The organism is Pradoshia eiseniae (assembly GCF_002946355.1).
GTDB classification, from domain to species: Bacteria; Bacillota; Bacilli; order Bacillales; family Pradoshiaceae; genus Pradoshia; species Pradoshia eiseniae.
The window spans coordinates 1-52,384 of the sequence record NZ_PKOZ01000016.1; the positions used below are offsets into that span (position 1 = coordinate 1).

The 52,384-nt window shown below is 43.0% G+C and carries 49 protein-coding genes, 18 tRNA genes, 2 pseudogenes, 2 riboswitches and 1 other annotated feature; of the genes and pseudogenes, 19 read left to right on the top strand and 50 right to left on the bottom strand.

Annotated elements, in window-relative coordinates; translation table 11 throughout:
* Positions 1–353 precede the first annotated feature (353 nt).
* The 3 genes from CYL18_RS19305 to CYL18_RS16560 all read right to left on the bottom strand — a co-directional run bounded on the left by CYL18_RS19305 (position 354) and on the right by CYL18_RS16560 (position 2,090).
* Positions 354–530: a hypothetical protein gene (locus CYL18_RS19305; RefSeq protein WP_161497157.1), complete on the bottom strand. Its 177-nt coding sequence runs from the start codon at positions 528–530 to the stop codon at positions 354–356.
* A 631-nt stretch (positions 531–1,161) separates the two neighbouring features.
* Entirely contained in the window at positions 1,162–1,614 is a 453-nt protein-coding gene (locus tag CYL18_RS16555) for a DUF4181 domain-containing protein (RefSeq protein WP_104850624.1), read from the bottom strand.
* Positions 1,615–1,649: 35 nt separating this feature from the next.
* Positions 1,650–2,090: a hypothetical protein gene (locus tag CYL18_RS16560; RefSeq protein ID WP_104850625.1), complete on the bottom strand. Its 441-nt coding sequence runs from the start codon at positions 2,088–2,090 to the stop codon at positions 1,650–1,652.
* Positions 2,091–2,412: 322 nt separating this feature from the next.
* Here CYL18_RS16560 and CYL18_RS19545 point away from each other — a divergent pair.
* The 3 genes and pseudogenes from CYL18_RS19545 to CYL18_RS16570 all read left to right on the top strand — a co-directional run.
* Positions 2,413–2,499 (top strand): annotated as a pseudogene (locus tag CYL18_RS19545) (MerR family transcriptional regulator); the annotation flags it as partial.
* A 60-nt stretch (positions 2,500–2,559) separates the two neighbouring features.
* Entirely contained in the window at positions 2,560–2,748 is a 189-nt protein-coding gene (locus tag CYL18_RS19550; protein WP_236636505.1) for a hypothetical protein, read from the top strand.
* 47 nt (positions 2,749–2,795) lie between these two features.
* The gene (locus CYL18_RS16570; protein ID WP_104850627.1) at positions 2,796–4,085 is read left to right on the top strand and encodes a hemolysin family protein; all 1,290 of its coding nucleotides are present in this window, start codon (positions 2,796–2,798) and stop codon (positions 4,083–4,085) included.
* 36 nt (positions 4,086–4,121) lie between these two features.
* Here the strand turns inward: CYL18_RS16570 and CYL18_RS16575 are convergent, their stop codons facing one another.
* The 3 genes from CYL18_RS16575 to leuS all read right to left on the bottom strand — a co-directional run bounded on the left by CYL18_RS16575 (position 4,122) and on the right by leuS (position 8,050).
* Positions 4,122–4,307, bottom strand: coding sequence for a sporulation protein Cse60 (locus tag CYL18_RS16575; RefSeq protein ID WP_104850628.1), 186 nt, complete (start codon positions 4,305–4,307; stop codon positions 4,122–4,124).
* Between the two features lie 252 nt (positions 4,308–4,559).
* Complete coding sequence (locus tag CYL18_RS16580; protein ID WP_104850629.1) at positions 4,560–5,435, bottom strand: hypothetical protein; 876 nt, start codon at positions 5,433–5,435, stop codon at positions 4,560–4,562.
* 200 nt (positions 5,436–5,635) lie between these two features.
* Positions 5,636–8,050: a leucine--tRNA ligase gene (leuS, locus tag CYL18_RS16585; RefSeq protein ID WP_104850630.1), complete on the bottom strand. Its 2,415-nt coding sequence runs from the start codon at positions 8,048–8,050 to the stop codon at positions 5,636–5,638.
* 80 nt (positions 8,051–8,130) lie between these two features.
* Positions 8,131–8,366: a binding site (T-box leader), on the bottom strand.
* A 249-nt stretch (positions 8,367–8,615) separates the two neighbouring features.
* Here leuS and CYL18_RS16590 point away from each other — a divergent pair.
* Positions 8,616–8,798 (top strand): annotated as a pseudogene (locus tag CYL18_RS16590) (helix-turn-helix transcriptional regulator).
* Between the two features lie 453 nt (positions 8,799–9,251).
* Here the strand turns inward: CYL18_RS16590 and CYL18_RS16595 are convergent.
* Positions 9,252–9,422, bottom strand: a complete 171-nt coding sequence (locus CYL18_RS16595; protein ID WP_104850631.1) for a glycogen biosynthesis protein GlgD — start codon at positions 9,420–9,422, stop codon at positions 9,252–9,254.
* 14 nt (positions 9,423–9,436) lie between these two features.
* The gene (locus tag CYL18_RS16600; RefSeq protein WP_104850632.1) at positions 9,437–9,700 is read right to left on the bottom strand and encodes a YtzC family protein; all 264 of its coding nucleotides are present in this window, start codon (positions 9,698–9,700) and stop codon (positions 9,437–9,439) included.
* A 158-nt stretch (positions 9,701–9,858) separates the two neighbouring features.
* Here CYL18_RS16600 and CYL18_RS16605 point away from each other — a divergent pair, with 158 nt between their 5' ends.
* Both CYL18_RS16605 and CYL18_RS16610 read left to right on the top strand, forming a co-directional pair.
* Positions 9,859–10,833 (top strand): TIGR01212 family radical SAM protein, encoded by a 975-nt coding sequence (locus CYL18_RS16605; RefSeq protein ID WP_104850633.1) that lies wholly within the window; start codon positions 9,859–9,861, stop codon positions 10,831–10,833.
* Positions 10,823–11,389, top strand: a complete 567-nt coding sequence (locus tag CYL18_RS16610) for a class I SAM-dependent methyltransferase (RefSeq protein WP_104850634.1) — start codon at positions 10,823–10,825, stop codon at positions 11,387–11,389. Before CYL18_RS16605 ends, CYL18_RS16610 begins: the two co-directional genes overlap by 11 nt.
* A gap of 44 nt (positions 11,390–11,433) precedes the next feature.
* Here the strand turns inward: CYL18_RS16610 and CYL18_RS16615 are convergent, their stop codons facing one another.
* The 5 genes from CYL18_RS16615 to CYL18_RS16635 form a co-directional block, all read right to left on the bottom strand.
* Positions 11,434–12,231: an ABC transporter ATP-binding protein gene (locus tag CYL18_RS16615; protein WP_104850635.1), complete on the bottom strand. Its 798-nt coding sequence runs from the start codon at positions 12,229–12,231 to the stop codon at positions 11,434–11,436.
* Positions 12,225–13,295, bottom strand: a complete 1,071-nt coding sequence (locus CYL18_RS16620; RefSeq protein ID WP_104850636.1) for a FecCD family ABC transporter permease — start codon at positions 13,293–13,295, stop codon at positions 12,225–12,227. The genes CYL18_RS16615 and CYL18_RS16620 overlap by 7 nt, the downstream gene beginning before the upstream one ends.
* A gap of 133 nt (positions 13,296–13,428) precedes the next feature.
* Positions 13,429–13,563, bottom strand: a riboswitch (cobalamin riboswitch).
* A 47-nt stretch (positions 13,564–13,610) separates the two neighbouring features.
* A complete protein-coding gene (locus CYL18_RS16625; protein ID WP_104850666.1) occupies positions 13,611–14,627 on the bottom strand; it encodes an LLM class flavin-dependent oxidoreductase in 1,017 nt (338 codons plus the stop codon).
* A gap of 26 nt (positions 14,628–14,653) precedes the next feature.
* Complete coding sequence (locus CYL18_RS16630; protein WP_407984620.1) at positions 14,654–15,733, bottom strand: tetraprenyl-beta-curcumene synthase family protein; 1,080 nt, start codon at positions 15,731–15,733, stop codon at positions 14,654–14,656.
* Positions 15,734–15,747: 14 nt separating this feature from the next.
* Positions 15,748–16,551 carry an alpha/beta hydrolase gene (locus CYL18_RS16635; protein WP_104850638.1) on the bottom strand — a complete coding sequence of 268 codons (804 nt, stop codon included), beginning with the start codon at positions 16,549–16,551 and terminating at the stop codon, positions 15,748–15,750.
* A 109-nt stretch (positions 16,552–16,660) separates the two neighbouring features.
* On the opposite strand from CYL18_RS16635, the gene CYL18_RS16640 reads away from it, so the two are divergent.
* A complete protein-coding gene (locus CYL18_RS16640; protein ID WP_104850639.1) occupies positions 16,661–17,191 on the top strand; it encodes a gamma carbonic anhydrase in 531 nt (176 codons plus the stop codon).
* 472 nt (positions 17,192–17,663) lie between these two features.
* Here the strand turns inward: CYL18_RS16640 and asnB are convergent, their stop codons facing one another.
* Positions 17,664–19,550: an asparagine synthase (glutamine-hydrolyzing) gene (gene asnB, locus CYL18_RS16645; protein WP_104850640.1), complete on the bottom strand. Its 1,887-nt coding sequence runs from the start codon at positions 19,548–19,550 to the stop codon at positions 17,664–17,666.
* Positions 19,551–19,944: 394 nt separating this feature from the next.
* A complete protein-coding gene (gene metK / locus CYL18_RS16650; protein WP_104850641.1) occupies positions 19,945–21,144 on the bottom strand; it encodes a methionine adenosyltransferase in 1,200 nt (399 codons plus the stop codon).
* Between the two features lie 123 nt (positions 21,145–21,267).
* Positions 21,268–21,396: riboswitch (SAM riboswitch) on the bottom strand.
* A 326-nt stretch (positions 21,397–21,722) separates the two neighbouring features.
* On the opposite strand from metK, the gene pckA reads away from it, so the two are divergent.
* Positions 21,723–23,309: a phosphoenolpyruvate carboxykinase (ATP) gene (gene pckA / locus CYL18_RS16655; RefSeq protein ID WP_104850642.1), complete on the top strand. Its 1,587-nt coding sequence runs from the start codon at positions 21,723–21,725 to the stop codon at positions 23,307–23,309.
* A 54-nt stretch (positions 23,310–23,363) separates the two neighbouring features.
* Here the strand turns inward: pckA and CYL18_RS16660 are convergent, their stop codons facing one another.
* From CYL18_RS16660 to CYL18_RS16670, 3 genes are all read right to left on the bottom strand, one after another.
* Positions 23,364–23,957 (bottom strand): nucleotidyltransferase family protein, encoded by a 594-nt coding sequence (locus CYL18_RS16660; RefSeq protein WP_104850667.1) that lies wholly within the window; start codon positions 23,955–23,957, stop codon positions 23,364–23,366.
* A gap of 99 nt (positions 23,958–24,056) precedes the next feature.
* Positions 24,057–24,299 carry a DUF2584 domain-containing protein gene (locus CYL18_RS16665; RefSeq protein WP_104850643.1) on the bottom strand — a complete coding sequence of 81 codons (243 nt, stop codon included), beginning with the start codon at positions 24,297–24,299 and terminating at the stop codon, positions 24,057–24,059.
* Positions 24,300–24,322: 23 nt separating this feature from the next.
* Positions 24,323–25,066, bottom strand: coding sequence for an alpha/beta hydrolase family protein (locus CYL18_RS16670; protein WP_104850644.1), 744 nt, complete (start codon positions 25,064–25,066; stop codon positions 24,323–24,325).
* A 190-nt stretch (positions 25,067–25,256) separates the two neighbouring features.
* Here CYL18_RS16670 and CYL18_RS16675 point away from each other — a divergent pair, with 190 nt between their 5' ends.
* From CYL18_RS16675 to CYL18_RS16685, 3 genes are read left to right on the top strand one after another with little or no spacing between them, the layout of a single operon-like run.
* Positions 25,257–26,270 carry an ABC transporter substrate-binding protein gene (locus CYL18_RS16675; protein ID WP_407984615.1) on the top strand — a complete coding sequence of 338 codons (1,014 nt, stop codon included), beginning with the start codon at positions 25,257–25,259 and terminating at the stop codon, positions 26,268–26,270.
* Between the two features lie 18 nt (positions 26,271–26,288).
* Complete coding sequence (locus CYL18_RS16680) at positions 26,289–27,053, top strand: ABC transporter ATP-binding protein (protein ID WP_104850646.1); 765 nt, start codon at positions 26,289–26,291, stop codon at positions 27,051–27,053.
* Positions 27,046–27,858, top strand: a complete 813-nt coding sequence (locus CYL18_RS16685; RefSeq protein WP_104850647.1) for an ABC transporter permease — start codon at positions 27,046–27,048, stop codon at positions 27,856–27,858. The genes CYL18_RS16680 and CYL18_RS16685 overlap by 8 nt, the downstream gene beginning before the upstream one ends.
* On the opposite strand, the gene ytkD is transcribed toward CYL18_RS16685, so the two are convergent.
* Complete coding sequence (gene ytkD, locus CYL18_RS16690) at positions 27,836–28,318, bottom strand: RNA deprotection pyrophosphohydrolase (RefSeq protein WP_104850648.1); 483 nt, start codon at positions 28,316–28,318, stop codon at positions 27,836–27,838. The two genes, CYL18_RS16685 and ytkD, sit on opposite strands and share 23 nt — an antisense overlap.
* 189 nt (positions 28,319–28,507) lie before the next feature.
* On the opposite strand from ytkD, the gene CYL18_RS16695 reads away from it, so the two are divergent.
* Complete coding sequence (locus tag CYL18_RS16695) at positions 28,508–28,750, top strand: DUF6154 family protein (protein ID WP_104850649.1); 243 nt, start codon at positions 28,508–28,510, stop codon at positions 28,748–28,750.
* 102 nt (positions 28,751–28,852) lie between these two features.
* A complete protein-coding gene (ytzI, locus tag CYL18_RS16700; RefSeq protein ID WP_104850650.1) occupies positions 28,853–29,017 on the top strand; it encodes a YtzI protein in 165 nt (54 codons plus the stop codon).
* Between the two features lie 27 nt (positions 29,018–29,044).
* On the opposite strand, the gene CYL18_RS16705 is transcribed toward ytzI, so the two are convergent.
* Positions 29,045–29,518 carry an S-ribosylhomocysteine lyase gene (locus CYL18_RS16705; protein ID WP_104850651.1) on the bottom strand — a complete coding sequence of 158 codons (474 nt, stop codon included), beginning with the start codon at positions 29,516–29,518 and terminating at the stop codon, positions 29,045–29,047.
* 135 nt (positions 29,519–29,653) lie between these two features.
* Between CYL18_RS16705 and yidD the strand changes: the two genes are divergently transcribed.
* The 4 genes from yidD (at position 29,654) to CYL18_RS16725 (ending at position 32,145) form a co-directional block, all read left to right on the top strand.
* Entirely contained in the window at positions 29,654–29,878 is a 225-nt protein-coding gene (gene yidD, locus CYL18_RS16710; RefSeq protein ID WP_104850668.1) for a membrane protein insertion efficiency factor YidD, read from the top strand.
* A 127-nt stretch (positions 29,879–30,005) separates the two neighbouring features.
* Positions 30,006–30,959, top strand: a complete 954-nt coding sequence (locus CYL18_RS16715; protein WP_104850652.1) for a metal ABC transporter solute-binding protein, Zn/Mn family — start codon at positions 30,006–30,008, stop codon at positions 30,957–30,959.
* 133 nt (positions 30,960–31,092) lie between these two features.
* On the top strand, positions 31,093–31,263 hold the full coding sequence (locus tag CYL18_RS16720) for a DUF1540 domain-containing protein (RefSeq protein ID WP_104850653.1): 171 nt from the start codon (positions 31,093–31,095) through the stop codon (positions 31,261–31,263).
* Positions 31,264–31,389: 126 nt separating this feature from the next.
* Complete coding sequence (locus tag CYL18_RS16725) at positions 31,390–32,145, top strand: sporulation protein (RefSeq protein WP_104850654.1); 756 nt, start codon at positions 31,390–31,392, stop codon at positions 32,143–32,145.
* A gap of 79 nt (positions 32,146–32,224) precedes the next feature.
* On the opposite strand, the gene CYL18_RS19640 is transcribed toward CYL18_RS16725, so the two are convergent.
* The 6 genes from CYL18_RS19640 to CYL18_RS16750 all read right to left on the bottom strand — a co-directional run bounded on the left by CYL18_RS19640 (position 32,225) and on the right by CYL18_RS16750 (position 38,766).
* Positions 32,225–32,356, bottom strand: a complete 132-nt coding sequence (locus tag CYL18_RS19640) for a hypothetical protein (protein ID WP_269089199.1) — start codon at positions 32,354–32,356, stop codon at positions 32,225–32,227.
* A gap of 85 nt (positions 32,357–32,441) precedes the next feature.
* The gene (locus CYL18_RS16730) at positions 32,442–33,893 is read right to left on the bottom strand and encodes an o-succinylbenzoate--CoA ligase (RefSeq protein ID WP_407984618.1); all 1,452 of its coding nucleotides are present in this window, start codon (positions 33,891–33,893) and stop codon (positions 32,442–32,444) included.
* 78 nt (positions 33,894–33,971) lie between these two features.
* A complete protein-coding gene (menB, locus tag CYL18_RS16735) occupies positions 33,972–34,790 on the bottom strand; it encodes a 1,4-dihydroxy-2-naphthoyl-CoA synthase (protein ID WP_104850655.1) in 819 nt (272 codons plus the stop codon).
* On the bottom strand, positions 34,780–35,616 hold the full coding sequence (menH, locus tag CYL18_RS16740; RefSeq protein WP_104850656.1) for a 2-succinyl-6-hydroxy-2,4-cyclohexadiene-1-carboxylate synthase: 837 nt from the start codon (positions 35,614–35,616) through the stop codon (positions 34,780–34,782). Before menH ends, menB begins: the two co-directional genes overlap by 11 nt.
* On the bottom strand, positions 35,606–37,360 hold the full coding sequence (gene menD / locus CYL18_RS16745; protein ID WP_104850657.1) for a 2-succinyl-5-enolpyruvyl-6-hydroxy-3-cyclohexene-1-carboxylic-acid synthase: 1,755 nt from the start codon (positions 37,358–37,360) through the stop codon (positions 35,606–35,608). Before menD ends, menH begins: the two co-directional genes overlap by 11 nt.
* Positions 37,357–38,766 (bottom strand): isochorismate synthase, encoded by a 1,410-nt coding sequence (locus CYL18_RS16750; RefSeq protein WP_161497158.1) that lies wholly within the window; start codon positions 38,764–38,766, stop codon positions 37,357–37,359. Before CYL18_RS16750 ends, menD begins: the two co-directional genes overlap by 4 nt.
* Before the next feature lie 321 nt (positions 38,767–39,087).
* Between CYL18_RS16750 and CYL18_RS16755 the strand changes: the two genes are divergently transcribed.
* Positions 39,088–40,023 (top strand): 1,4-dihydroxy-2-naphthoate polyprenyltransferase, encoded by a 936-nt coding sequence (locus CYL18_RS16755; RefSeq protein ID WP_104850659.1) that lies wholly within the window; start codon positions 39,088–39,090, stop codon positions 40,021–40,023.
* A gap of 142 nt (positions 40,024–40,165) precedes the next feature.
* Positions 40,166–40,921 (top strand): TraR/DksA C4-type zinc finger protein, encoded by a 756-nt coding sequence (locus tag CYL18_RS16760; protein WP_104850660.1) that lies wholly within the window; start codon positions 40,166–40,168, stop codon positions 40,919–40,921.
* A 37-nt stretch (positions 40,922–40,958) separates the two neighbouring features.
* Here CYL18_RS16760 and CYL18_RS16765 read toward each other — a convergent pair whose 3' ends face one another.
* From CYL18_RS16765 to CYL18_RS16880, 24 genes are all read right to left on the bottom strand, one after another.
* A complete protein-coding gene (locus CYL18_RS16765) occupies positions 40,959–43,376 on the bottom strand; it encodes a glycogen/starch/alpha-glucan phosphorylase (RefSeq protein WP_104850661.1) in 2,418 nt (805 codons plus the stop codon).
* A gap of 16 nt (positions 43,377–43,392) precedes the next feature.
* Positions 43,393–44,811 (bottom strand): glycogen synthase GlgA, encoded by a 1,419-nt coding sequence (glgA, locus tag CYL18_RS16770; RefSeq protein ID WP_104850662.1) that lies wholly within the window; start codon positions 44,809–44,811, stop codon positions 43,393–43,395.
* Positions 44,808–45,836: a GlgC family sugar phosphate nucleotidyltransferase gene (locus tag CYL18_RS16775; RefSeq protein WP_104850670.1), complete on the bottom strand. Its 1,029-nt coding sequence runs from the start codon at positions 45,834–45,836 to the stop codon at positions 44,808–44,810. The genes glgA and CYL18_RS16775 overlap by 4 nt, the downstream gene beginning before the upstream one ends.
* Before the next feature lie 25 nt (positions 45,837–45,861).
* Positions 45,862–47,016, bottom strand: a complete 1,155-nt coding sequence (locus tag CYL18_RS16780; protein ID WP_104850663.1) for a glucose-1-phosphate adenylyltransferase — start codon at positions 47,014–47,016, stop codon at positions 45,862–45,864.
* Complete coding sequence (gene glgB, locus CYL18_RS16785; protein WP_104850664.1) at positions 46,958–48,937, bottom strand: 1,4-alpha-glucan branching protein GlgB; 1,980 nt, start codon at positions 48,935–48,937, stop codon at positions 46,958–46,960. Before glgB ends, CYL18_RS16780 begins: the two co-directional genes overlap by 59 nt.
* 478 nt (positions 48,938–49,415) lie before the next feature.
* A tRNA-Glu gene (locus tag CYL18_RS16790) sits at positions 49,416–49,487 on the bottom strand.
* A 3-nt stretch (positions 49,488–49,490) separates the two neighbouring features.
* Positions 49,491–49,566, bottom strand: a tRNA-Phe gene (locus tag CYL18_RS16795).
* A 13-nt stretch (positions 49,567–49,579) separates the two neighbouring features.
* Positions 49,580–49,656: transfer RNA gene (locus tag CYL18_RS16800), tRNA-Asp, on the bottom strand.
* Positions 49,657–49,671: 15 nt separating this feature from the next.
* Positions 49,672–49,764: transfer RNA gene (locus tag CYL18_RS16805), tRNA-Ser, on the bottom strand.
* 10 nt (positions 49,765–49,774) lie between these two features.
* Positions 49,775–49,850: transfer RNA gene (locus tag CYL18_RS16810), tRNA-Thr, on the bottom strand.
* Between the two features lie 819 nt (positions 49,851–50,669).
* Positions 50,670–50,894 (bottom strand): transposase family protein, encoded by a 225-nt coding sequence (locus CYL18_RS19740; RefSeq protein WP_104850665.1) that lies wholly within the window; start codon positions 50,892–50,894, stop codon positions 50,670–50,672.
* A gap of 277 nt (positions 50,895–51,171) precedes the next feature.
* Positions 51,172–51,243: transfer RNA gene (locus CYL18_RS16820), tRNA-Glu, on the bottom strand.
* Between the two features lie 3 nt (positions 51,244–51,246).
* Positions 51,247–51,337: transfer RNA gene (locus CYL18_RS16825), tRNA-Ser, on the bottom strand.
* Positions 51,338–51,342: 5 nt separating this feature from the next.
* Positions 51,343–51,417: transfer RNA gene (locus tag CYL18_RS16830), tRNA-Asn, on the bottom strand.
* A 12-nt stretch (positions 51,418–51,429) separates the two neighbouring features.
* A tRNA-Ile gene (locus CYL18_RS16835) sits at positions 51,430–51,503 on the bottom strand.
* 15 nt (positions 51,504–51,518) lie between these two features.
* Positions 51,519–51,592 (bottom strand) — tRNA-Gly (locus CYL18_RS16840).
* Between the two features lie 5 nt (positions 51,593–51,597).
* Positions 51,598–51,673, bottom strand: a tRNA-His gene (locus CYL18_RS16845).
* A 22-nt stretch (positions 51,674–51,695) separates the two neighbouring features.
* Positions 51,696–51,771 (bottom strand) — tRNA-Phe (locus CYL18_RS16850).
* Positions 51,772–51,829: 58 nt separating this feature from the next.
* Positions 51,830–51,906: transfer RNA gene (locus CYL18_RS16855), tRNA-Asp, on the bottom strand.
* A 7-nt stretch (positions 51,907–51,913) separates the two neighbouring features.
* Positions 51,914–51,987 (bottom strand) — tRNA-Met (locus tag CYL18_RS16860).
* A gap of 29 nt (positions 51,988–52,016) precedes the next feature.
* Positions 52,017–52,109: transfer RNA gene (locus CYL18_RS16865), tRNA-Ser, on the bottom strand.
* 7 nt (positions 52,110–52,116) lie between these two features.
* Positions 52,117–52,193: transfer RNA gene (locus CYL18_RS16870), tRNA-Ile, on the bottom strand.
* Between the two features lie 5 nt (positions 52,194–52,198).
* Positions 52,199–52,275, bottom strand: a tRNA-Met gene (locus tag CYL18_RS16875).
* A 33-nt stretch (positions 52,276–52,308) separates the two neighbouring features.
* A tRNA-Ala gene (locus tag CYL18_RS16880) sits at positions 52,309–52,384 on the bottom strand.

Consider the following 52,384-nt stretch of genomic DNA (forward strand, 5'->3'; position numbering starts at 1 on the left):
TCTTTTGTGAATTATATACTATTATTCCTTATATATCCAAAAATCTCCAACTCACTCTTGAGCTAACCTGCCCCTTTTGTTCTATAAGAAATTCAATAGAAAAAGGCAATTAATCCTTCTTAGATTATTGTCCCTGTTTGTGTGCGTACGCTTCTTTACAATGATTTCGGACTTGCAATGCAATGCTTTGTTTTGAGTTTTGTACATTGTCTTACGTAAAACTATTCATTCTTGTTAGATTATTTTTTAACCATTAACTGTCACATATAAAGCACATTAATCAAAAAATATCCCCTTAAAAATCTTGTGGGAAATTTTAAGAGGAGTTTTTTGTAACTATAATATAAAAATATTTAATAATTTTTTTCTTTAGGTGTATAAAGCATTAATAAAACACCTATCATCATACAAATAAATCCACCAAGATCATCAACTATCAATGAAAATCGTTCTGGGTAGTATATTTTAACTAAACCTAAAAAAACTAGAAACGCAACTCCAATAAAATTTATAATTCTCTTCTTAGTCATAATTTACATTCCTAACTTTTTCATTTTAATATCTTGCAAGTGTTAAATATGCCTTTGGATACTCTGTTTATTATTAGGTGTTACTGTTAATTTACCACCTATATATATGTCCCCTTATTTCTTCAATTTTTTTAATCCTTCTTTCGCTAACCTGCCCCTTTTCTACAATAGGGAATTCAAAAAAAGAGAGCATTAATCTTCCTTGATCAATACCCTCGTTAGTTCGATAAGCAATATGTTATTTGTTAGGCTTGGAAACAAAATATGAGCTAGTACCAATTAGGCCACCACCGATCATAGCAAGTGTCGTACCGACTATAACCCAAAGCGTGGATAAAAAAGTGGATACATATATTCCTAGCATAAATATGATTAAGCCAACACAATTCAAGATATGAACCTTTCTCAAATCCGCCACCCCGTTTCTATTAGCTAAATTATACCACTTATTATTGAGGTAACCTGCCCTTTAGCTGCATAATAAAAAAGACTGATTACAGCCTTGATATTGATGTAATGACCCTGTTTCTTTGAATTCTATACATAAAGACGTTAATCCTTCTTGGATCAACACCCCTGATAGTTTAACTACGTTTCTTCACAAACTAACTGACTTCACAATCTGCGTTCGTTACAGGTAGCTTATCGAGTTTACATAGTACACAAAGATACCAATAATGATGATTTCACTTATGAGTGTTAAAAGATATTGCTTTGAATCTTTTAAATACTTCCACTCCAATATAGTTTGAAGCCCCATTAGTGCGGTCAAAAAGAAAATATAATTCCATTTTAGAATGGTATCATTCTCTTTTGAAAGGGCAAAAATAAAAGTGAACAAAAAGAGACCCATTATGATTGTTCGCCCCCATTGATTCATTCTTTTGCCAGAAGTCTCCGAAACATCTTTTTTCTTTATACCTAAAAATCTTCCTATCATCTTCTCTGCAAGAATTACCAATAAAATTAACATAATAAAAGTCATTAAACTCATCATTAACTCTCTCCATTTATTTTTATTAGTCACAGCTTCAAAGCTATAACAATATAATTCGGTATGTATGTCAACAAATCCTTCTTGCACTAAACTGCCCCTTTAGCTCTATAAAGAAAATTCTATCAATATTCAACTATATTTAACCATTGACCATCAGGACCTATAGTTATGTGAGGAACTTTGTTTGTTTCAAATTTATCGTATATATCAATGTTTTCCTTGCTTATTTTATTTAAAAGTTGAGATACATCTAACTCCGAAAAAACTAAAAAATCCATTGTTGTTGACCTTAAATAAAAATCGTATATATATTGTTTTTTACTATCCTTCACATATCCTAAAAAACCTATTGTTCTTGGGAAACTCCTCCATAAAGGAATTTTAATCTTATTTATTAAAATAAAATCATCTGACAGTTGGTTTAACAATTCTTCTTCCCAATCAGGAATAATCGCATAAATATAACATTCTTGCTTATAAATATCTTTGATTACATCAACAAACTCCTGCTCTTCTATTTCCTCTTCAAGCAATCTTTCAGTTACCTTTGGTATGATTTCCACTCTAATCACCTCTTTGTTAATATTATTCGATTAGATTAGAATGCTTTCCTTCTTCCGCTAACCTGCTCCTTATGTTCAAGAAACTTCTCCCCGCCCTTGTCCATAAAACAGATAGCTGGTCCCCTTTTTCAAAGGAAAAAACATAGACAGCCTTTATTCCAATAGTTCAGAATCGTTGTCAAGTTATTTATATTGATTAATTAATTCAGAAAATATATAATCTAAAGAAACCATCACGTTATAGTTTGGAGGGACTCCTAATGGGGCAAAGAAACTAAGAATCGGTGAATTATCCAAAGCAACCAATGTCACCAAAAGGACCATTGATTATTATACAAACCTCGGCCTGCTAGCAGCTGAGAGATCCCCCTCCAATTATCGGCTTTATAATGAATCTGCCATCGATAGACTGCTATTTATCGAGGAATGCAAACAAAAACAGCTATCCCTGACTGATATAAAGAAGGAATTGATAGACCGATATGCCGAGGAAATCGATGTCCAAGAAATACGGGCTAAAATCCAAGACATTGAACAAGAAGTATCCACGCTCATTAACCAAATGGGCCGAGATCAGGAAGTCGTCAAGAAGCACATTGACAGTACTCGCTTGATTCAATCCATGCAGCTGCTGATGCTGCTGCTCACTAAAACATAACTATAATACAGGAGGTGTACGTCTTACCCTAGCCGTAAGACTGCCATTTGACTACCATTTATTTAATTGCGTTTGTTATTCTCATCATCTTGACCGCCTTTTTCGTAGCGACCGAGTTCGCCATCGTAAAGGTGCGCTCTTCAAAGATTGACCAGCTTGTCGCAGAAGGCAGGAAAGGGGCATTATCCGCCAAGAAGGTGACCACACATTTGGATGAATACTTATCTGCCTGCCAGCTTGGGATTACCGTTACCGCACTCGGTCTCGGGTGGATTGGGGAACCAACCTTTGAGGTCATCCTTAACCCATTGTTTGCGCTGCTGGGGCTTGATGTTCAAGTCACCCATGTAATCTCACTTGCCGCAGCTTTCATCATCGTGACGTTTATTCACGTGGTCGTTGGTGAACTTGCGCCTAAGACAATTGCCATCCAGAAGGCTGAATCAATGACCTTATTTTTGGCACCGTTGATCATATGGTTCTATCGAATCTTGTACCCATTCATCTGGCTTTTGAATGGATCCGCTCGCCTGCTCGTCAAACTGATTGGATTTCAGCCAGCTTCTGAGCATGACACAAGCTATTCAGAGGAAGAACTGCGCCTATTGCTTGCAGACAGCTACAAAAAGGGATCCATCAATAAGAATGAATACAAATATGTAAACAATATCTTTGAATTTGACGAGCGGAAAGCAAGAGAAATCATGGTTCCGCGTACGGAAATTGTTAGCATTTCAAAGGACGATTCCATTGAAGAAGTATTCTCCATTATTCAAGAGGAGCGCTATACACGTTTCCCGGTAGAGGATGGAGACAAAGATAATATCATCGGATTCTTGAATGCGAAAGAATTCCTGACTGAGATGCACCTGAAGAAGGATGTAACGCTCGAATCATTGATCAGCCCAGTAATCAGCGTCATTGAAACAATTCCAATCCATGACCTCCTTGTGAAAATGCAAAAGGAACGCACTCATATCGCCATCTTAATCGATGAGTATGGCGGAACTTCCGGATTGGTAACCGCTGAGGATATCATTGAGGAAATTGTCGGGGAAATTCGTGATGAATTTGACGAAACCGAAGTACCAGATGTCCGCAAAGTCGGTACTGACCATTATATCGTGAGCGGTAAGCTCCTTATTGATGACATCAATGAGCTGCTTGGAATTCAAATCTCCAATGAGGTTGTTGATACAATCGGGGGCTGGTTCCTATCTAGCCATTTCGAAATTCAGGATAGCTCTGCTGTTGAAGAAGAGGGCTTTATCTTTAAAATCCATGAGCATGAGGGTAACCACATTCATTATCTCGATATCAAAAAAGCCGATAAATAATAAGAAAAGCCGATTCCGTAACCTGGAATCGGCTCTTTATTTACGATAAATGACCATTGCGCTAAAACAATAGATTTGATTTTCTTCGTCCTCTTCTCCAAAAGCGGCAATCTCATACTTAATGTCGACAATCTGGTCTTCCCTGATTTGTCCCAGGAAATAATTCATCCCGTTCTCCAAATCTTTTTCATGTTCATAATCAAACATTTTCACCTGTATCATCGGCTCTCCTGCCTCCTTTTATGACAGTCATAGCCAAATCATTTGAATTTTATACACAATTGTAAGATTATATGTTCACGCTGAACGGGTGACCTTATTTTATTGATCTTCGCACATATTTAGGGGAATTTACCTTCAAAAAAAGAACAATAAGACACTTCACTAATGAACGTCTTATTGTCCCTACTTATATTTCTAAATATGGTCCTCTCCAACTCTTGTTCATTTGGAAATTCCAAAACGACCTCATACTTATTCTTCCATACCTTCAAGATGCGTTACGATTTCAAGCATTTTAATTGGATCCGCTACTTCTGAAACAGAATAAACGATTGTTCCCTCCTGCCAGGAAATTCGATTATCTTCTGCCTTCTGATCGTCAACGTTCACTTTTACTGAGCCATACTTATCAGGTGCAGGAAGCGTATTGCTTTCCAAATAGTCAACCATACGTTTCGCGAGCGGCACGTAGTCATTGTTACCTTCTATATTGTTGGCTTGGATCTGAAGATACCATCTTCCCTCATGCCAATTCAACCATTTATGACCCGCGCCACCCTCTTCAAACCCTGTAATAGAATGGCCGAGATCAATCTCATTTCCTGTCTGGATATCCTCAGGAGAAATGTAGCCTATCTTAGATTCCGCCTCCTGAGCGGTCTCATATTGCTTGGCCTCTATGACAGCAATTGGCTTAGCACTACTAATATTATTCAATTCTTCATCATTGACCGGGATGGTTTTCTTACTTTCGAAAAAGATAACACGATACATATCATTCTCCGAATGGATTGCTGCGCTTAGCTGCATGTCTGCAGATGACATTGGTAGTTGCTTTGGCAGCTTAGGCGGCAAACTGCTTTGAAGCTGCTTCTTAACAGATGCAATTACTTCTTCTTCAGTTAATGTGACGTTATTAGCATCATCTTCATCGGTTTTTGAAGGATTCTCAGGAGAGGAGAGGTTTTCTTCCATTGCATTTTCTTGATCTTTTTCATTTGTTGATTTTTCCGTATTGGCTGGTTGGTCAGATTCTTTTGTAACCGGTTCTGTAGTGGCATTTCCCTCTGTGCAGCCAGCAAGGCAGATGAAAGTTAGACATACGGCGATTGACACCTGTTTCTTCATTTACTTTCTCCTCCTTTCTGGTCATTTACCACTCGGGATGCCCTATAAACAAGTATTGAATAATTGTTATAAAGGTAATAAAATCAATAGCCTTGTTTATTTTTGAAGCTATTCCAATCGTTTATCCCTGTCTTATGATTTAACCAATAATGACTAAAAAAACCGGCTGTCCAATGGGTCAGCCGATTTTTGCCTACTACTTAGTTTGCAACAATATTAACGAGTTTTCCAGGGATTGCGATTACCTTACGAACGGTTTTACCATCGATTTGCTCAATGACTTTGCCGTTCTCCATAACGGTTTTCTCCATCTCTTCCTTCGAAATATCCGCAGGAACTTGAAGCTTCGCTCTTACCTTACCGTTGATTTGAATAACGATTTCCACTTCGTTATCAACTAGCTTGCTTTCATCATAGGCTGGCCAAGATGCATAGGCAAGCGTATCATTATGGCCAAGTCTGCTCCACAGCTCTTCTGTGATATGCGGGCAGATTGGGGAAAGAAGCTTCACAAAGCCTTCCATGAATTGAATTGGCAGTATATCTGCTTTATAGGCTTCATTAATGAAGACCATCATTTGAGAAATGGCTGTGTTGAAGTGCAAGTTCTCAAGGTCTTCTGTAACTTTTTTCACAGTTTGGTGATATACCTTCTCAAGGTGAGTATCCGCAGATTCAGTAATCTTATCATTTACTGTGCCATCCTCATTAATGTAGAGTCTCCATACACGATCAAGGAAACGTCTTGAGCCGTCAAGACCGTTGGTAGACCAGGCAATCGACGCATCAAGCGGTCCCATGAACATTTCATAGAGACGAAGCGTGTCAGCGCCATGGCTTTCTACGATATCATCCGGGTTCACAACATTGCCTTTCGACTTACTCATCTTTTCGTTGTTTTCACCAAGAATCATTCCTTGGTTAAACAGCTTTTGGAATGGTTCCTTCGTTGGCACCACGCCGATATCATAAAGGAATTTATGCCAGAAACGAGCGTAAAGCAAATGTAGTACCGCATGCTCTGCCCCGCCGATATACGTATCAACCGGAAGCCAATGCTTCAATTTTTCCGGATCCGCAATAGCTTCTGGATTTTTCGGGTCGATATAGCGCAGGAAGTACCAGCAGCTGCCCGCCCATTGTGGCATAGTGTTTGTTTCGCGTCTGCCCTTGCGTCCTGTTTCAGGATCCGTTACATTCACCCACTCATCAATGATTGCAAGCGGTGATTCACCTGTTCCTGATGGCTTGATTTCTGATGTTTTTGGAAGCACAAGCGGAAGCTCTGATTCAGGGACCGCTGACATCGCGCCATCTTCCCAGTGAATGATTGGGATAGGCTCTCCCCAGTAACGCTGACGGGAGAAGTTCCAGTCACGAAGGCGATACGTTATTTTCTTCTCGCCGATGCCTTTTTCTTCAAGCCATGCAATCATCTTTTGAATGGCTTCCTCTTTCTTCAAACCATTCAAGAAGTCAGAGTTAACATGCTCTCCCTCACCTGCATAAGCTTCTTTTTCGATATCTCCGCCTGCGACAACCTCACGGATTGGAAGATCAAATTTCTTCGCGAATTCATAATCACGCTCATCATGCGCAGGAACCGCCATAATCGCGCCTGTTCCATAGCTCATTAGGACATAATCGGCAATCCACACAGGGATTTTCTCGCCGTTTGCCGGATTAACGGCATAAGCGCCAGTGAATACACCCGTTTTCTCCTTCGATAGCTCTGTTCTCTCAAGATCGCTCTTCGATTGGATGGACTGCTTGTATTCTTCCACCTGTGCTTTTTGCGCCTCAGTCGTAATCTCTTCTACGAGCGGATGCTCTGGAGACAATACTGCATATGTTGCTCCAAACAAAGTGTCAGGGCGTGTCGTGAAGACTGTGAATGCCTTGTCTGAGCCATCAATGCTGAAGTTTACGGATGCCCCTTCTGAACGGCCGATCCAGTTGCGCTGCATATCTTTAATGCTTTCTGGCCAATCAAGCTCCTCCAAGTCCTCAATCAGGCGGTCCGCATAAGCCGTGATTTTCAAAATCCATTGGCGCATCGGTTTTCTGATAACCGGATGGCCGCCACGCTCACTTTTGCCGTCAATGACCTCTTCATTTGCCAAAACGGTACCAAGAGCTGGGCACCAGTTGACAGGGATTTCATCCATATAAGCAAGCCCTTTTTCATAAAGCTTCAGGAAAATCCATTGTGTCCATTTATAATAATCAGGATCTGTCGTATTAATTTCACGGTCCCAATCATAAGAGAATCCAAGGGATTTAATTTGGCGCTTAAACGTCTCGATATTCTTTGCCGTAAATTCCTCTGGGTCATTCCCTGTATCAAGCGCATATTGCTCTGCCGGCAGGCCGAATGCATCCCAGCCAATTGGATGAAGAACATTATAGCCCTGCATCCGCTTCAAGCGGGAGAGAATATCCGTCGCTGTATATCCTTCCGGATGCCCAACATGAAGACCTGCTCCAGATGGATACGGGAACATATCCAATGCGTAAAATTTACTTTTTCCTACCTGATCGGTCGTTTTGAATGTTTTATGCTCTTCCCAATAAGATTGCCACTTCTTTTCAATCTCTTTATGGTTGAAACTCATCCTAAATTCCTCCTACAAAATCAAATTTCAAGCGTCTTTTAGTTTTACACCTGAATATAAAAAAGCCTCTCATCCCAAAAAGAAGGGACGAGAGGCTATTCATTATTAGCTTATACCCGCGGTACCACCCTAGTTGACGTTATATATCATACGTCCGGCTCAAAGTCTTTAACGCTGATCTGCGGCAGTCCTTACTGATCGCTGTTCACGACTGCAACTCAAGGGGGAGTTCATCATGCCGCACTATTGGCTCGCACCATCCGCCAACTCTCTAAAAATTACGTGCATCATTACTGGTCCCTATCAAAGTTATTAAAAAATATATACCTACATTGTATGTAAATCATCTTGAAAGTGCAAGTCCATTCTATGCTGTTTTTTCCATTTTGGCCAGAAGAGCAAGAAGGTATACCAGCAGGACAAACTTTTGAATACTAGCAAGGAGCTAATCTGCCTACAAGTCTTCCTATCATGTTTATCTCCCCCTTGATGTAAAACACCCTTTACATTATAAGTGTAAAGGAAACTTGACTATTAATATGGGGGATTTTACTTAAAAAATAAGTTGCCTGACTACAGGAAGAAAGCTGGCTATTCACGATAAATTGGCTGACATCTTGAACGTAAGCCGACAAACCATCATTTCCATCGAGAAAGGAAAATACAATCCTTCATTGCCATTGGCGATAAAGATTGCCAGAGCTTCGGTACGAATATTGAATCCATCTTTATATTAGAGGATGAATAAAAATTGGAGAAAAAAACATGAAAAGCAATTCTCAACGAAATTTCTATATAATCGGCATTCTATTCCTCTTGATATTTGCTGTCATATTATTCTTGCGCATTGCCACCATTCATTATCCTTAATAGAGCTTCTCTCTTGGGCGATCTTAACCTATATGTGTTTTGCCGGTGGATATCTGTATCCGCATTTCAGACAGAAAGATGAAAGAGCCCGGTTCATCAGACAAAAAGGATTAAACATCTCGATGATTTTGTTTTGGGCTTCTTTGTTATAGCAACCCTGATTAATCAATTTAACCTTACTGGCTTAAAAATGGAGGAGCTTTTTCAACTACTTGTGTCATTGACAATGGTGACCACCTTTACATCTTGGATTGTCCTGGCTAAAAAATATTAGCCATAAAGAGCCGAACGGATAAACTCGTTCGGCTCTTTATTTATGGAGAAAATTCTCCTATTTATATGTGTCCGGGTGTACGGTCGCTTTAGCTTGCTGGCCTTTTTTCTCGTACATTTTTTTGGCTCTTTTTACAATGTCCGTGTCGGCTCCAGCCTCAATGTCCTGGCTGTTGACCCCATTGCGCGTTTTTTGCTCGGGGTTATGCTGTTTAGATCGTTTTTTCATATTGGAAAGCCTCCTTAGCGTCTTCTAACGACCATCGCATGCTGAAGATCCTGAACACGGATTTTCATCCGATCAAGCTCATCCCGCTGCTGGTCATTGGCACTGTTTTTCATGACGGTAAGCTCATTATATGAATCCTCAAGCCTCATAAGGGCTTCAGTATAGCCCTCTGTATTGTAATGCTCCTGTTTGGCCGATTCCTCATATTGCTGCTGTGCGTATGCAAGGGTATTCTCACAACGTCCTAAACATTCATCCATGGATTTATGCGTAGCCATCTCGCCACTCCTTTTTGGTTGGGATTGGTTAAGAAGTACACCCGAATCTTATTATGTCCGGCTGACCGCGGTTACATGAACAAATTCATTTGGAAAGTATAAATGCACGTGTTAAAATGTAGGTTATGTGAAAAAACAATTAGGAGGGTTTTACAGATATGAAACAGGCTAACCCTTTTCCATATGCCAGTGACGATAAACGTTATCATACATGGAATTACCATTTACGCAACCAATTTGGCCATAAGGTCTTCAAGATAGCACTAGACGGCGGTTTTGACTGCCCGAACCGAGACGGCACAGTGGCTTTTGGCGGCTGCACATTCTGCAGCGCTGCAGGCTCAGGCGATTTTGCCGGTAACCGGGCTGAAGATTTAAAGAAACAATTCGCCGACATTAAAGGAAAAATGCATCAGAAATGGAAGGATGGCAAATATATGGCCTATTTCCAAGCCTATACGAACACGCATGCTCCTGTTGATGTTCTGCGCGAGAAATTCGAAACGGTCATGAACGAGGAAGGAGTCGTAGGACTCTCGATAGCAACGAGACCAGATTGCCTCCCGGACGATGTCGTTGAATACTTGGCTGAGCTGAACGAGCGCACCTATCTATGGCTCGAGCTCGGACTGCAAACCGTCCATGAAAAAACAGCGAACATTATTAACCGCGCCCATGATTACCCTACCTATGTAGAAGGAGTCAACAAGCTCCGCAAGCATGGCATCCGTGTCTGCAGCCACATCATTAACGGACTCCCTCTTGAGACACCAGAAATGATGATGGAAACTGCCCGTGAAGTGGCCAAGCTTGATGTGCAAGGGATTAAGATACACCTGCTGCATCTGTTAAAAGGCACACCGATGGTTAAGCAATATGAAAAAGGCATGCTTCAATTCCTATCATTCGAAGAGTATGTAAACCTTGTCTGCGACCAGCTCGAAATCCTGCCTCCGGAAATGATCATTCACCGCATCACAGGCGACGGTCCAATTGACTTAATGGTCGGTCCGATGTGGAGCGTCAATAAATGGGAGGTCTTGAACGCGATTGATGCGGAACTAAAACGCCGCAACAGCTACCAAGGCAAGTTCTTTGTGCGTGATGGAGGATTGACTGTACATGAAGCTTGACCGCATTCTTCCCTATGCACGGCTCCTGCTCGAAAAAGCGCTCAGCCCTGGTGATGTAGCAATTGATGGCACGATGGGCAACGGACATGACACCCTTTTTCTTGCCAAACTAGTCGGAGAACAAGGGCATGTATACAGCTTCGACATTCAGGAATCCGCTCTCGAGCAAACAAAAGCCCGTCTTGAAGAAAATAAACTGGCTAACCATGTGACTCTTATACATGCTGGACATGAGCATGTAAAAAGCCGCATTCCTGAAAAGACCGAAATAGCCGGTGCTATCTTCAACCTCGGCTATCTGCCAGGCGGGAATAAAGAAATTATCACAACCGCACCAACCACGATTTCTAGTGTTGAGCAGATCCTTAAGATGATGAAACCGGAAGGAATCATTGTACTTGTCATCTACCATGGCCATCCAGGCGGAGATATTGAACGAGATGAGATTCTTCAGTTTGCCAGAGCACTTCCGCAGGATACAGCCCATGTGCTTGAATACAAATTCTTAAACCAGAAGAACAATCCCCCCTTCATCGTGGCGATTGAGAAAAGATAAATCCATACAAAGAGCGCTAAAGGACAACCCCTTAGCGCTCTTCTTTAGTTTTTCACATATTCAGGAATGAAAGAAATTTGTGGCTTCCCCATGACCGGATGCAAAGAGCTTACGAGCTCAACCCCATAGACCGATTTCAGCAAGGATTCATCCAAGAGGAGATTCGCCTCTCCCTCTGCTATCTTTTTACCATCCTTTAATAAAGCGAGCCGATCAGCATAAAGGGAGGCCAGATTTAAATCATGCAAAATGGCCACAATGGTTAGTCCATTTTTCAATTGCAGCTCCTTCAATAAATTCAAAAGCTCAATCGAATGCTTAATATCAAGATGATTCGTCGGCTCATCCAAAAACAGCAGCCGCGGGGATTGGGCAAGCGCTTTGGCTAAGAGGACACGCTGCTTCTCGCCGCCGCTCAAGTCCTGAAAATATTTATGCTTGAATGGGAGGCAATTCGTTTTCTCGAGGCACTCATCCACAATGGCATAGTCTTCTTTCTTATAGGTGTTAAAAAGACCCTTTCCCTGATATGGATAACGCCCAAGCAGTACGATTTGCTCAACCGTGAAGTCAAGACTGACAGCGTGTTCCTGGCTTAAAACAGCTGTCATACGCGCAAGCTCTTCTGTATTATATTGATGCGCTGATTTTCCTGCTATCTCGACATTCCCGCTCATGTAAAGATGCTTAGAATCCAGGATTGCTTTAATGAATGTCGTTTTGCCGCTCCCATTTGGGCCTAAGAGGGCATAAAACTCTCCCTTCTCCACTTCCAATGAGACATCTTCGAGAATCGGCCGGCCTTTCCTATAACCTGCACTTACATTACATACTTTTAACATGCCATATTCCTTCTTTTTATTCGTTCTCTTATTAATAAATAGGTGAATACTGGTGCCCCAATCAAGGCTGTAACAACCCCGATTGGCAATTCCTGCGGGCTGACAATCGTTCTCGCTATCATATCCGCAATCACTAAATATCCGCCCCCAATCATCATTGATATCGGGAGAAGATGCTTATGGTCCGCTCCTGTCACTAAACGGACGAGATGGGGAATCACAAGACCGACAAAGCCAATTGCACCTGATACAGATACGGCCGCGCCAGTCAGCAGCCCGGCGCTTATAAGGAGAACGAGCTTCTTCCTTCTTACATTCATCCCGCTATATTGGGCTGCTTCATCCCCTAAGGCAAGCGCATTAAGTTCCCTGTAATGATATAAAATTACGATAGCTCCCAGAACGAAGAAAGGAAAGAACAAACCGACATGGCCCCAGTTCTTCATGGCAACACTTCCCATCAGCCAATTGAGGACCTCTCGCGTTTGATCTCCCGATGACAAGGCAATGATCAAGGATATGACCGCGCCTATAAAGGAGTTCAAAATAATCCCTGAGAGAATGATGGTTTCATTTGCATACGTCTTACTTGCTGCCCTCGTAATGCCTAAAACGAGAAAAAGTGAGGCTAGACTGAACAAGATGGCGACCAATGGCAATGTATAGGAACCAATGATGGCGATCTCAAGCTGAAAGAACAATACGATGACTGCTCCCACAGATGCACCTGAAGAAACACCGATTGTATAAGGGTCCGCCAGCGGATTCTGCAATAGCCCTTGAAAAGCCGCCCCCGCCAGCGCAAGAGCACCTCCGACTAATAAAGCAAGCAAAATACGCGGCAGACGGATATTCCAGATGATCATTTCAATATTTTTCTGGCCGTCGAAGAATCCATCATAACCGGTCATGTTTTTCAGAAGTATCCCGACAATTTCTTTCACAGACAGATCTGCACTGCCGATCAAGATTCCCCAAACAATCGCTGCTGCCAAGAAAAAAAGGCTTCCAGCATATAGGGTGACCAGCTTTATTCCCCTCTGCTTTCCTACTCTATTGCTCATACAACTCCACTCCATCATTCTTGATGTAGGCACATTGTGACAAATAAAAAATCCTTAGCCCAAAGGATGAGCTAAGGATTCACTCTTTTGACCACGTGAATGCTTTAAGCCTACTTTTCCCTCCGAAAAATAAGTGCTAAAACCATTAAAAGCAGGTCTCCTGGCTTATGGCGAATACACGCCAATCACAGTAGCGGGGGCTGCACCGGAATCGCACCGGTTTCCCTATTCTCCCTCGAACGAGGGCACTTTCATGGAATAATCAGCTATTATGTTCTTCCTTCATTTTAATGGAAGGGATGTGAATAAGCAATTCTATTTTGATGTCAATCCAACTTCCTTTGCAATCAATTCAAAGGATTTCTTCTTTGCCTCAAAGGAATGCGTAATCGTCGTAAGCATGATTTCATTCGTGCGGAAACGCTCGCTAAGCTCTGCCAGCTGTCTTCCAATCGTTTGCGGCGAACCAATAATCATCCGGCGCCGATTATAGAGAATGCGATCGCGTTCATAAACGGAAAAATTCTGTTCGAGAATTTCATCAGGATGGGGAGTCCCTTCCCGCATGATTCCCTGGGCTAGCCAAAGCATAGACAAATCAAGCGACCCTGCCAAATAGTGTGCCTCCTCATCTGTTTCAGCGCATATAGCGAATACGGTCACCATTCCAGTCGGATGGGAATGGGTCTCCGATGCTTGGAAATTCTGCAAGTAATGCTGCATATTATCCTCAGCAAACTCACTGTTAATAAAAAGCGCAAAATTATAAGGAAGGCCTTTATGAGCGGCAAGCTCTGCACTCGATGAACTTGACCCCAGCATCCAAAGGTCAGGAAGCTGCCCAATGACAGGTGTTGCCGTCAATCCGAAATACGGATGAGAATCCGGCAAACGATCATTGAGGTACCAGCTTAACTCATCGACCTGATCGGGAAAACGATCCTTACTCGGGATCGGACGTCCGTCCTGCAAAGCTCTTGTTGCCCTTGGCATGCCACCAGGCGCTCGTCCTACCCCTAAGTCAATGCGGCCAGGAGCAAGCCCGGATAGGACACGGAAGTTTTCAGCTACCTTATAGGCGCTATAATGCGGAAGCATCACACCGCCTGTTCCCACTCGAATTTTTCTCGTTCTCGCAGCAATCCATGTAGCCAGGATTTCCGGGCTTGACCCTGCCAGCCCAAGACTGTCATGATGCTCCGAAACCCAAATACGCGAATAGCCTAATTCCTCAGCAAAACTCGCCAGTTCTACTGTATTGCTTAATGCCTTCTCGGTTGGTTCTCCAGCTGCCCTAGGCGATTGATCTAGAATACTGAGCTTTAACATCAGATAGATTTCCTCCCTCAAGGTGTTCTTTAGCCTGTTCGCTTTGACACTTTTCTCATGGCATAGTAAACCTTACAATTCCAATAAAAGAAATAGGAGCGGAATCCTCCCTGTTTCAGTAATTTACGGACATGGGTTTTGACATCCTTTTGCTCAGCTACCTTTCCATCAGCAAGATAAATGCCCACGAGCCCCTGATTCACCATCTTATGAAAACGACTGTCAGGAATCTTTTCGATATCAAGATTAGCCTGCTCCAAAAAATAGCATAAGCGCTCAATCATTTTCTTTTCAGACTCATAATAAAAACAAAAGTTCAAATCATTCCCGATCCGGTCTTCCTCTTGATCGATAAAATAATCCAGCATGATATGAAGACCTTGTACATAAGGAAAGTAAGCATCCCTCACATCCTTAGCTAAATCATTCCGGAAACGGGGACGAACCGCGTAGGATACGAGACAAAAGATCCCGAGCGTCGAGCCAGCACAAGCACTGAATTCATACCATGTCATGCCCTCCGGCAAGCGGTGACGATATGTCTCGAACCACGCTTGTAATCTATCTACCCTTTCTTCCCATATAACATGCTTATGTATTTGAAGATCGCAATAATACCCGCAAAGTTCAAACAAATAGGGCTGAATTTCCTCATAATGAGGCAAATCCCGCAAAACCTCCTGGCATGTTTTGACCAAATCGGCCAAATAGCCGCCATCATTTTGATCCTCTCGCTGTTCATAGTAATTCTTTAGCTCCGCTTGAGGATTGAGTGCATGTTTCATGGATTCGTGCAAAAGAGCAAAATCTTTGGGATCCAATGAGGTACTGCGATCACATAGATTGTCGAGGTAATCACTGATTGTCTGATAGGCTACGATGAACTGAATCACCTTGGTCTTGTTATCTCCTGCGAGTAAGGCGAGAATCGATCCTCCCTCACAATGGAAGGCCTTGTTGGCAATGCTCGCTCTCGCTTGGATTCGAAGCTCCTCATTAGGAATTGAATTCGCTCTTTCCTCCCAATAGTCCAATTCCCGATGAACGATTGGGAAGATATCTTTAAAAACCAATTTCGCTAATCCGAATTCAGTTGCAGGCAGCCTCAACATTCTCCATCTCCTTAAATGATATAACCGATATTGCGGAGGCGGGCTTCAACAAAGGTCTTGGCGTATTGAAATACATCCTCTCGCTCTGGTTCATTGAATATCTCGTGATAAAGCTTCGGCCACTCCTTATAATGCTTTTCGGAGGAAGGACAATAATTAAACCATTCTCTTACCAAATTGCGGTCAACGATTTTGTCATCCCCCGCCTGCATAACCAAAAATGGAATGTCCGGAAAGTCCTCATCAAAGTCAAAGGCTTCGTTCATTGCCTTTACAAGTTCACGATACCACCTAATCGACACAGTCGTCACATAAAGAGAATCATTTAGATCAAATTCAATGACTTCTTTATTTCGCGTGGCCATGTCAATTGTTATCCCTGCACTTCTGCGATAAGATGGATAAACAAGATTCAAGACATGTGAGAGTGAATTGAGCAGCCTTGGCGGATTGACCAATGTGCCAAAGCATGGTGAGGAGAGAATGACGCCAGCAAGGTTAAACTCGCTAGATTGCAGCATTTTAACAACAATCAAGCCGCCCATGCTATGGCCAAGCATAAAGACAGGCAGGCCAAATGTGTATGCTTCATTAACCCATGTCTCAACAGTATCCAGATATTCATCAAATGAATCGATATGGCCGCGGTTGGACCTTGAGGTCATCCCTTGTCCAGGCAAATCGCCAATAATAACATGGTATCCAGCTGACAGCCACTTTTGGACAAGCCAATTGTATCTTCCGGAATGCTCCATTGCCCCGTGGACTATGACAATGACTCCGTATGCCTTCCCCTCTGTTTCCCATTTTTTCATAGATGCACTCCTCCAGTTTGTTTATAACGTAAATATATTTACACGTGATTTTTTTATATGTACACTTTTGATTAACTATAATTTTACAATAGATTACGGAGGTTATGAAATGAAATTATATCAATATAAGGATAAAATCCCTTCCATACATAAATCTGCCTATATCGCTGATTACGCTGTCATTACCGGTGATGTGACAATTGGTGAACACTCAAGCATTTGGTTCAACACCGTCATCAGGGGTGATGTCGCTCCAGTCATAATCGGCAAAAATGTAAATGTACAGGATAATTCCGTCCTCCATCAAAGTCCTAATAATCCGCTGATTCTTGAAGATGATGTGACCATCGGACACCAATGTATCCTCCATAGCTGTCATGTAAAGAGCAAAGCCTTGGTCGGAATGGGCTCCATCATTCTAGATGGCGCTGAAATAGGCGAAGGAGCTTTCATTGGAGCAGGAAGCCTTGTCCCTCAAGGAAAAATCATCCCGCCAAACACCCTTGCTTTTGGCAGACCTGCCAAGGTTGTCCGGCCCCTGACTGAGGAGGATAAAAAAGATATGGACCGAATTTATAAGGAGTATGCTGAAAAAGGTCAATATTACGCAAGTTTACAGCCCATTCAGCCAAATCAATAAATCTGTCAAATGGGGATACATCTTATTGTATACCCATTTTTTATTGCCTTTATCATTATTCCCGTCCATGAATAATAACGGTGATTTATGGTTCTTTATCTTTTAAGTATAATCTTTCCAAACCGCAAATAGCAGAAAATGTCTCAGTCTTTTTTATCACAAGAACCTAATACAATAGATATCCATACTAATTGTACTGATTGAGAAATGATTTGGTTTCATTTCTCTTCATTTTTTTAAATGGCTTTGTTAAATATAAATGTTGATTTTCGTTACAGGTGGCTGCTTTCCGCGGGGCGGTCGGGGAGCCTCCCGGGCGCTTTCAGCGCCTGTGGGTCTCCCCTGTCCGCTAATCCCGCAGGAGTCAGCCACCTTCCACTACAATCAACGATGTTAAAGTATCAACACTAAACTTTAACAGAGCCTTTTAAATAAAAGAGCATCCACGAAACGCGGATGCTCCAATTGACAATTAAGACATCGTAACTAATTCTTCAGGCTTCGTTTGGAAAGGATACTTTTTTTCGATATATACTCCATGCCAGATCATGAACACGAGCACTGTCCAAATCTTACGGCTATAATCACCTTTTCCTTTCACATGGCCATCGAGCAAACGGAAGATGACATCCTTATCGAATAGGTGATCGGTTTCACTATCAATAATCAGATCCATCGCCCAGTCATACATTTCATTTTTCAGCCAATGACGAATAGGAACTGGAAATCCAAGTTTCTTTCTAGTCAGGACATGATCAGGAACAATTCCTTCAACCGCTTTCCTTAAAATATACTTGGTTGTTCCATGGCTAGTCTTCATGTCAGATGGAATCTGTGAGGCTACTTCAAACACTCTCTTATCTAGGAACGGTACGCGCAGTTCTAAGGAGTGTGCCATTGTCATACGGTCGGCTTTTAAGAGTATATCCCCTCTCAGCCATGTATGAATGTCAATATATTGCATCTTGCTGACATCCTCATAACCCGCAGTATCTTCATAGAATGGCGCTGTGATTTTCTTATAATCCAGCCCGTCGTGATAAGGCTTGTACAGCTCCTTCTTTTCGTTCTCCAAAAACATTTTTGCATTGCCGATATAACGTTCCTCCATTGGTGTACAGCCTCGTTCAATGAAGCTCTTCCCTTTTACACCCTCAGGGAGTATGGCTGCAATCTGTTTAAGAGAGCGAGTTAAGATACGCGGCATTTTGGAGAATATTTCAAGCGATTGAGGTTCACGGTAAATATTGTATCCGCCAAACAGCTCATCCGCTCCTTCGCCTGACAATACAACCTTCACATGCTTCCTCGCTTCCCTTGACACAAAATAAAGCGGAACACATGCTGGGTCAGCCAATGGGTCATCAGCATGCCACATAATCTTCGGCAGCTCCTGCATATATTCTTCAGGTGTAATAATATAGCTTATATTTTCTACGTCCAGCTTTTCTGCTGTTTCTTTCGCTACGTCAATCTCGCTAAATCCTTCATGCTCAAATCCGACAGAGAATGTCTTTATGCCGGGATGAGATTTCTTGGCGATAGAAGCGATGATAGATGAATCAATTCCGCCCGACAGAAAGGAGCCGACCGGTACGTCTGAGCGCATATGCTTTTGTACGCTGTCAATCATCACTTCCCGGATTTCCTCCACCCAAGTTTCTTCAGACTTTAGAGCCGGCGAAAACGCCGCTTTCCAATAACGCCCGATCTCAATTGGCTCACCAATTTTTTTCTTTAAATAATGGCCTGGCAAAAGCTTTTGGATTCCTTCTGTCATAGTCTCTGGCTCTGGCACGAATTGATAAGTCAAATAGTTCTGCAAAGCATCCACATTGACCTTTTCCTCACCTGCAGCCAACACTATGCTTTTTTTCTCAGAGGCAAAGAATAGTTTCTCTCCCTCCTCTTTATAAAAGAAAGGCTTAATTCCAAATGGATCACGCGCAGCAAAGATGGATTTCTCCTCTTTGTCCCATATAACAAACCCAAACATGCCGCGGAGATAATTGACAGCATCTTCTCCATAAAAAGCATACGCAGCGAGGATGGCTTCCGTATCAGAGTTTGTTTTAAATTCAAGCCCTTTAAAGGCAAGCTCTTCTCTAAGCTCCAAATAATTGTAAATTTCTCCATTAAAGATAATCCAGTATCGCTCATTCTCGAACGAGAGCGGCTGATGCCCGCTTTCAAGGTCAATGATGCTTAAACGGCGGAACCCTAGTTGAATATGCTCATCCACATAAAATCCCTTATCATCCGGTCCCCTATGGTAAATAAGATTGTTCATTTTCTTTAAATCATCTGCGACAACAGCGTCTTGGCATTGATTCCAAACACATCCAACGAAACCGCACATTATTAATAAAAACCTCACTTATAAATTATTTATCATTCCGCCAACATATTATCAGACTTTCTATGCATTAATTGTCGAAGAAAGAGTTATATTTTTCCTTTTTTATGAAATATATGTATTTTTTATAAATCTTTTGTCCAGTAAGAAGAAAAAACCTCAGGACTCGATATATCCTAAGGTAAGATTTGATTCACAGACATAGGGAACGTCCATCACTTCCTGATTTTGTTTTATTTTTGGGTATTCTTTGCAAAAATAGCTGTCTCTATTCTCAAGGAATCCTTTCTTTGGCGGTCCTTCTAGTTCCAACGATGAAGAAAACCTGATTTAAATAAAAAAACTGCAGACAAAATCACGAATGATTTTATCTGCAGTCTGTACACCTTATAGTCGTTTAAATTGCCGCTTGTGCGCGCAAGTCTTCAGCCTTATCTGTTTTTTCCCATGGAAGATTCAGATCGTTGCGGCCAAAATGACCATAAGCAGCTGTTTGCTTGTAGATTGGACGTCGGAGATCAAGCATTTTGATAATGCCTGCTGGACGAAGATCAAAGTTCACACGGATAAGTTCCACTAACTTCTCTTCATCTATCTTGCCAGTACCGAATGTGTTCACGGAGATGGATACAGGCTGTGCAACACCAATCGCATAAGCCAGCTGGACCTCAGCCTTTTCAGCAAGACCTGCCGCTACGATGTTCTTCGCTACGTATCTTGCCGCATAAGCTGCGGAACGGTCCACTTTTGTTGCATCCTTTCCTGAGAACGCGCCGCCGCCATGACGAGCGTACCCGCCATACGTATCAACGATGATTTTGCGTCCAGTTAATCCAGCATCGCCTTGCGGTCCGCCAATAACAAAGCGGCCTGTTGGGTTGATGAAGTATTTTGTCGATTCATCAATTAAATGTGCTGGGACAACCGGTTTGATCACATGCTCCTTCAAATCCGCCTGAATTTCCTCCAATGTTGTTTCCGGATCATGCTGAGTCGAAATGACAATTGTATCTACGCGAACTGGTTTGTCATTCTCATCATACTCAACCGTGACTTGAGTCTTGCCATCCGGTCGCAAGTATGGGAGTACCTCTTGTTTCCGAACCTCTGTCAATCTTCTTGATAACTGGTGGGCAAGTGAAATTGGAAGAGGCATTAGTTCCTCAGTTTCATTGCAGGCAAACCCGAACATTAAACCTTGGTCACCGGCACCGATGGCTTCGATTTCTTGATCTGTCATCGTTCCTTCACGAGATTCAAGTGCCTGGTCCACCCCTTGGGCAATGTCCGCTGATTGTTCATCAATGGAAGTCAAAACAGCACAAGTCTCTGCATCAAATCCGTACTTCGCCCTTGTATAGCCAATTCCTTTAATCGTTTCACGCACAATTTTCGGGATATCCACATAAGTAGATGTCGTAATCTCTCCAGCGACAAGCACAAGACCTGTCGTTACAGACGTTTCACAAGCCACGCGCGCATTGGGATCCTTTGCAAGAATCTCATCTAGAATAGAATCGGAAATCTGATCGCAAATCTTGTCCGGATGTCCCTCTGTTACAGATTCGGATGTAAACAAATGTCTTTTAGTCGACATAAAAACTCCTCCTTAAATTCTTCTCTATGACGGCTACTCATTATCTTTAGTCATGTCCTGAATGCACAAAAAAAGACCTTCCTAAAGAGGAAAGGTCTAATATCTCACGAAATTCGCCTTTCACTCTCATCGTTCAAGGCTTCTATTAGCCTTGCATCAAGTTAGCACCTTTGCGTGAACCTCCATGGATTCAAACTGCAGGTTGCCCCGGCTTCATAGAGCTTTGTTCCCTCCACCGAGTCTTGATAAGAGTATCCGTTTCAAAGTTAAATCTTAACTTAATATACTATGAACTGTCAATATATGTGCATGATATAACGCATGAAATCTAAGGACAACAGGTATCGAAATAGTGCGAATAAACTGATATAATTATTGTGAATAATTAAACAAAGTACTTTAGAAATATATTAGAATGAGCTCCGCCTATGCTGCTTGAGGGAGGGAATGTTCTTACGGTTTAGAGAAGGTTGGTTAATATTTTTATTTACCTAATTAGTATGTTCAATTAATACGAATATGTTATACTATTTTCCATACGAGAGATAAATACAATAATTGGAAGAGGATGATTTCTTATGAACCAAGTTGAAATATCCAATGAGTTGAAACCACAGCTAACAAATGAGAATATGCACATCCAGTTATCCGTTCCTCAATTGGTTGAAAAAGTATTAGCAAGAAACGAAGGAATCCTGACATCAACCGGTGCCGTTAAAGCGGAGACAGGGAAGTATACCGGTCGATCTCCGAAAGATAAATATATTGTAGAAGAAGCATCCTCAAAAGACAAAATCGACTGGGGAAATGTGAATAGGCCTATTTCCGAGGATGCATTCGCTAACCTATATGAAAAAGTCATTAACTACTTAAACGAGAAAGATGAGCTCTTCGTTTTCAACGGCTATGCTGGCGCTGATCAAGATTACCGCCTTCCTATTCAAGTAATCAACGAATATGCATGGCATAACCTCTTTATCCACCAGCTGCTCATTCGTCCTACAGCACAAGAGCTAGGAAGCCATCACTCCGAGTTTACGATTATTTGTGCGCCTGGGTTTAAGGCAGATCCAGCAGTAGACGGAACGAATTCAGAAACGTTCATCATCATTTCTTTCGAAAAGAAGATTGTCTTAATCGGCGGTACAGAATACGCTGGGGAAATGAAGAAATCTGTCTTCTCCATCATGAACTATTTGCTGCCTGAGAGGGATGTATTCTCCATGCACTGTTCAGCCAATGTCGGCCAGGAAGGAGATGTCGCCTTATTCTTCGGTCTCTCCGGTACAGGCAAAACTACTTTGTCTGCTGACCCGAGCCGCCGATTGATTGGGGATGATGAACATGGCTGGTCTCCTAGCGGCGTCTTTAATATTGAAGGCGGCTGTTATGCAAAATGCATCAATCTTTCCCGGGAGAAGGAGCCGCAAATCTTTGATGCCATCCGCTTTGGATCTGTCCTTGAGAATGTCATGGTTGATGAGAAGACAAGAATCGCAGATTATGACAACGGCTTCCTGACGGAAAACACACGGGCAGCATACCCAATTGATGCCATCAGCAATATCGTTAATCCAAGCGTAGCCGGGCATCCAACGACGATTATCTTTTTGACTGCTGACGCATTCGGTGTTCTTCCACCGATCAGCAAACTCACAAAAGAACAGGCGATGTATCATTTCCTTAGTGGCTATACAAGCAAACTTGCCGGAACAGAACGCGGAATTACCGCTCCTGAGGCTACCTTCTCAACCTGCTTCGGTTCTCCGTTCCTGCCATTACAGCCAACTCGCTATGCTGATATGCTCGGCAAGAGTATCGAGGAACATAATGTACAAGTTTACCTTGTAAACACAGGATGGACAGGCGGAGTATATGGTACAGGAAGCCGAATGAAGCTTTCCTACACGCGCTTAATGGTGCAAGCTGCCCTTGAGGGTGAGCTGAATAATGTTGAAACCATAAAAGACAGCATATTCGGGTTGCACATCCCGCTTCATGTTCCAGGAGTTCCCGATTTAGTCCTCCAACCAAATAAAACATGGGCGGACGAAGAAGCTTACAACAAAAAAGCGCATGAATTAGCAGCAAAGTTCCGGGAGAATTTCTTGTCATTCAAGAATATTGACCCTAGTATTGTCATTAAGGGCGGGCCAATCGCCTAATATAGCCAAAAGCGGAGAAAGGTTTCTCCGCTTTTTTTCATGATTTTGTATCATTTAGCGCTCTATCTTTTCAACAAGCGGCCACCTTACATGCCATTTCTTCATCTCGATCCTTCTCTCATATATGTTCATACGCTCTTTTGACTCTGAAAAGAAAGTGGTAGGGCGTATCTTCATCATTAGAAGATCATGAATGCCCCAGGGTGCAATTAACTGCAGCTTCCCTTGCTCATCCAATTTGACCCCAAGGGCACTTACTGTTTCAGGGAATTTAGATATGGCATCACGCGAAGACGCATACGGTGTTATTCTATTAACTACATGCATGCGTGCCTCATTCTTTACCGACCACGGTCTTCCGGGAAGCAATTGCCGCAGTTGACGCTCTAACTCCTTCTCTACACTCTCCTCTGCTTGTTCCTCATCAAAATAGATAAAATCAATATCTGGAAGGGGGCTACGCTTAGTATATCCATGCAAGATATCCCATACCTTTGTGCGGACAAACCCCGCACAAATCCACCAATCAGGCTTATGTATGGCACGCGCTGCCTCAAGAGTCTCCATCATCCAACGATCTTGTTCGATGGCTTTAAGGATATCTGCCTCGTTCTCCAATCCCTGTCCCCCCTTTTCATACCAACTCATCCCTTCACCAATTTTAATAAATACCAAATCCTATCCATTCTTTGTTTAAGGAAATAGCAAAAAAGCAAACAGCCGTATGAATCTGTTTGCTTTACTCTCTTAGTTGCTTGAATTCAAGGAGATGAACTGATAAGTAATCGTTGTCTTGGCATTCTCCCATTCAACTTTCTTGATCAATGCGGTCCCTCTTGTCTCTCCCTCCAAGGTTCTTCTAATTTCTATCGGGATATCGATTGGGTATATTCTGTAGCCGTCCTTTTGCAGTGTAAAGAGATTTTCTTGTACACGTTTTTCATTTGATTTCGTCACAATGAGGGTATTCAACTCCATTGGCATGCCCACATTATTCAACTCCCCCGTTTATTCTACTTACCTACTATCGTACCATTGGAAGCCGTTTCTTTCATCCATTTCGTCAAATCCCGTACGATTTGGCGGTTTATTTTTGGCGGGAAATAATGCGTGAAACCTGGAAAATACCATGTTTCCGCTTGCTTTTGCGTATTCGTCAGCCGTTCCTCGAGCATCACGGCATGCTGGATTGAAACATTTTCATCTTCCTCTCCATGAATGATAAGAACATCACAGCGAATCTTATCTGCATGATAGAGCGGTGTGCGCGCTTTGTAGGCATCGGGATATTTCATGGGGCTTCCGCCAATGACCCGTTTGAGCATTCTCCGGAGATCAATCCGCTCTTCATAGGTGAGAATCATGTCAGAAACACCGCCCCACGTCACAAGGGAGGCTGCCTCAGGACAGCTGATAGCCGTCCAAAGGGCCATTATTCCGCCGCGCGAGAAGCCGAACAGATGGATCCTGTCAGGCTTGACCATTGGATGCCTCTTCAATAATTCAAAGCCAGCAATCGCATCCCAGCGATCCTCAAGGGCAAAGTCCTCATCCCCCTCCCCTCCTTGATTCCCTCGATAAAAGGGAGCAAAGACGACAAATCCTTGAGAGGCAAATTGTATAATCCGGCTTGGCCTAACCGTGCCGACATTTTTAATACCGCCGCGCAAATATAGAAATCCATCATACATTCCCGCATCTTTTGGCTCAGCAAGCAATCCCTTTACGACCAATCCATTCGAAAGATAGCTCACCATATATAAAGAAATCCTTGGGTGCGGGGAAGGATATCGTCTTTTTTCGACTATTTCTCCAAGTTTAGAGAACTGCTGTTCCACATCGCCTCAATCCTTTCACATATAGGCCTTCACACATTTTTTCATGAATACATACAATGCAAGTATCAAACCTACGGCATACATATTGCCTGTTAAGGAGGAATTTCCCTTGAAGAACAAGCTTAAAACCAGCCTATTCTCCTTGTTTTCCATCATTCTTCTCTTTAGTTTAGCTGCCTGTAAAGATAACGGAGAAGAAAAGAAGGAGACGGTGAAACCCGTCCGCGTAGCAGAGGTCACCCGCTCCATATTCTATGCTCCGCAATATGCTGCCATTGAAAAGGGCTTCTTTAAAGAAGAGGGCCTTGATATCGACCTGCAGACCACCTGGGGCGGTGATAAAACCATGACGGCCCTATTATCAGGCGGCGCTGATATCGCGCTTGTCGGCTCAGAAACATCCATATATGTGCATGGCCAAGAATCACGCGATCCGGTTATTAATTTCGCTCAGCTTACCCAAACCGACGGCACCTTTCTTGTGTCCCGGAAACCAATTGATAATTTCAATTGGGATATGCTCAAAGACAGTACCTTTTTAGGGCAGCGTAAAGGCGGCATGCCGCAGATGGTCGGTGAGTTTGTGCTAAAAAAACATGACATTGATCCGAAAAGCGACTTGAACTTGGTTCAAAACATCGACTTTGCCAATATCGCAAGCGCCTTCTCATCCGGGACCGGTGAATTTGTTCAGCTATTCGAACCCCAGGCCAGCATGTTCGAAAAAGAAGGTAAAGGCTATATCGTCGCCTCATTTGGCCAGGAATCCGGTCATGTACCTTATACAACCTTTATGGCTAAACAGAGTTATATAAAAGATAACCAAGATACCGTTGAAAAATTCACACGTGCTATCTATAAAGCCCAGCAATGGGTACAAGAAACGGATTCAAAAGAAGTAGCCGATGTCATTTCGCCTTATTTTGAGGACACCGATGCCTCCATCATCGCCATGGCGGTGGAGCGGTACAAAGCACAGGAATCATTTGCACTAGACCCAATTCTTGATCAAGCAGAATGGGCAAACCTCCAGGACATCATGAAAGAAGCCGGAGAGCTTGATTCCTTCATCGATCATCAAACATTAGTGGATACCTCATTCGCTAAAGAAGTATCTAAATAAAAAGGAGCGCATAGCATCATGCCTTTACTCCAAATCGAAAATGTCTCACATCTATATTTATCCAAAAATGAAGCATCCGTCGCTCTTGAAGACATCACGCTAAGTGTCGAGAAAGGGGAATTTATTTCCCTTCTCGGCCCAAGCGGCTGCGGCAAAACCACCCTGCTCTCCATTGTCTCCGGTTTAATAAAGCCTACAGAGGGCTCTGTTACCATATCCGGTCATAATGTATTGGAAAACAGGGAGGACATTGGCTATATGCTTCAGCAGGATTACCTATTTCCATGGAAGACCATTAAGGAAAATATTCTGATTGGCCCTAAGCTTTTGAAGAAGCTGGATCAAGAACATGAAGCAAATGCCGTGGCGCTGCTAGAACAAATTGGACTTGGAGATGTTTTAGCCAAATTCCCGCGTGAATTATCCGGAGGAATGCGCCAGCGAGTCGCACTTGTTCGTACGCTTGCCACTAACCCGTCTCTCCTTCTGCTCGATGAGCCATTTTCAGCCCTCGATTTTCAGACTAAGCTCAAATTAGAGGACCTAGTCTCATCAACCTTGAAATCCTTTGGAAAAACAGCCATCCTTGTCACCCATGATATCGGGGAAGCTGTGGCCATGAGCGATCGTATTTTTCTGCTTTCTCCCCACCCCGGCAAGATTCAAAAAGAATTCATTGTTCCGAATGAAGTCAGAAATCTTTCGCCATTTACGGCCAGGAATCATCCTGATTACAATGAAATCTTTCAATCCATCTGGAAGGAGATGGAACAATATGCCTGATGAAAATAAAGTTCAAGCCTTGCACCGCGGCTACCTTCAGCAATTAAAAAAATCACAACGCCAAGTATGGAGCTACCAGGGAATCTTGTTTATTCTCTTTTTCGCTTTATGGGAAACAGCGAGCCGACTGCTATGGATTGATCCACTTCTTTTCTCCGCGCCTTCAAGCGTCATTGAAATGCTTATCGAGAAAATTCAAGACGGAAGTCTCGCCGCCCATAGCGGACTCACTTTATTTGAGACCGTTGTCAGTTTCATTCTCGGCACGCTTCTTGGAACAATATTGGCTGCTGTGCTATGGTGGTCACCGCTTCTATCCAAAGTATTGGATCCATACTTGGTCATCTTTAACGCGATGCCAAAAGTAGCCCTCGGGCCTATCATAATCGTCGCCATGGGACCTGGCCTTTCTTCCATCATTGCAAATGGGATTATCATCTCTGTTATCATCACGACCATCGTTGTGTATACAAGCTTCAGGGACATAGATCCGAATTATATTAAGGTGCTGCAAACCTTTAAGGCTAAAAGAGGACGTATCTTCATGGAAGCCGTCCTTCCTTATTCGATGCCGGTTATTATATCCACCTTAAAAGTTAATGTCGGGCTGGCATGGGTCGGTGTTATTGTCGGCGAATTCCTCGTTAGCTCAGAGGGGCTCGGCTACTTAATCATTTACGGATTCCAAGTCTTTAATTTCACGCTCGTTCTCATGTCCTTGCTCGTTATTGCCGTCTTTGCTACCGTTATGTATAAATTTGTGGAATACCTTGAATCAAAACTCATCCGTGATCAGCAGCTTTAATGATTCTCAGCCGACTCAATGAATAAGGAACTACCTCATCCTTCATAATAAAGCTGTATTCATGGCTGGTTTGATAGTTATCTGGTAAGTGCTCCAGCAAGAGGGGACCATCCGTCTCCATAAAATCACTTTTGCTCTCTATCTCAATAATATCTGCATGGTAGACAGCTTTAATGATTGGTGATGCACCACTGTCCACTCGATATTCGCCAAGAGGAACTAAGTTACCCACGATTCCCCCTGTTTCTTCTCTCACCTCACGTATCGCTGCCTGAACAGGGGTTTCATTTTCTTCAACTTTTCCACCGGGAAATTCAATCCCACGCTTAGGATGTTGCGTCAGCAGCCACTTCCCCTCAAATGAACAAATCACGAGAACATGGGCAGCCCTCTCCTCAAATAATCCTTGCTCATCATGCCATTGAACCTTATTCCCATAGAAATCCTGAAATATCTTCATTCTTGTCACCTCCTCTATAATGGATAATTCATGGCTCTATCTACATAAGATTATAGCATTCCATTCCAATCCCCCCATATTCAACGCCTTCTTTGCAATATTTCTTATTTTTGAAGAGTAGACTTAATAATGTTTGGGTAAACAAATACTATACGGATAGAGAAATACAAAAGGGAAGGAGTTTAAAGTATGAATTTCATAGATGAATTATATCAACTATATCGTGATAAACTTACCGGGGATGACGATGATATCGATGTATTGACACTCGCCGTTTTGGAGCAGCTTGACCGCACTGATGTGCTACAGCTGATTAGCGAACTAGAGGACCATGAACTATATAATCTGATGGGGTTATATTTAGCTAACAGCTTAAAGAAGCGCTTTGCGAATGATTTGATTGAACCGGGTATTTCCAAATTAATTCATTGATTGGCATGCATACATAGCCGAACCTTCCTACTTGAGGAGGTTTTTTTCTTTGTGCTCAAAATGGTATACTATCCTTAAATGTGTCTTTTAGGAGGATAATAAATGGGAATAATGTACATAGTATTTCTTGTTAGTGCCATCATTATTGTCGTCACTATCGCTGTTACAGCTATGGTTACAACCAAAGCGTACGAATACAAGCATACAATTGACCCCATAGAAAATAATCCGCACATCAAAGAAGAATTACCATCTGAGAGTAAATAAAAAAAGGAGGATAAATCCTCCTTTAGGTCAGGCAAAAACTTGCTTTAAGTCTTCCTTCGATTGTTTCAGCCAGAAATTCATCAATTTCTTCGCACCCTCTAAATCATGTAATTTAGCCTGGCCGCATTGTTTTTCATTGGCTGCTGGAATCTCAGTGATCTCAACTGCTTCCTTCATCGTTTTATCAAGAACATCGATGATTTCCTCAACCGTCGGCTCACCGCTTACAACGAGATAAAATCCAGTCTGGCAGCCCATTGGAGAGATATCAATAATATCAAAATGACTATAATCCTCAGCATATTTACGAATATTAAAGGCAAGCAAATGTTCTAATGTATGAATCGAATCAGGCTTCATCGCTTGTTTGTTCGGCTGGCAGAAACGAATATCAAACTTATTCACAACACCGTCGCTCCCCACCTTATGAACGCCGCAATGGCGGACATATGGTGCTTTAACCGCATTATGATCCAATTCAAAGCTTTCTACAGATGGCATATATTCATGACCTCCTTTTTTACTCCTATTCATTCTACCTCTTCCTCACATATATTTCATCTTAAAAATTTGCTGTTTCAAGCAAAAAACTTTATCATATGGGAAAAAGACCAAACAGGAAAGAAGTTATCCGACATGAAAAAAATACTGCTAAAAATAATCCGTTTTTATCGAGTAGGCATCTCACCGCTAAAACCGCCAAGCTGCCGCTTTTATCCAACTTGCTCCACATATGGCCTTGAGGCTATCGAACGCTTTGGAGCGTTGAAAGGAACATGGCTTACCATTAAGCGAATATCAAAATGTCATCCCTTCCATCCAGGAGGCTTCGATCCCGTACCGGAGAAAAAGGATAGTTGATAAACTACTTGATTTATCAAAAAAAAAGCTGTATCATTACTCTATATTAAATCGAAATCATTTCGATTTATTTTTATGTCGTTTAAATCGTAATCAGTACGATTAAGAGAAAAAGGAGGCATTAGCTTTGCGTAAGCTAACATTTATATTCGCACTAATTCTGACAGCATCCGTTTTCTTGGCCGGCTGCGGTTCGTCCTCATCCGAGACCAAGAAAGATGATAATAAAATAACCATCTACACAACTGTTTATCCTCTCCAATACTTTGCGGAACAAATTGGCGGCGACTATGTTGATGTAAACTCTGTCTATCCAGCTGGAGTTGATGAACACACTTTTGAACCAACCCAAAAGGATATCATCAACATTGCAGAAGCTGACCTATTCTACTATATAGGCTATAATCTTGAAGGCTTTGTTACCAACGCCAAGAAAACGTTAAAAAATGAGAATGTCGATATGATCGCTATTGGCGAGGAGGTTCACATTGGTGAGGACAGCCATACAGCGGAAGAACATAATCATGAGGAAGAGGATGATCACGGCCATGAACATGGCTCAACTGACCCTCACCTATGGATTGATCCAGTCTACGCAAAGGAAATGGCCGAATTGATTAAGGACTCCCTATCCTCTAAACTGCCTGAACAAAGCGATACATTCGAGTCAAATTACGAAGCATTAGCCGAGAAGCTGGACAATCTGAATGAGGATTACTCCAAAACAATCGAGAACGCCAAGCATTCTGAATTCCTCGTTTCTCATGCTGCCTTTGGTTATTGGACCTCTAGATATGGACTTGATCAAATCAGCATTTCTGGCATCTCTACTTCAGAGGAACCAAGCCAGAAATCCTTGCAGAATCTTGTAGAAAAGGCAAGAAAATATAACTTAAAATACCTCCTTGTTGAGCAGAATGTCAGCAGCAAATTGACAAACGTTATCAAAAATGAGGCAAAGCTGACCACACTTCCTATTCATAATCTGGCTACATTGACTCAGGATGACATCGACAAGGACCGTGATTATTTCTCCATCATGGAAGATAATCTTGAATCATTGAATACAGCCCTAAACTAAGCTGATAAACAAAAGCGGAAGATAACTCCTGCATGGAGGTCTATCTTCCGCTTTTTTTTATCATGCATGCCCATATTTTTCTGCTCATAAAACACCGTTTCCGCTGCATCCTAAACATTAAAGGAGGGGATTGATGATGCCACATGGAGTCAAATGCTCAGTCGATTCATGTCATTTCTGGAAAGAGGGCAATAAATGTGCAGCCGAACGAATCGCTGTGCACACTTATTCAGAGGAGCGGGCTCATAAAAGCGGCGATACCGGCTGCAAGACATTCCGTCCAGCAAGCGAAACACACCTTTAATATCATGAGGCTTCTCTCGCAAGAAGCCTCTTTTTTGCAAAAATCAGACTAGTCTTAAATCTGAGTTAATTATATAATAAATTCAACATATATAATAAAACTTTTCAAAAAGGGAGAAGTTGAGAGATGCTAAATAAAATGCTAAGTTCTATAGGAATTGGAGCAGCCAAGGTCGATACTCAATTGTATAAAACAAGCTACACAGTCGGAGAAGAGTTATCCGGCAAGGTGATTGTTCAAGGCGGCAAAACAGAACAGCAGATTGAGCGGCTTTATCTGTCACTCATGGTAACGTATGAGGTCGAGCAAGATGACAAAAAGTTCACCCAAAAAGCAGTGGTTGAGAAATATCAACTATCCGAAGCCTTCCTGATTCAGCCGAATGAGTTAAAGGAAATCCCGTTCTCCTTCCAGCTGCCCTATGACGTTCCTATTACAAAAGGGCGTACACGCGCATGGATTCAAACTGGATTGGATATCAAAAACGCTGTTGACCCGCAAGACCAGGATTACATCGATATTAATCCCCATCCACTTGTACTTGAATTTCTCCAGACTGTTAGCGAGATTGGATTCCGTCTGCGTGAGGTAGAATGCAAGAAAGCTCCCGCATCCATTCGCAAGAGATTTCCGTTCGTGCAGGAATTTGAATTCAAGCCAATCAGCGGGGAATTTCGTTCAAAACTAGACGAGCTCGAAGCCATTTTTTACGTCTCGCAGGATCAAATTGAGGTTCTTCTCCAAATTGACCGAAGAGCTCGCGGCTTTGGCATTTTTGAAGCTTTAGGGCTTGATGAAAGCTTTGTGAGGTTCACCTACGGCCAAGGGGATTTATCATCTCTCAACAGCCGGTTGACCAGCCTTATCCGCCAGCACAGCTAAAAGAATTATGGGCTAGCCAAATGGTCTAGCCTAATCATTAAAAACAAAATGAAAGCGCCTTCATATAGGCGCTTTCATTTTATTTGATTTCCTTTAATAATGACGCGACTTCTTTTTCAGCAATGTTAGTAATTGCGGTTATCACTGATAATGGAAGTCCGCGCCGCAATAGAATCTCTGCAATTAAGTATTGCTTTTTCGAACGAGCCATTTTCTCCCCGCCTTTTCATGTCTTTTTATTATTATACTGGAAATCAAGACTGAAAAGAATAAGTCCTTCACCCAATTTTCTGAATTCACCAAAAATATTTGGTTAATTCTTTCCGGACAAGCTTATTAGAAGCATTGCGGGGAAGCTCATGCACAATGGCGAAATGCTTGGGAATCTTGTACCTGGCAAGCCTCTCTTTACAGAAATGCAGAATTTCCTCCTCATTGAATACGGCGCCATCCTTTAAGACGAGCGCGGCTGCTGGTACGGCTCCCCAGCTATCGTCAATTATTCCAGTCACACCTGCTTCCCTCACTGCCGGGTACGCGCTCAGCACGGATTCAATCTCTGCTGGATACACATTTTCCCCACCGGAGATGATTAAGTCAGAACGGCGGTCAAGCATATATAAATAGCCCTCCTCATCCAAGTAACCAAGGTCTCCTGTGTAAAACCAGCCATCCCTAAAAGACTCACTGCCTCTTCCATGAAGATAGCCAGGTGTCACGTTCGGTCCTTTAACGCGTATCTCACCAGGTTCATTAGCGCTTGCTTCCCGGTCTTCCTTCCAGATGGAGATTGCACATGGGAATAAGGGCTTGCCGGATGAACCGATTTTCCTTATGGCATCCTCCGGCGCAAGGGTAGCGATTTGAGAGGATGTCTCCGTCATACCATATGTCTGGAAGACGCGAATCCCTTTCTCGGCACTGCGTTTCAATAATGGCATTGGTGCTGGTCCGCCACCTAAGAGCATGCCTCGAAAGCTCTCTGGATACTCGGCTTCTCCCAAATCATCCAGCATACGGCTTAACATGGCAGAAACAACGGACATAATGGTCACGCCTTCAGTTTGAATGGCCTGATTTGCAAGCCTTGGATCAAATTGCCGATGAAGGACAACAGGGCTTCCATAGATGACGGAGCGAAATAAGATGGATAGGCCGCTTATATGAAATAACGGCATTGTGCATAACCATTTGTCATTATCCCCTAAACCGAGATTGAGCACAGAGCCAAAAGCACTGAATAGATGGTTTCCATATGTTTGTTTGACGGCCTTTGGCTTTCCCGTCGTTCCAGATGTATACATAATCGTTGCCGTCTCAGCAAGATCCAGTTCCTTAAGGAAAAGACACCTCTGCGGCGCTGTCTCCCTGAGTGACGCTAAAGTAATAATCTTGACCTCACTCTCTGCCTCCTTATCCGAAACCAAGAAATCAGCCTTTGCATCCCGAATCTGCCACTCACGCTCATGGTCGGTCAACCGTACATTGAGTAAAAGCGTTTTAGCTCCAATCATCATAAGCCCATGAATGACGAAGACCATCTCAGCACTGTTTCGCATTTGCAGCGCCACCAGCTGTCCGCGGGAGATGCCATGACCCGTGAGCTTTTCGGCATAAAGAAGAGACATCTGTCTTAATTCATCAAAGGACCAGCGGCTCCCCTCAAAGAACAAGGCGTCTCTCTCAGGAGTCAAGGCTGCACGCTGATTAAGCAATTGCGGTATAGATGAAATTCCTTGTGTTAACATATCCTCACCTTTTTCACTCTATAAAAATGGAAACAGCCTGACGAAACTAAGCGTCAAGCTGTGTGCATAAAATTAAAATCAAGGGAACCTTGGGAATTGGCCGAAGTCAGGCTTGCGTTTCTCCTTGAAAGCATCTCTTCCTTCTTTTGCCTCTTCCGTTGTATAGTAAAGCAATGTAGCATCTCCAGCTAATTGCTGTAAGCCTGCCAAACCGTCTGTGTCCGCGTTGAAGGAAGCTTTTAAGAATCGAAGTGCTGTCGGGCTCTTCTCGAGCATGATCTCGCACCACTCAACCGTTTCCTTCTCCAAGTCTTCTAGAGGAACTACTTTATTAACTAGCCCCATATCAAGCGCTTCTTGTGCATCATATTGACGGCATAGGTACCAAATTTCCTTCGCCTTCTTATGGCCGACGATTCTAGCCAAGTAGCCTGCTCCATATCCCGCATCAAAGCTTCCTACATTCGGACCAGTTTGTCCAAAACGAGCGTTTTCTGCCGCAATCGTTAAGTCACAAACAACATGAAGTACATGACCGCCGCCGATTGCATAGCCGGCAACCATGGCTACTACTGGTTTTGGAATGACGCGAATCAAGCGTTGAAGATCCAGCACGTTCAAGCGCGGAATTTCATCATCACCTACATATCCGCCATGACCTCTCACCTTTTGATCACCGCCTGAACAGAAGGCCAGGTCTCCAGCACCCGTCAGAATAATAACCCCAATTTCGTTATCATCGCGCGCGCGTGAGAAGGCATCAATTAATTCCGTCACAGTTTTTGGTGTGAAGGCATTTCTTACCTCCGGCCTGTTGATTGTAATCTTGGCAATCCCATTATATTTTTCATAAAGTATTTCATCGTATGTACGAATTGGAACCCACTTAATTGCCATCATTTTTCCTCCTTAATAAATATTCATTTACTATTTTACCAAATTCCGCAGGTTTCTCCACGTGAATTGCATGACCAGCATCCCCGAAAATATGTATTTCATGATTCGGCAAGGTAGTAGTCATTTGTTTAGCTATATGCACAAACTTCAAATCGTACTCACCAGCAAGAACAAGGACTGGCATTTGCAGGCTGGATAGATCCCCCCATAAGGATGGCTGAGAGCCAGTTCCCATCCCTTTCAGGCTTCCGGCAAGGCCGGCTTCTTTTTGCAGCAGCCGTTCCTTCCTCACTCGGTCCTTCATCTCCTGCGGCAGCCTCTCTTGAGTGGAAAAGAGCGGAATTCCGCTCCATTCCTCCGTGAATCTTTCCACACCAATATTCATAATGCGTTCAGCCAATTCGGCATCATGCTTTTTACGGGCATTCTGCTCCTGGAGTGTCTTAAGCCCCGGCGATGAGCTTTCAAGGATGAGGCTCCTTACATAGTGCGGATAACGGGCAGCAAATCCTATGGCCAATCTTCCGCCCATCGAATAGCCAAGCAGGTGGACCGGCCTTACACCAAGACAGTCAAGCAGCTCCTTAATATCATCAGCGGCTGCTTCCATTCGATATCTTTCAGGTTGTTCCGGCGAATCAGTCTGTCCGTGCCCTAGTAAGTCCACAGCGAGGAAGCTAAACTTCTCTTTATATGTTTCTATTAGATAGCTCCATGTATGAAGGCTCCCCGTAAAGCCATGAAGAAGGAGCACCGGTTCACCTGTACCCTCTATGCGAATATGGTAGGTAACGCCGTTAATGGGGATGAAACGCTCAATCGACATGACGCATCGCTCTTATTTCCTGGGAAACATGTTTCACCAAAGCTCGATAAGTTTCTACATCATACTTCCGGTCTGTCATGACCTCGACAACTCGGAAATCAGGATTCCCCGACCAGCTGCTGATTGCTTCATCCACTTCGTCCCAAGTCGCAGGGCATGCATAGTTCGCGCCATATAAAGCAGCCGTATGTTCAAAGCTTAGGCCATGCGGCGTTCCAAATAGCTCCTCAAAGTGGCGTTCCTCCTGTGCCTGTGGCAAGTAGGAGAAGATTCCTCCGCCATCATTATTAATGACAATAACGAGGAGGTTTAAGTTGTGCATCTTCGCGGCAAGCAGACCATTCATATCATGGAAGAAGCTCAAATCACCGAGCGCAAGCACGGTTGGCTGTTCTGATGAAGCGGCAATACCAAGAGCCGTGGAAATTGTTCCATCAATCCCATTCGCTCCACGGTTAGCAAATATTCGTATCTCTTTTTCAGAGTCATGAAAGAAGGTATCTACATTCCTGATTGGCATGCTGTTACCAACGACCAAATTTGCCCGATCAGGCAGTAAGCTCTGAAGTTTCGCGAAAAGCTTTCCTTCCTGCAAAACGGTTTCATCTTGGATGTTCCGAAGCTCTTGCTTAGCGACCTGATCAATGGCCTTCCACTTCCCTAGCCACTCTCTATTCCGCTCTTTCTCAAATTCAAGAGCGAGCCTTTCACAAAAGACCGTCTCCTCACAATAAATCATATGTGTCCCCATCCCTGTCGGCTCTCTCCAGCCTAAGCCGCCATCGATGACCATATGGTTCACCTGCTCCATTCCCTTAATAAATAAGAGCAGTGGTTTGGAGACAGGCATAGCTCCAAAACGGATAATTAAATCTGGTTTCAAGCTTTCGCATAAAGATGCATCCTTCAAGAAAGTATCATATCCCTCAATGATGCTTTCTTTACAATAGCCGCTCCCTCTAAGCTGAGAGAGAGGATCAGCAAGGATTGGAAATCCCGTTGTTTCAGAAAGACGGCTAACCGCTTGATCAAATCCAGGAATGTCCATCGGACCGCAAATTATCAAGCCTCGTCTAGCCTGTTCAATTAGCTCCAAGCATTCCTTGTATTGAGAATCAGCGAGCGCTGACTTTCCTTGTCTAATATCGATGCTTGACTCCCTCTTCTCGCTTGCTTTCACCCATTTCTTCATATCTGCCAGGTTCGGAATCAGCGGCTCACGAAGCGGGATATTGATATGGACCGGACCTGCTGGTTCAAGAACCGCCGTTCCTGCAGCACGAGCCGCAATCGTCCTTGCGTAATGAAGCATGGATAAAGCTGATTCAGGGAGAGCCATTTCCACAAACCATTTTACATGCTTTCCATATAAATGCAGCTGATCAATCGCTTGCGGAGCACCAATATCCCTTAACTCATGCGGCCTATCTGCCGTCAGTACAATTAATGGCACCCTTGAGTAATGCGCTTCCACAATGGCCGGATAATAATTTGCGGCTGCCGTGCCAGATGTGCAAAGAATCGCAACAGGGCTGCGCTTCTCTTTAGCCATGCCCAGCGCGAAGAAAGCAGCCGAACGCTCATCTATATTTAAATGAACGTCCATTCCCTCGTGCTCCGCCATGCAATAGGCTAATGGTGTGGACCTTGAGCCGGGGCTAATGACAACGTCTTGGACGCCACATGCCGTCAATTCATCCACAAAGGATGCAATATAGGCAGTTAAAGCCTCTTGATGTTTCATATCCTTAATCCTCCTAAAGCATTTAGCATAGGCTTGAATTTCACTTTCGTTTCCGTTAGCTCACTCTCAGGAACGGATCCTTCCACAATTCCACAGCCCGCAAAGAGGGAGGCTTGTCCCCCCTTAATAAGTCCTGATCGAATCCCGACGGCAAAATCGCCGTTTCCCTTCATATCCATCCATCCAACAGGAGAGGAATAAAATCCTCGCTCCATTTGTTCATATTCGCTGATTTTCTCCATGGCAATCTTTCTCGGAGCTCCCCCAAGAGCAGGTGTCGGATGCAATAATTCTACGAATTCCAAGATTGAGCTATTCGGCAGTGAAGTTCCTTTAACAGGTGTATAGAGATGCTGGATATTCGCCAGCTTCATTAAAATCGGCTCCTGTGGTATATCGAGTTCTATACATTGCTCTTCCATTGCCTTTCGCATCATGCTAACCACAAATTCATGCTCAGAACGGTTTTTTTCATCGTTCCATAGCTCCAGCCCTAATTGTTCATCCGTGCGAGCATCATCGCCTCTTTTGATGGAGCCCGCTAAACAAGCGGAGAAGATTTGTTTCCCTTCCTTCTTAATCAACCGCTCAGGTGAAGCACCAAGGAAACATGATTCGCCAGACTCCACTCCAAAGATAAAGCTTCCCGGCTGCTGTTCCGTTAAATTATGAAGGATTGTCCCGCTCGGTATCTTCCCTTCAAAATGAAGACTCACTTCGCGTGCAAGAACGACCTTATCCAGAAGACCTGTACGAATATCTTCTACTGACCGCTCAATGGCTTCCTTCCATTTTTCCACATCCCTTTCTTCCACATGCGAGAAAGAAGGAATTTCCTCTACCATAGCAGGAGACAGCGACATTAGCTGTTCCCTATCTTCCAAGAATCGTTCAATTGAACAATCATCACAATCTTCTGTGATTAATTTCGTAGAGGTTAGAAAGGTCCCATTAGCGCTTTCAGTCAGCAAAAATCGAGGCAAATAAAATAGATAGTCTCCAAAATCCTCCCACAGACCAATTGGCCCTGTCTCTCCCTCCATGAATGAAAAACCGCCAAATAGAATTGGCCCTGTTGCCATCTCTCCCAGGCAGTGGTTCACCGATGCCATACTCAGCAGTGCTCCCCATTGGTCTTTCACTTGACTGAAGCGCCCAACTGAGTCTGCACCAGGCTGCAGCTTGGCAGCAACGCCCATCCCGCAAAGGGTCAGATTCCCTTCAGGATTTTCCCAATAAAAGCGCTCACCTTTATATGATTTTCCGCTTGATTGATAGATTTGCAAAGGTTTCATAGTGGGCACGGCTTCAACATGACTAAAAAGGACAGCCCTTTTTGTCTGTCTTACAGTCTTAGTTGTTTCAGCCAATCGATGCTTTATATCCGTAATCTGCTGTAATGCCATTAAAATCCCCCCACCGGTCGTATATCCATAGGCTTTCTTAAAGATACACCCGCACATTTTAACCTGTCAATTTTTGTATAACGTGTTGGAAAGCTCCTTCTTTCCCCTTCAAGAAAAGCCGTACATCCAAAAGAGAATAAGCCATATAAAAAGATTGACACTTCCCCCGCCATTTCTCTACACTATTTTTAGTATATTATAGTGGATGGGGTAATGCTTTAAATATGAACTAATTTCGTTTATTTGATTTCATAATTTAGTTTATCATGATTCTTTGCCACCGTTCGCTAGTTATTTTTAGCATAAAGGAGCATAACTATTATGGAACATCTCTCGACCAAAGCCGAGAAGATTGATCATCGAAAGAAAGACTGGCGTGTATGGTGGAAATTAACGAGACCGCATACTTTGACGGCAGGATTTACTCCGGTGCTAGTTGGAACAGCGTTAGCCCACCAGCACGTCGAATCGCTTCATTGGGGATTATTCATCGCAATGATGGCAGCTGCACTCCTCATCCAGATTGCTACCAATCTATTCAATGAGTACTACGATTTCAAGAGAGGACTTGACACCGAGGAATCGATTGGAATTGGGGGCGGCATTGTCCGCGAAGGAATATCACCGAAAGCAATTTTGACATTAGCCATGTCCTTATATGGAATCTCTGTCTTGCTTGGCGTTTATATATGCGCTAACAGCAGCTGGTGGCTAGTCATTATCGGACTTTTATCCATGTCTATGGGATATTTCTATACCGGCGGACCATATCCGATTGCCTATACGCCTCTCGGTGAACTGACATCAGGCTTTTTCATGGGTGCATTAATCATCATCATCTCCTTCTTCATTCAGGTCGGAGAGGTCACTTTTGATGCATGGCTAATTACCGTTCCCTTCTTCCTGACTGTCGGAGCAATCATGCTGTCAAATAATATTCGTGATCGTGTCGGTGATCAAAGAGGCGGCCGCCGGACCATTGCTATCTTAATCGGTCATGACAAAGCTGTCGTTCTATTAGCCAGCATGTTTGCCATCTCTTATATTTGGGCATTCGTTTTAATTGGGCTAGGTATCACATCTCCTTGGACATTGCTCGTTCTTCTCAGCATTCCAAAGGCCATTAAGGCTGTCCAAGGTTTCAAAGGCAAACAAGCACCTCTTGAAATGATGCCTGCGATGAAAGCAACAGGGCAAACGAATACCTTCTATGGTCTATTGTTTGCACTTGGTATGTTCATTGGTTTCATTCTATAACACGTACATGAAAGATCTCCCGTTTGGGAGGTCTTTTCTTTTACTCTCCCAGGTTTCCTTCAATTTTCTCAGGGTAATGTATTCATACAGGTTGAATCTCCCAGTTTCAGCTGGTCAATAAACCAACGAAGGACGTGAAGATATGATATCGAAAGAACAAACAAATCAATTAAAAAATAGATTAAAACAACAAAGAGACGAACTCACAGAAAAAATCCAATCCGGCAAGAATACACGCATGGACTTGAGCGAGAGGGATTCTGTCAGTGAATTGTCCGCCTATGATAATCATCCGGCAGACCTTGGAACTGAATTGTTCGAGCGGGAAAAAGATATAGCTTTGAACATCCATGAAGAAGAACAAGTGAATCGAATCGAGGATGCATTGCAGGCAATTGAGGAAGGGACATATGGAATATGCAAGGAATGCGGCGAGGATATCCCCTTTGAACGGCTAGAGGTTGTTCCTGAAACCCTCTATTGCACCGAGCATGCAAAAGCTTCGGACCGACGTTCCGATGAAAAACGTCCAAGCGAGGAAAGCATCATCAAGGACCCGCGCAAAGACTCCATGCAGCGCAGCTACGATCCCCGCATAGAAGATTATCGCGACTCCTTTGCAGATGCAGCCCGCTATGGGACATCTGAGACACCTTCTGACATGATGAATAGCAATGGCGAATATGACGATATGTACCCAGAGGAAGATTTATCTGGTGATTCACCAAATGATTTAGATGACTTTGTAGGCAATGGACCTGACGGTGAGCGCGCCATCTACCGGAATGAAGAATTGGAGGAATATGAGGAAGAACTTGACGAGGAAGGGATTGAATCTCCACTCGGTGATATTCCATATCGGAAAAAGGACAGCTATTTAACTGATAAGAAAGGGTAAAAAGGCAAGCCCTCATGAGCGGGCTTGCCTCGACCTTCTATGCTTTTATGATGGGAGAATTGACAGGCTTAACATGCCAAATATCATTTGCATACTCAGTTATCGTCCGATCACTTGAGAAGAAGCCTGAGTTAGCAATATTGACTACGCTTGATTTATTCCATCCTTTTTTGTCTTGGTAAGCATTTGACACTTTTTCCTGTGTCTTCACATAGGAATCAAAATCACGCAGGACAAAGTATTGATCGTTCTCAATTAACAAGGAATCATAAATGACATCAAACATGCCATTCGTGTTCGGGAAGAAACCATTAACCAGCTGGTTAACAGCCTCGTGTATTCTCCTGTCAAGCATATAATATTCTGAAGAATGATAACCGCCATTAGCTTGATAATTCATAACTTCCTCTGAGGTCATTCCAAAGATAAAGATATTATCCTTGCCAACTCGTTCAAAGATCTCAACGTTTGCTCCATCCATCGTACCGATGGTCAAAGCACCGTTCATCATGAATTTCATATTGCCGGTGCCAGATGCCTCCTTGCTGGCAGTTGAAATCTGTTCACTTACTTCCGCAGCCGGGAAGATTTCCTCTGCAAGGGACACACGGTAATTTTCAAGGAAAACGACCTTTAAATAATCATTCGTCGTCTTATCATTATTGACTTTTTCAGCAACCGTGTTGATTAGCTTAATAATCTTCTTCGCATAATAATACCCAGGTGATGCCTTAGCACCGAAAATAAAGGTCCGTGGATGCGGACGGAAACTAGGATCTTCCTTCATCCGATTATACAAGTACATAATGTGCAAAACATTTAATAATTGTCGTTTATACGCATGAAGACGTTTAACCTGTACATCAAAAATGCTATCAAGATTAACCTTGATTTGATTTTGCTGGAAGATACGCTCAGCAAGCTTGACTTTATTCTCATGCTTCACTTTCTCAAGCTGCTCAAGAAACGCAGCATCATCCTTATAATGCTCAAGTTCCTTCAGAAGAGGAGGCTCAACCTTCCATTTATCTCCGATTGATTCCGTAATCAGACCAGTAAGGGCTGGGTTGGATTTCATCAGCCAGCGGCGATGAGTGATTCCATTTGTCTTATTATTGAACCTCTCCGGGAATATCTCATAGAAATTATTCATTTCCCTCTTCTTTAAGATTTCCGTATGCAAGTAGGCAACGCCATTAGTGCTATGGGTGCCGACAAGAGCTAAATGTGCCATCTTAACTTGATCATGAGCTATAATCGCCATATCCTCTATTCTTTGCCATTGTCCAGGATATCGTTCCCACAGCTCCTTGCAGAACCGTTCATTAATCTCCTCAACAATCATATAGATGCGCGGTAAAAGCGGCTGGAATAAGCGTACTGGCCATTTTTCCAATGCTTCAGATAAGGTCGTATGATTCGTATAAGAAATTGTTTGAACCGTTATGTCCCAGGCCTCTTCCCACGGGAGCATCTCTTCATCCAACAGAATTCTCATCAATTCAGGAATCGCTAGGACTGGATGAGTATCATTGATATGTATTGAAACGTAATTCGGCAATTCGCGAATATCCTTCTGCTTTTTCCTGAAGGAATTCAAAATCGAATTAAGACTTGCCCTTACCAAGAAATATTGCTGCTTCAAGCGCAAAATTTTCCCGCTGTCCTCCGCGTCATCTGGATAAAGGAATTCTGAAACCATCTCCGTCTCCCGCTTATAGCGCATAATATCATCATGGAAAGGAACATTGGCAGGCTCGGCATTCCATAATCGGAGCGTATTAACCGTTTCAGTTTGATAGCCGACAACAGGAATATCATAAGGAACCGCCATAATCGGCTCAGCATCCCTATGCCTAAATCTCAGACGGCCTTGCTCATCTTCAAAGGACTCTACCTTGCCCCAAAATGGAACCTCAACGGATAAATCTGATTTACGCACCTCCCAGACCTGCCCGTTTTGCAGCCAAAGCTCAGGGTATTCTACTTGGACACCATTAACGATTTTTTGCTCAAATAGCCCATGCTTGTAGCGAATGCCGCATCCATGTCCAGGTAAATCAAGTGAAGCAAGCGAATCCATAAAGCAAGCAGCCAGCCGGCCTAAGCCCCCATTGCCGAGGGCAGAGTCCGGTTCATTGGATTCCAAATCATCAAGGCTGATGCCTAGGTCTCTAAGACCCTCTTCGACGACATCACCAATACCAAGATTGAGGATATTGCTCCCCATAATCCTGCCCAGCAGAAATTCAATCGATAAATAATACACCTGCTTCGCTTCAGTCGAATGGTAAACCTGATTAGTTTTAATCCAATTGGTGCTGATATATTCTCGAATCATGTTGCCCAGTACATGGTACTGATCTTGCGGGCTCGTCTCTTCGAAGCTCTTTCCCACGGACATCTCTAGCTTGGATAAAAAGGCTTTCTTAAATTGTTCTTTATTGTCAAACATCAAAAAACATGCCCCCCTAAATCAAGTCTGTATATAATCTCTCATATTCAATGGCCGAGCGTTCCCAGCTATAATCTTTTTTCATTGAATTCTTGACGATATTCTTCCAAACATCTGGTTTCTTATAGAAAGACACAGCCCGCTGAATCGTATAAAGCATGTCATGAGCATTAAAATTCGTAAAGGAAAAGCCGTTTCCTTCTCCTGTATACTCATTATATGGCTGTACAGTGTCGCGCAGGCCTCCTGTTTCGCGCACGATTGGCAAAGTACCATAGCGCATGGCAATTAATTGACTCAATCCGCATGGCTCAAACTTAGACGGCATAAGGAATAGATCAGCTCCCGCATAGATTTGATGCGCAAGATCTTCATTAAATCCTATATGCACACGGCATTTATCCGGATACCACTGAGCTGAGTAACCAAAGAAGTGCTCAAATTCCGGATCACCCGTTCCAAGCAAGATAAATTGAACGTCCTGTTGCATGATTTCATGGAAGACAGCCCGCACTAAGTCAAATCCTTTTTGTTTCGTCAGGCGTGAAACAACAGCGATTACCGGCTTATCCTCGTCAACCGGCAAGTTAAAATACTCCTGGAGCTTTTTCTTATTCATCTTCTTGCCGGCTAAATCATTTGCGCTGAAAGGCTGTGCCAAGGATGGATCGTTCTTCGGATTGTACAAGTCATGGTCAATCCCGTTTACGATGCCATATAAATCCTGATCCCTAGATTGCAGTATTCCCTCAAGCCTCTCCCCAAAATACGCGGTTTTGATTTCTTCCTTATAGGTTGGGCTGACCGTCGTGATAGCGTCAGAATAGGTTAGCGCTGTTTTCATGAAGTTGACGCATCCTCCGAACTCAACCTGATTAAAGAAATCATAATGCACGCCAAGCACGTCACCAAGGAAGCCTTTTTCATAAATCCCTTGGAACATTAAATTATGAATGGTAAATACGTTCTTTACGTTAGCCAGCTTCGTATTGTGATGCTGTGTCTTCAAGAGAAACGGAATCATTCCTGTATGCCAGTCATGGGTGTGTATAATGTCCGGCAGAAAAGGAATATGATAAAGCGTCTCAATAGCCGCCTTGCAAAAGTAGGCGAAGCGCTCTCCGTCATCAAATTGCTCATATAATTTAGGACGATGGAAGTAATATTCATTATCCATGAAATAATAAATGATTCCCTCATATTCTAGTTCATATATTCCGCAATACTGCCTTCTCCAGCTAAGCTGCACCTCAAATTCTGCTATTCTTTTAGCGGAATCAAAAAAACGGGCAGGGATTGTTCCATACTTCGGAAGCAGCACCCTTACCTCATGCCCTAGTTTCTTTAATTCTTTTGGAAGTGAGCCGGCCACGTCGGCCAGCCCACCAGATTTTGCAAATGGCACACACTCAGATACAACAAATAAAACATTCACGAATTCATCAACTCTCCTTGCTTTACACCTTTTTGAACAACGATTGGCTGGAATGGAGAACCGATTAATACTGTACCATCAGCAATCTCAACATCTTTATCGAGGATGACATAATCCAATTTGCAATTCTTGCCTATCTTGGTTTTTTGCATGATGATTGAGTTTTTGATGCTTGTTCCCTCATCAACATTAACTGCTCTAAAGATAATGCTGTGGTCAACCTCACCCTTAATAACACAGCCATTGGCGACCATTGCTTGCGTAACATTGGAGCCGGCGCCGTACTTGGAAGGCGGCTCATCCTTAACCTTCGTATAAATCGGGCTAGTTTTCATGAATAGCTGATACCAATTGTCAACCTTCAGCAATTCCATGCTTGTTTGGAAATAGGAACCGATAGAATCAACAGTTGCCAAGTATCCATCATATTCATATACGTTGACCTTAAAGCCAGAATAATGGTCCTGTACAGCTTCACTCACGGATGTATAGCCCGTTTCCTTGCGTTCCTCAATCAGTTTCACAAGCAAATCCTTTTTCAAGACATACATATTGAGGGAAACCTTGCCTTTTTTGACTTCTGTAATATCTCCGCCCATTTTCAAATGCTCTTTTAATACGGCATTGAAATCAATATTACATACCGTATGGCTATTGGCGACAACCACAAATTCCTGCTCGCTTCTCTCAAGATAGGTCATATGATAGGAGAAATGCTCCAAAGAGGTAATTTCACCGTTTGTCTCTGCTGTATGAGGGACTGGCAAGAAGAACAACCCATCTCTCTTTCTGTTCAAATCCCAATTCTTCCCTGTTCCAAGGTGATCCATCAAGGAGCGGAAATGGTGCTGAGGATAGACGGCCACATTAGAAATTCCGGAATTCACCATACTAGACAGAATAAAATCAATCAGCCGGAAGCGGCCTGCAATTGGCAAGGCTGCTACATTACGGTGGTTTGTTAATATATCAAGAGATTCAAAGTTTTGCGTGGCATCAATGATGCCCAACAATGATTTATTCATATTCATTTCAGCGCCTTTCAATATATTAGGATAGTTTTATTGCATTCTCTTCTGTGAGCAGCTCTGGATTGACAAGAATGACATCCTCATCATCAATCGGCTTGATTACCTGGTTATCTGGAATGATTGCGCCTGGAGGGATAATGGCTCTTTCAATCACGACATTCTTTCCGATAATCGCATCAGACATGATAACCGAATCCTTGATGTGTGAGTTCTCTCCTACCCTTGCACCATAGAATAAGACGGATTTCTCTATCTTACCTTCTACGATACAGCCTTCATTGATTAGCGACTCTCGCACAACTGCCTTATCAGATAAATATTGAGGAGCGCGATTTGGATTGACAGAATAGATGCGCCATTTATAGTCATACATATTTAGTTCGCAGTCCTCATCCAGCAAGTCCATGTTGGCTTCCCAATAGCTTGTGAGAGTACCAACATCCTTCCAGTAGCCTTGGAATGGATATGCATAAACTTTTTTATTATATTTCAATAACATCGGGATAATATCTTTCCCAAAGTCGCGTGAAGAGTTCTCATTTTGAGCATCCCTGATAAGAAATTCCTTCAGCACCTTCCGATTGAAGATGTAGATGCCCATAGAAGCAAGATTGTTCTTTGGATTCTTTGGCTTTTCATCGAACTCCTCAACGGAATAATCATCTCGGGTGTTCATGATGCCAAATCGGCTTGCTTCATCCCAAGGAACCTCAATGACAGAAATTGTTGCATCTGCTCCTTTTTCCTCGTGATACTCTAGCATTTTGGAATAATCCATTTTATATATATGGTCACCGGAAAGGACAATCACATAATCAGGATCATATTGATCAATATAATTCAGGTTTTGATATACAGCGCTGGCTGTTCCTGTGTACCATCTCATTTCTTTGGATGCAGAATATGGCGGAAGAACCGTCACTCCTCCATCTCTCAAATCTAGATCCCATGCGCTGCCATTCGATAAGTAAGAGTTAAGTAATAATGGCTGATATTGGGTCAATACTCCAACAGTATCAATGCCAGAATTGGTGCAATTACTTAATGTGAAATCTATGATTCTATATTTCCCGCCAAAAGGTACTGCTGGTTTTGCAACATCAGCGGTCAAAGCCTCAAGCCTTGTTCCTTGTCCCCCTGCGAGCAGCATTGCCATAATTTTTTTCTTTGCCATTTTGAATTAACTCCTTCCGTTTTTTGATTGGGCGAAGCACTGTGATACCAAATGGAGGTATCTTTACAACGACATGATATGGTTTTCCGTGGAAACCTTCATCCTGTGCCGGTATGGCTTTTTTATTCACATGATTGCTTCCGCCATATTTCACATCATCACTATTTAGTATTTCTTTATATTCATGCTTATCCGGAACGCCGACTTTGTAGTGATCATATGCGACATTTTTGAAATTACAGATAATAATTAATGGATTGCCGCCCTTATCTCTGCGAACAAAGGAAAAAATCGATTGATCTGTGTTGTTGACATCAATCCAATCAAATCCTTCTGGATAGTCATCAAGTTCGTATAAAGGCTTGGAGCGCTTGTAGAGTTTGAGTAGATCCTTAAAGAATTCATTCAATTTCCGATGGGTATCATAACCAAGCAGGTTCCAGTCAAGCTGTTCTTTATCTTTCCATTCAGAAAACATGCCTAGCTCTCCGCCCATAAACAATAACTTTTTCCCGGGATGTGCTGTCATATATCCTGCTAACAATTTGAGTTGCGAGAATTTCTCTTCATAACTTCCTGGCATTTTGTCCAATAGGGATTTCTTACCATGAACTACTTCATCATGTGACAAAGGCAGAATAAAGCGTTCGGAGTATGCATACATCAAGGAGAATGTTACTTTATGATGGAGATTCGAGCGGAAATGCTGATCGGCTTCCATGTATTCCAAAATATCGTTCATCCAACCCATATTCCACTTATAGGTAAATCCTAAACCTCCTTCAGCAACCGGCTTAGTTACCCCAGGCCAATCCGTTGAATCTTCCGCCATCATAAGCAAAGAAGGGTCATGTTCTTTCAGTACACGGTTTAATGTTTTCATAAACGAAATCGCATACGAATTAATGTCTCTATCAAATGTATTCGGCCAATAAATCATATTGGCTACCGCATCAACTCTGAACCCGTCCACATGGAAATAATCCATCCAGTAGCGGGCATTAGAGATGAGGAAGCTGTGTACTTCCGGTCTTCCTAAATCGAAATTAGCAGTTCCCCAGACTGGATTCTCCCGAAACCTGTGGTCTTGATATTCATAAACAGGAGCACCGTCAAACATATACAGCCCATGAGCATCCTTGCAATAATGCCCAGGCACCCAATCCAGCAAAACCCCAATGTTGTTTTGATGACATTGGTCAATGAAATACCTTAAGTCATCCGGATTTCCATAACGGCTTGTTGGGGAATAATAGCCAGTCCCTTGATATCCCCAAGAACCGTCGAACGGATGCTCAGTTAGCGGCATCAATTCAATATGGGTATAGCCCTGGTCAAGGACATAAGGAATCAGCTCAGATGCAAGCTCTCGATATGTATAAAAATAATCAACCTTACATTCGTCGCTAGGAACGAAACCATCTTCATCCTTTATTTTTTTCTTCCACGAACCCGCGTGCATTTCATAAATATAGAGCGGTTCCTCCGGATTATTCTTTTTGGACTTCTTCTTACACCATGACTGGTCGCCCCATTTGTATCCTGTGTCATACGGAAAGACAATTGAGGCCGTATTTGGCCTGATTTCTGAATAGAAGGCATAGGGATCACTTTTTAGAAGAATTTCGCCGGACATTGCTTCAATCTCATACTTGTAAATTTCATTGGAGAGATTTGCTTCAATGAGGACAGACCAGATTCCTTGCTCGGATACTTTCAGCATTTCGTAACCTTTACCATTCCATTTGTTGAAAGAACCGACAACACGGATGCTGCGTGCGTTTGGGGCAAATACTGTAAAGCGGGTAAACACTTTATTGTTCTTCTCTATCAAATGGGCTCCAAACAGCTTGTAAGCGTCATAAAGTGAGCCCTCATGAAATAAGTGAATCTGATAATCTGTCGGTGCATTATGAGGCATGCCATCACCCTTTCAGTACTTTATCGAATTATTTATAATATATTAATTAAACTATTTATTGCATGAATATTGCAAATATAAATTTAATTGTATATATATATATTACCTAATGCTTTACCCTTTAATATCGTGTCAATTGTTTTTTATTCCCTTGATCAAGAAGATTGAAAACACCCAAAAAGTCTTATTTTCAGATATTTATTTATAAATTTTTTATAGTATGTATCCTTAACTAATACTTCTATTAATCTTTTCAACTTCCTGCTTAAACTTTTCTAGATTAATACAATTGAATATATTCTACTACCACTTTTGTTCTTCCCTATATTCCATCATACTAGATAATACACATAGTATTACATAACAAAAAGCTCCCGATGGAATGACAATTTTGTTAGATAAGCCGGCTATATCGCTCTCTAAGTTCCATCGAAAATAAAAAAAGCCATGTACTCTATCGTACATGACTTTTATTGTATGACCCCTACGGGATTCGAACCCGTGTTACCGCCGTGAAAGGGCGGTGTCTTAACCGCTTGACCAAGGGGCCAAATGGTGGCTCAGGACGGAATCGAACCGCCGACACAAGGATTTTCAGTCCTTTGCTCTACCGACTGAGCTACTGAGCCAACATTATATAAATGGCGGTCCGGACGGGACTCGAACCCGCGACCTCCTGCGTGACAGGCAGGCATTCTAACCAACTGAACTACCGGACCATTATGAAAATATTATGGAGGAGGAAGAGGGATTCGAACCCCCGCGCGGTTTGACCCGCCTCTCGGTTTTCAAGACCGATCCCTTCAGCCAGACTTGGGTATTCCTCCGTTTTGTAAATGGTGCCGGCAAGAGGACTTGAACCCCCAACCTACTGATTACAAGTCAGTTGCTCTACCAATTGAGCTACACCGGCATTTTTGCACTCTCTCGTTGACTGCTTTTTTATTCTAACCTGTATCCAGCTATATTTCAACAAGAAATATATGGGAATACCAATATATTTTTAGTACATATCTTTATGTAGATAATTAACTATATCAGTAGAGTGAGTGTTAATCCTTCTATTGCCCTTCTATGCTCCTAGAACGCTGTTTTTAGCGGCTATCCTGGTAATTGGCTCTATCTGCTTTTGTAGCCTTTCTGGCGCTTAATTTAAGGCTTTAAATACTTTAGAAAGACTGATGTATCATTCGTTAATATCCTGACCGTAATATTAAGACAAAAAGAAGCCTTTAACATTTACAACAATACTTTATGTCCATACGCCCTTCCAGTTATACAACTTCATAAGTATTCATGCCATAAAGTTTAATTACGTACACGTACACGCACCCGACCAGCGCCCAATTCATCTACTGCACAAAGCGGAAGCTATCCGCCACGACGACGGAACGAATCCAGAGCCTGTTGAACTGCATCCTTAAGGCCGGAGTCATGTCCATGGACGCCCGGCTTTCATCTTTGCGTCATGCTGGCGCAATAGTCCCTAATAATGTCTTTCCGACGGTTTGGAAGAATGGCAATTGGCTTTCAGGCTTTTAGCATTTACGATAATAAGCTGGTACTTTTCCTTACCCGTATAGAACTCATCTATGGCAATCACCTACGGCAAGGCAGCCGATTCCTTCATGGCGGCTGGGACAATGTCATCAAACTGCTGGATGTTGGTACTGATACACGAGCAGTATTGAGCTGCAATTTCCTATAATGTGTTCGCTTTCGCAGCTCGTATTTAGCTTTGTTCGTCCCATTCTTTTGAGAAGCGTTGATACCGATCGACAAACGGGTTCCGTTCGGCAAACCTCTTTCCACAAGGGCAAACATACCTCCGTTTCCGATATTGAAGAACCGTTGGTCGTTCCGCCATCTTAAGATGACGAACGGACTGAATCCGATAATCATGGACTTTCTCCGTTTCCTCGCCACATCTTGGACAAGTATGCGGTGCCATGGGCATCTCAACGGTTATTTCAAAACACCATGATCCTTCACCTCAGACTTTGTCACCATCACATCTTCTAAACCCGGAATGTTATGTTAAAATTCAAGAGCACACATCTCCTTTTCGACTTGTTTCTGGACAATTCAAGTATAAGAAAAGCGGAGCATGTGTGCTCTTTTTTTATGTCCTTTTTTGGACACCCCAACATTTAGTATAGATTCCATTTAACATAGAACCAAAAATATATACTCATATACAGAAAAAAACCATGTACATTTGTACATGGTTTTTATGACCCCTACGGGATTCGAACCCGTGTTACCGCCGTGAAAGGGCGGTGTCTTAACCGCTTGACCAAGGGGCCAAATGGCGGAGAAGGAGGGATTTGAACCCTCGCGCCGGTTACCCGACCTACACCCTTAGCAGGGGCGCCTCTTCAGCCTCTTGAGTACTTCCCCAAATATGGCTCCGCAGGTAGGATTCGAACCTACGACCGCTCGGTTAACAGCCGAGTGCTCTACCACTGAGCTACTACGGAATAATATTGATATGGGCCTAAATGGACTCGAACCATCGACCTCACGCTTATCAGGCGTGCGCTCTAACCAGCTGAGCTATAGGCCCATTATGATATTTTTTTGGAGCGGGTGAAGGGAATCGAACCCTCATCATCAGCTTGGAAGGCTGAGGTTTTACCACTAAACTACACCCGCATCTATGGGGCGGCTGATGGGAATCGAACCCACGAATGTCGGAACCACAATCCGATGCGTTAACCACTTCGCCACAACCGCCGTGCGTTATTGTTTTAATAAATGGTGGCTCAGGACGGAATCGAACCGCCGACACAAGGATTTTCAGTCCTTTGCTCTACCGACTGAGCTACTGAGCCATAACATTTCATTTCTTTATATGCTGCTCAATGCTTAATCGATGAGCTAACAGTAAAATGGCGGTCCGGACGGGACTCGAACCCGCGACCTCCTGCGTGACAGGCAGGCATTCTAACCAACTGAACTACCGGACCATTTTAATTGCGGGGACAGGATTTGAACCTGCGACCTTCGGGTTATGAGCCCGACGAGCTACCAGACTGCTCCACCCCGCGGCGATAAGAATGTTTCTGTAGAGAATATATGGCGGAGGAAGAGGGATTCGAACCCCCGCGCGGTTTAACCCGCCTCCCGGTTTTCAAGACCGGTCCCTTCAGCCAGACTTGGGTATTCCTCCATATATGTGGTGGACCTTGTAGGACTCGAACCTACGACCGGACGGTTATGAGCCGTCTGCTCTAACCAGCTGAGCTAAAGGTCCTATTTTGGTAGCGGCGGAGGGGATCGAACCCCCGACCTTACGGGTATGAACCGTACGCTCTAGCCAGCTGAGCTACACCGCCAAAATATGAATCCTATTAGGTTTAGGTAAGTAATGGTGGAGCCTAGCGGGATCGAACCGCTGACCTCCTGCGTGCAAAGCAGGCGCTCTCCCAGCTGAGCTAAGGCCCC

What these genes read in the sequence shown, in the direction of transcription:
- CYL18_RS16730 (WP_407984618.1), bottom strand. Translation starts at nt 33,893, where the DNA reads ATGTTAACACAAGGAATTTCATCTATACCGCAATTGCTTAATCAGCGT.
- menH (WP_104850656.1), bottom strand. Translation starts at nt 35,616, where the DNA reads ATGTCGATTGAGCGTTTCATCCCCATTAACGGCGTTACCTACCATATT.
- menB (WP_104850655.1), bottom strand. Translation starts at nt 34,790, where the DNA reads ATGGCAATTAAGTGGGTTCCAATTCGTACATACGATGAAATACTTTAT.
- CYL18_RS16775 (WP_104850670.1), bottom strand. Translation starts at nt 45,836, where the DNA reads ATGAATAAATCATTGTTGGGCATCATTGATGCCACGCAAAACTTTGAA.
- pckA (WP_104850642.1), top strand. Translation starts at nt 21,723, where the DNA reads ATGAACCAAGTTGAAATATCCAATGAGTTGAAACCACAGCTAACAAAT.
- CYL18_RS16685 (WP_104850647.1), top strand. Translation starts at nt 27,046, where the DNA reads ATGCCTGATGAAAATAAAGTTCAAGCCTTGCACCGCGGCTACCTTCAG.
- CYL18_RS16780 (WP_104850663.1), bottom strand. Translation starts at nt 47,016, where the DNA reads ATGGCAAAGAAAAAAATTATGGCAATGCTGCTCGCAGGGGGACAAGGA.
- asnB (WP_104850640.1), bottom strand. Translation starts at nt 19,550, where the DNA reads ATGTGCGGTTTCGTTGGATGTGTTTGGAATCAATGCCAAGACGCTGTT.
- CYL18_RS16600 (WP_104850632.1), bottom strand. Translation starts at nt 9,700, where the DNA reads ATGGCTACGCATAAATCCATGGATGAATGTTTAGGACGTTGTGAGAAT.
- yidD (WP_104850668.1), top strand. Translation starts at nt 29,654, where the DNA reads ATGAAAAAAATACTGCTAAAAATAATCCGTTTTTATCGAGTAGGCATC.
- CYL18_RS16680 (WP_104850646.1), top strand. Translation starts at nt 26,289, where the DNA reads ATGCCTTTACTCCAAATCGAAAATGTCTCACATCTATATTTATCCAAA.
- ytkD (WP_104850648.1), bottom strand. Translation starts at nt 28,318, where the DNA reads ATGAAGATATTTCAGGATTTCTATGGGAATAAGGTTCAATGGCATGAT.
- CYL18_RS16695 (WP_104850649.1), top strand. Translation starts at nt 28,508, where the DNA reads ATGAATTTCATAGATGAATTATATCAACTATATCGTGATAAACTTACC.
- CYL18_RS16750 (WP_161497158.1), bottom strand. Translation starts at nt 38,766, where the DNA reads ATGGCATTACAGCAGATTACGGATATAAAGCATCGATTGGCTGAAACA.
- CYL18_RS16670 (WP_104850644.1), bottom strand. Translation starts at nt 25,066, where the DNA reads ATGGTGAGCTATCTTTCGAATGGATTGGTCGTAAAGGGATTGCTTGCT.
- CYL18_RS19305 (WP_161497157.1), bottom strand. Translation starts at nt 530, where the DNA reads ATGACTAAGAAGAGAATTATAAATTTTATTGGAGTTGCGTTTCTAGTT.
- CYL18_RS16580 (WP_104850629.1), bottom strand. Translation starts at nt 5,435, where the DNA reads ATGAAGAAACAGGTGTCAATCGCCGTATGTCTAACTTTCATCTGCCTT.
- CYL18_RS16610 (WP_104850634.1), top strand. Translation starts at nt 10,823, where the DNA reads ATGAAGCTTGACCGCATTCTTCCCTATGCACGGCTCCTGCTCGAAAAA.
- glgB (WP_104850664.1), bottom strand. Translation starts at nt 48,937, where the DNA reads ATGCCTCATAATGCACCGACAGATTATCAGATTCACTTATTTCATGAG.
- CYL18_RS19740 (WP_104850665.1), bottom strand. Translation starts at nt 50,894, where the DNA reads ATGCCCATGGCACCGCATACTTGTCCAAGATGTGGCGAGGAAACGGAG.
- CYL18_RS16725 (WP_104850654.1), top strand. Translation starts at nt 31,390, where the DNA reads ATGCTAAATAAAATGCTAAGTTCTATAGGAATTGGAGCAGCCAAGGTC.
- CYL18_RS16595 (WP_104850631.1), bottom strand. Translation starts at nt 9,422, where the DNA reads ATGAAAAAACGATCTAAACAGCATAACCCCGAGCAAAAAACGCGCAAT.
- leuS (WP_104850630.1), bottom strand. Translation starts at nt 8,050, where the DNA reads ATGAGTTTCAACCATAAAGAGATTGAAAAGAAGTGGCAATCTTATTGG.
- CYL18_RS16760 (WP_104850660.1), top strand. Translation starts at nt 40,166, where the DNA reads ATGATATCGAAAGAACAAACAAATCAATTAAAAAATAGATTAAAACAA.
- metK (WP_104850641.1), bottom strand. Translation starts at nt 21,144, where the DNA reads ATGTCGACTAAAAGACATTTGTTTACATCCGAATCTGTAACAGAGGGA.
- menD (WP_104850657.1), bottom strand. Translation starts at nt 37,360, where the DNA reads ATGAAACATCAAGAGGCTTTAACTGCCTATATTGCATCCTTTGTGGAT.
- CYL18_RS16635 (WP_104850638.1), bottom strand. Translation starts at nt 16,551, where the DNA reads ATGAAAAAATGGGAAACAGAGGGGAAGGCATACGGAGTCATTGTCATA.
- CYL18_RS16720 (WP_104850653.1), top strand. Translation starts at nt 31,093, where the DNA reads ATGATGCCACATGGAGTCAAATGCTCAGTCGATTCATGTCATTTCTGG.
- CYL18_RS16705 (WP_104850651.1), bottom strand. Translation starts at nt 29,518, where the DNA reads ATGCCATCTGTAGAAAGCTTTGAATTGGATCATAATGCGGTTAAAGCA.
- CYL18_RS16605 (WP_104850633.1), top strand. Translation starts at nt 9,859, where the DNA reads ATGAAACAGGCTAACCCTTTTCCATATGCCAGTGACGATAAACGTTAT.
- CYL18_RS16765 (WP_104850661.1), bottom strand. Translation starts at nt 43,376, where the DNA reads ATGTTTGACAATAAAGAACAATTTAAGAAAGCCTTTTTATCCAAGCTA.
- CYL18_RS16575 (WP_104850628.1), bottom strand. Translation starts at nt 4,307, where the DNA reads ATGATACAGGTGAAAATGTTTGATTATGAACATGAAAAAGATTTGGAG.
- CYL18_RS16660 (WP_104850667.1), bottom strand. Translation starts at nt 23,957, where the DNA reads ATGAGTTGGTATGAAAAGGGGGGACAGGGATTGGAGAACGAGGCAGAT.
- CYL18_RS16640 (WP_104850639.1), top strand. Translation starts at nt 16,661, where the DNA reads ATGAAATTATATCAATATAAGGATAAAATCCCTTCCATACATAAATCT.
- CYL18_RS16615 (WP_104850635.1), bottom strand. Translation starts at nt 12,231, where the DNA reads ATGTTAAAAGTATGTAATGTAAGTGCAGGTTATAGGAAAGGCCGGCCG.
- CYL18_RS16620 (WP_104850636.1), bottom strand. Translation starts at nt 13,295, where the DNA reads ATGAGCAATAGAGTAGGAAAGCAGAGGGGAATAAAGCTGGTCACCCTA.
- ytzI (WP_104850650.1), top strand. Translation starts at nt 28,853, where the DNA reads ATGGGAATAATGTACATAGTATTTCTTGTTAGTGCCATCATTATTGTC.
- CYL18_RS16755 (WP_104850659.1), top strand. Translation starts at nt 39,088, where the DNA reads ATGGAACATCTCTCGACCAAAGCCGAGAAGATTGATCATCGAAAGAAA.
- CYL18_RS19640 (WP_269089199.1), bottom strand. Translation starts at nt 32,356, where the DNA reads ATGGCTCGTTCGAAAAAGCAATACTTAATTGCAGAGATTCTATTGCGG.